Raw genomic sequence first — 55,081 nt, 5'->3', positions numbered from 1 at the left:
CGCACCCGCTTCGCCGTGATCTGCCTGCCGCAGACGCTCGGCACCCCGCCGCCGTCGGCCAAGGACTGCACCAGCCTGGTCGTGTCGGTGCCCAACCGGCCCGGCGCGGTGCACGACCTGCTGGTGCCGCTGAAGAAGCACGGCGTGTCGATGACGCGCTTCGAGTCGCGGCCGGCCAAGACGGGCCATTGGGAGTACTACTTCTACATCGACCTCGACGGCCATCCGGCCCAGCCGCACGTGGCGCAGGCGCTGGAAGAGCTGCGCGGGCTCTGCGCGTTCTACAAGGTGCTCGGCACCTACCCGGTCGCCGCATGAGCGCCGCGGAGGCACGACGATGACCGCACCGTTCGAACAGCTCGGGCTGATCGGCTGCGGCTTGATGGGCGGCTCGTTCGCGCTGGCGCTCAAGCGCGCGGGGCTGGTCAAGCGGGTGGTCGGCTACAGCAAGTCGCCCTCCACCACCGAACAGGCGCGCCGCATGGGCGTGATCGACGTCGAGGCGCCGTCGGCGCTGCTGGCCGTCGCCGGCGCCGACCTGGTGCTGCTGGCGGTGCCGGTGGCCGCCACCGGCCCGACGCTCAAGGCGATCCGCCACCTGGTCACGCCGCAGATGCTGGTGATGGACGTCGGCTCCACCAAGGCCGACGTGGTCGAGGCCGCCCGCGATGCACTGCGCGACCAGATCGGCTCCTTCGTGCCGGCCCATCCGATCGCCGGCGCCGAGACGGCCGGCGTCGGCCAGGCCCGGGCCGAGCTGTACCAGGACCGGCAGGTCATCCTCACGCCGATCGAACGCACCCGCACCGCGCTGCTGCAGCGCGCCGCCGACACCTGGAAGGCGATCGGCTGCCGCGTACGGCAGATGTCGCCGGAATCGCACGATGCGGCGCTGGCCGCCGTCAGCCACCTGCCCCACCTGCTGGCCTTCGCCGCATTCAACGCGGTCGCGGGACAGCCGTCGGGCAACGTGTTCCTCGACCTCGCCGGCCCCGGCTTCCGGGACTTCACCCGCATCGCCGCGAGCAATCCGCCGATGTGGCGCGACATCCTGCTGGCCAACCGCACCGAGCTGCGCCGCCAGTCCGATGCGTTCCGCGCCGCCCTCGACCAGCTGGAAGCGGCGATGGCGCGAGGCGACGCATCTGCCCTCGAAGCGCTGATCGCCCAGGCCAGCGCCGGCCGCGGCGGCTGGCAGATGACCACCGCGAAGACCGACTGAGCGGGCGCCGACCGGGCGTCCTGTCCACCATGTATCCGATTCCCTTCCTCGACCTGCCGCCGCTGTCCGATGCCGGCGGCACCGTGGTGCTGCCCGGCTCCAAGAGCATTTCCAACCGCGTGCTGCTGCTGGCGGCGCTGAGCGAGGGCACGACCGAGGTCGTCGACCTGCTCGACTCCGACGACACGCGGGTGATGCTCGACAGCCTGCAGAAGCTCGGCTGCGACTTGGTGCGGCACGACGACCGCCTGTCGATTACCGGCCTGGGCGGACGGCCGCCCGCCGCGCCGGCGACGCTGTTCCTCGGCAACGCCGGCACCGCGATGCGGCCGCTGACCGCTGCGCTCGCGGTGTTCGGCGGCGATTTCACGCTCGAGGGCGTGCCGCGCATGTACGAGCGGCCGATCGGCGACCTGGTCGATGCGCTGCGCGCCCTCGGCTGCCAGGTGGACTACCGCGGCACCGAAGGCTTTCCACCGCTGCACATCGGCCGGCCGTCGCTGCGGCTCGACGCGCCGATCCCGGTGCGCGGCGACGTGTCCAGCCAGTTCCTCACTGCGCTGCTGATGGCGCTGCCCCTGGTCGCCACCCGGGACATCGTCATCGCGGTGCAGGGCGAGCTGATCTCCCGGCCGTACATCGCGATCACGCTCGACCTGCTGGCGCGCTTCGGCATCGTGGTGCACAACGACGACTGGCAGCGCTTCACGATTCCCGCCGGTGCGCGCTACCGGTCGCCGGGCCGCATCCATGTCGAGTCGGACGCATCGTCTGCTAGCTATTTCATAGCGCTCGGCGCAATCGCAGCGGGCGCAGACGGCCAAAACGGCCCGAACGGCATCCATATCCAGGGCCTGGGCGAACAGTCGATCCAGGGCGACATCCGCTTCGTCGAGGCTGCCCGCCGCATGGGCGCCCGCATCGACAGCGGACCGAACCACCTGACGATCACCCGCGGCGCCTGGCCGCTGCGCGCGATCGACCTGGACTGCAACCACATCCCCGACGCCGCGATGACGCTGGCGGTGATGGCGCTGTATGCCGACGGCCCGAGCACGCTGCGCAACATCGCGAGCTGGCGGGTCAAGGAAACCGACCGGATCGCCGCGATGGCGGCCGAGGCCCGCAAGCTCGGCGCCACCGTCGAAGAAGGCCCGGACTGGCTGCGGGTGCATCCGCTGCCCGCCGGCGCGTGGCGTCCGGCCAGCATCCACACCTACGACGACCACCGGGTCGCGATGTGCTTCTCGCTGGCGGCCTTCAATCCGGACCGGGTGCCGGTGCGGATCGAGGATCCGCAGTGCGTCGCCAAGACCTTCCCCGACTATTTCGAGACGCTGTTCGGCGTCGCCCGGGCACGCACGGCGGACATTCCGGTGCTGTGCATCGACGGCCCGAGCGCTTCGGGCAAGGGCACGGTCGCGGCCGCCGTCGCGCGGCAGCTCGGCTACCACTTCCTCGACTCCGGCGCGATGTACCGCATCGCCGCCCTCGCCGCCCGGCGTGCCGGACTCGACATCGTGCCGGCGCAGGAAGCGGCAATCGCCGCGCTGGCCCGCACGCTGCCGGTGCGCTTCACCGACGGCCGGGTGCTGCTCGGCCGCGACGACGTGACCGACGCGATCCGCTCGGAAGAAGCGGGCATGGACGCCTCGCGCGTGTCGGCACTGCCGGCCGTGCGCGAAGCACTGGTCGGCCTGCAGCTCGGCTTCCGGCAGCTGCCGGGGCTGGTCGCCGACGGCCGCGACATGGGCACGGTGATCTTCCCGGATGCGCACCTGAAGGTGTTCATGACGGCCAGCGCCGCGCAGCGCGCCGAGCGCCGGTACAAGCAGTTGATTTCAAAAGGAATTTCGGCTAATATCGCCGACCTTCGCGCTGACCTGGAAGCGCGCGATCTGCGGGACTCGTCCCGGCCGGTCGCGCCGCTCAAGGCGGCCGAAGATGCCCTGCTGCTGGACAACTCCCATCTCACCATCGACCAGTCGGTGGACCAGGTGGTGGCCTGGTGGCAGGAGCGCCGGCCCTTCGCGCCCCGCGCGGCGGGCTAGCGTCCCGAAGAGTTCCCTGCGGTTCCCGCCGCGCATCACGCGCACCGACCGCAGGGGTTTGTTCAACGAACCGCGGTCCTGCCGCACACCATCACCGCACGCAGCCTCCCGAACGACGGCAATCCCGCCGTCGCATAACCTGTCGTGCGGATAGGAAACACATGTCCGAATCTTTTGCCGCCCTTTTTGAAGAATCGATCCAGCGCTCCGAAATGCGCCCGGGCGAGGTCATCACCGCCGAGGTCGTGCGCATCGAGCACAACTTCGTCGTCGTGAACGCCGGCCTCAAGTCCGAAGCCTACGTGCCGCTCGACGAGTTCAAGAACGACAAGGGCGAAGTCGAAGTCCAGGTCGGGGACTTCGTCTCGGTGGCGATCGACGCCATCGAAAACGGCTACGGCGACACCATCCTGTCGCGCGACAAGGCCAAGCGCCTCGCCTCCTGGCTGGCCCTCGAGAAGGCGCTGGAATCCGGCGAATTCGTCACCGGCACCACCAGCGGCAAGGTCAAGGGCGGCCTGACCGTGCTGGTCAACGGCATCCGCGCCTTCCTGCCGGGTTCGCTGATCGACACCCGTCCGGTCAAGGACCTGACCCCGTACGAGAACAAGACCCTGGAATTCAAGGTCATCAAGCTCGACCGCAAGCGCAACAACGTCGTGCTGTCGCGCCGTGCCGTGGTCGAAGCCTCGATGGGCGAAGAGCGCGCCAAGCTGATGGAGACGCTGAAGGAAGGCGCCATCGTCAACGGCGTGGTCAAGAACATCACCGAATACGGTGCGTTCGTGGACCTCGGCGGCATCGACGGCCTGCTGCACATCACCGACATGGCATGGCGCCGTGTCCGCCACCCGAGCGAAGTCGTGACGGCCGGCCAGGAAATCACCGCCAAGATCCTGAAGTTCGATACCGAGAAGAACCGTGTCTCGCTGGGTCTGAAGCAGATGGGCGACGACCCGTGGATGGGCGTGTCGCGCCGCTACCCGCAGGGCACCCGCCTGTTCGGCCGTGTCACCAACATCGCCGACTACGGCGCGTTCGTGGAACTGGAACCCGGCATCGAAGGCCTGGTGCACGTCTCCGAGATGGACTGGACCAACAAGAACGTGGCCCCGTCCAAGCTCGTGTCGCTGGGCGACGAAGTCGAAGTCATGGTCCTCGAGATCGACGAAGACAAGCGCCGCATCAGCCTGGGCATGAAGCAGACCAAGGCCAACCCGTGGCAGGAATTCGCGCAGAACACCAAGCGCGGCGACCGCGTCAAGGGCCCGATCAAGTCGATCACCGACTTCGGCGTGTTCGTCGGCCTGGCAGCCGGCATCGACGGCCTGGTGCACCTGTCCGACCTGTCGTGGAACGAGCCGGGCGAAGCCGCGGTGCGCAACTACAAGAAGGGCCAGGAAGTCGAAGCGATCGTGCTGGCCGTGGACGTGGACCGCGAGCGCATCTCGCTGGGCATCAAGCAGCTCGACAGCGACGAGTTCACCACCTACGCCACCGTCAACGACAAGGGCCAGGTCGTGACCGGCAAGGTCAAGTCGGTCGACGCACGCGGTGCCGAGATCGAACTGGCCGACGGCATCGTAGGCTACCTGCGCGCCTCGGAAATCTCCCGCGACCGCGTGGAAGACGCCCGTAACGTGCTGAAGGAAGGCGACGAAGTCACCGCCGTGGTGGTCAACGTGGATCGCAAGACCCGCAACATCCAGCTGTCGATCAAGGCCAAGGACATGGCCGACGAGCAAGGCGCGATGGCGAGCCTCGCCCAGCAGTCCTCGCGCGAGAACGCCGGCACGACCAGCCTGGGCGCCCTGCTGCGCGCCAAGCTGGACAACAGCAACAACGGCTGATCCCGCACGGAAGGGCGGCGGGCGACCCGGGTCGCCTGCCGCCCTTTTTTCATGGGGCCCTGCGCCCTTTGTCCGCTTTGTACGTACGCCTTTTCCGCCCAGCCCATGACACGCTCCGACCTTGTCGAGGAACTCGCCGCCCGTTTCAGCCAGCTCACGCACCGCGATGCGGAAGCCGCCGTCAAGGCGATCCTGGATGCGGTGGGCGATGCGCTGGTCAAGGGCCATCGCATCGAGATTCGCGGCTTCGGCAGCTTCACCGTCAGCCACCGCCCGCCCCGCATGGGACGCAACCCGCGCAGCGGCGAAAGCGTGGCGATCCCGGAGAAACGGGTGCCGCACTTCAAGCCGGGCAAGGCCTTGCGCGAAGCGGTCGATGCGCGCACGCCGGCGCGCGATACGGACGGCTGAGGCCGCTCGATAGAATCTTCCCGTCACGTACGGGGAGACGATGAAATACCTCTCGTGGCTGCTCAAGGCAGCCATTTTTTTTACGCTGTTCGCTTTTGCGCTGAACAACCAGCAGGACGCCACGGTGCACTTCTTCTTCGGCACGTACTGGCGCGCGCCGCTGGTGCTGGTGGTGCTGAGCGCCTTCGCGCTGGGCATCGTGGTCGGCGTGCTCGGCATGGTCCCCCGCTGGTGGCTGCACCGCAGCGCGGCGCGCCGGGCACAGGAAGTCCAGGTGCCGCTGCCGCCCACCGCGACCGACGCCGGCACGCCGCCCCCGATCACGCAGGTTCCGCATGGACTTTGAACTCGGCATCGGCTGGATACTGCTCGGACTGCCGCTCGCCTTCGTTCTCGGCTGGTTCGCGTCGCGCTTCGACCTGCGGCAGATGCGGCTGGAGAACCGGCAGGCGCCGAAGGCCTATTTCCGTGGCCTGAACTTCCTGCTCAACGAACAGCAGGATCAGGCGATCGACGCCTTCATCGAAGCGGTGCAGAACGATCCGGACACCTCGGAACTGCACTTCGCGCTCGGCAACCTGTTCCGCCGCCGGGGCGAGTACGAGCGTGCGGTGCGGGTTCACCAGCACCTGCTGTCGCGGGGCGACCTGGGCCGGGTCGACCGCGAGCGCGCGCAGCATGCCCTGGCGCTCGACTACCTGAAGGCCGGCCTGCTCGACCGGGCGGAAGAAGCGCTGCGGCGGCTGGAAGGCACGCCGTTCGAGGAACAGGCGCGGCTCGCGCTGCTGGCGATCTACGAACGTTCGCGCGACTGGCAACAGGCCGCTGCGATCACCGAGAAGCTGACCGCCTCGGGCCAGGGCGACTTCACGGCACGGCTGGCGCACTACCTGTGCGAGCAGGCCCATGCCCGGATGGCCACCGGCCAGCCCGACGCGGCCCGCGCGCTCATCGAGGAGGCGATCGCGAAAGCGCCGCGCGCGCCGCGCCCGCGCATCGAACTGGCCCTGCTGGAGCGCCGCCAGGGGCGCGACCGCGAAGCCTACGCAGCCCTGCGGCAGGTGGAGGAAGTCGTCCCGGCCGCGCTGCCGCTGGTGGCGCAGGCACTGGCCGACACGGCGATCGCCCTCGGCGAGGTTCCGCAAGCCCGCGAGCGGTTGGCCGCACGTTATGCCGAGGACGCCTCGCTCGACCTGCTCGAGGCGATCGTTGCGCTTGACCGTGCCGCGCCGCAGACGGGCCACGACGCCCGCGAAAGCTATGTGCGCCACCTGGAGCGCGAACCGTCGCTGGTCGCGGCTGCCCGCTGGCTCGCAGGCGAGACGCTGACCCACGAGAAGTTCCACCCGCAGGTTCAGCGGGCGCTGGACCAGGCGGCCAAGCCGCTGACGCGCTACCGCTGCGCGGCCTGCGGTTTCGAGGCCAACCAGCACTTCTGGCAATGCCCCGGCTGCCAGACCTGGGACAGCTATCCCGCGCGCCGCGTCGAGGAACTCTAGCGACCGCCGGTCCGCGTCAACCGCGTCATGTTCCGCGCCGTTCTGCTTAAGCCCGCCGGCAGGCCGTGCCGGCAACCCACGAGGAAACCACGATGTTCAAGTCCCTGATCGCCATTGCCGCGCTGTTCGGCGCCGCCGTCTCCTTCGCCGCTGTCGACGTCAACAAGGCCACGACCGCCGAGCTCGACGGCGTCAAGGGCATCGGCCCGGCCACCTCGAAGCTCATCGTCACCGAGCGCAAGAAGGGTGCGTTCAAGGACTGGCCCGATTTCATCGCGCGGGTGAAGGGGCTCGGCGACAACCGTGCGGCCAAGCTGTCGGCCGAGGGATTGACGGTCGGCGGCGCCGCCTACCCGGCCGCTGCAGCGGCACCGGCGGCCACTGCGGCTCCTGCGGGCAAGGCCCCTGCCGCATCCGAACCCGTCAAGGGCACGACTGCCGCCAAGGCGGAAACTGCGGCGCCAGCGAAGCCCGCCGCGAACGGCAAGTAACTGCCGTCAATCACCGCCAAGGCCCCGCGATCGCGGGGCTTTTTGTTGCAGTCGGCAGGGTCGTATCGGCGATATTCCAGGGGTGACACTCCCCCCTAGACTCACTACCCGACATCGCCGTTCGTACGCTGGGCCCGCAACGTACCGGGCGCCCGCACGATGCCGCTGATCGCCCTGCTTCTGCTGCCCTTCGCAGGCAGCCTGGCGGCGGTGCTGCTGCCCGCACGTGCCCGCAACAGCGGCGCCGTGCTGGCCGGCCTGATCGCGCTGGCCTGCGCCATATCGACGGCGCTGTACTTCCCGCAGATCGCGGGCGGCAACGTGGTGCGGCAGGAGGTCGCGTGGATTCCCGAGGTCGGCCTGTCGTTCGCCCTCCGGCTCGACGGCTTCGCCTGGATGTTCTGCCTGCTGGTGTTCGGCATCGGTGCGCTCGTCGCGCTGTATGCCCGCTACTACCTGTCGCCGGCCGATCCGGTGCCGCGCTTCTTCTCGTTCTTCCTCGCCTTCATGGGGGCGATGGGCGGTGTGGTGCTGTCGGGCAACCTGATCCTGCTGGCCTTCTTCTGGGAGCTCACCAGCCTCTTCTCCTTCCTGCTGATCGGCTACTGGTACCACCGCCGCGATGCGCGGCGCGGCGCGCGTATGGCGCTTACCGTGACCGGTACCGGCGGCCTCTGCCTCCTGGCCGGCCTGCTGGTGCTGGCCCACATCGTCGGCAGCTACGACCTGGACGTGGTGCTGGCTGCGGGCGAGCAGATCCGAGCCCACCCGCTCTACCTGCCGATGCTGCTGCTGGTACTACTGGGCGCCCTCACCAAGAGTGCGCAGTTTCCGTTCCAGTTCTGGCTGCCGCACGCGATGGCCGCGCCGACGCCGGTGTCGGCCTACCTGCATTCGGCCACGATGGTGAAGGCGGGCGTGTTCCTGCTGGCGCGCTTCTGGCCGGTGCTGGCGGGCACCGAGGAATGGTTCTGGATCGTCGGCGGTGCGGGACTGATCACGCTGCTGCTCGGCGCCTACGTCGCGATGTTCCAGAACGACCTCAAGGGGCTGCTCGCGTATTCGACGATCTCGCACCTGGGCCTGATCACGCTGCTGCTCGGCCTCAACAGCCCTATGGCGGCGGTCGCGGCGGTCTTCCACATCATGAACCACGCGACCTTCAAGGCGTCGCTGTTCATGGCGGCCGGGATCATCGACCACGAAAGCGGTACGCGGGACATCCGCCGGCTGTCGGGCCTGTTCCGGCTGATGCCGATCACCGCGACGCTGGCGATGGTCGCCAGCGCGGCGATGGCGGGCGTGCCGCTGCTCAACGGTTTCTTGTCGAAGGAAATGTTCTTCGCCGAAACGACCTACATCTCGTCCATCCCGGCGGTGGAATGGGGCCTGCCGGTCGCAGCCACGCTGGCCGGGCTGTTCAGCGTGGCCTATTCGCTGCGCTTCACCCGCGACGTGTTCTTCGGCCCGCAGGCCACCGACCTGCCCCACACGCCGCACGAGCCGCCGCACTGGATGCGGCTGCCGGTCGAACTGCTGGTGCTGACCTGCCTGATCGTCGGCATCGTGCCCGAGCAGACGGTCGGCCGGCTGCTCGATGTCAGCGCACAGCCGGTGCTCGGCGGCGCACTGCCCGAATTTAGCCTAGCCGTCTGGCACGGGCTCAACCTGCCGCTGGCGATGAGTCTGGTGGCGATGGCCGGTGGCGTGGTGCTGTACCTGCTGCTGCGCCCCTGGCTCGCACGGCGGGCGGGCGAGCGGTCGCCCGGCGCTGGCCGCCTGAACGGCGAACGCACGTTCCGCACGGTGCTCGCCGCGGTGTCGCTGTTCGGCCGAGGTGCGCGCAACCTGCTCGACACCGGCCGCCTGCAGCCGCAGCTGCGCTGGATGTTCGGCCTCGCGGTGTTGGCCGGCTTCGGGGCGATGTGGGGCCACGGCGCGCCGCCGGGCGACCGCGAGCACCTGCCGATCTCGCCCGCCTTCGTGCTGCTGTGGGTGGTCGGCTGCGCCTGTGCGATAGCCGCTGCCTGGAATGCCAAGCAGCAGCGCCTGGCAGCATTGACGCTGTCGGGCGGTGCCGGCCTGTGCTGCTGCCTGACCTTCGTCTGGTTCTCGGCCCCCGACCTGGCGCTGACGCAGCTGACGGTCGAGATCGTCACTACCGTGCTGATCCTGCTGGGCCTGCGCTGGCTGCCGCGCCGCAACGACGCCGGGCAGGCCGCCACCTCCCCCGGCAGCCGCGCGCGCCGCCTCCGCGACCTGGTGCTGGCGGTGCTGGCCGGCGGCGGCATGGCCGCAATGGCCTGGACCGTGATGACCCGGCCGTTCCCGCAGAGCATCTCGGGCTTCTTCCTGGAACGTTCGCTCTCCGAAGGCGGCGGAGCCAACGTGGTCAATGTGATGCTGGTGGACTTCCGCGGCTTCGATACCTTCGGCGAGGTGGTGGTGCTGGGCGTGGTCGGCCTCACCGTCTATGCCCTGCTGCGCCGGTTCCGCCCGGCGGCAGAGACGCTGCAGCTGCCGCCGCAGCAGCGGCGCCTGCCGGCCAGCTCCACCGACCTGATCAACCCGCGCCACGCCAAGGACACGGCGGTCGGCTACCTCACCGTGCCGGCGGTGCTGGTGCGGCTGCTGCTGCCGATGGCGGTGACCGTCGCGATCTACCTCTTCATGCGCGGCCACAACGCGCCGGGCGGCGGCTTCGTCGCCGGGCTGGTCCTGTCGATCGCGGTGCTGCTGCAATACATGATCTCCGGCACGCAGTGGGTGGAAGCGCACCTGAAGCTGCGGCCGCGCCGCTGGATCGCGACCGGCATGCTGGTCATCCTCGCGACCGGCGCCGGCGCGTGGGTCTTCGGTTATCCATTCCTCACCACCCACACCGCGCATGTCACGCTGCCGGTGTTCGGCGAACTGCACCTGCCCAGCGCCCTGTTCTTCGACATCGGCGTCTTCGCGCTGGTGGTCGGCTCGACGCTGCTGATGCTGACCGCCATCGCCCACCAGTCGGTGCGGTCCCACCGCTTCGCGGCCCGCGAAGAAGAAGACGCCGCCGCGGCCCATGCCGCGGCTGCCGAAGACGCGGTGCGCGACGTGCCCGTCCAGGAAGGAGCCCGCTGATGGAAGCCGTTCTCGCGATCGCCATCGGCGTGCTGACCGCCGCCGGTATCTGGCTGATGTTGCGGCCGCGCACGTTCCAGGTGGTGATGGGCCTGTCTCTGGTGTCCTATGCGGTCAACCTGTTCATCTTCTGCATGGGCCGGCTCAGCATCGACCGCGAGCCGGTGCTGCTGGAGCACGTGCCCAAGACGCTCGCCCACTACGACGACCCGCTGCCGCAGGCGCTGGTCCTGACCGCCATCGTGATCGGTTTCGCGATGACAGCCCTCTTTCTGGTGGTGACGATGGCGCTGCGCGGACTGGCCGGCAATGACCATGTCGACGGCGGCCGGGCCGATGCGCCCACCGACGGCGACGCACCGGTGTCCGACGACGGCGGAGGCGCCCGCCGATGACGGACGCGGTCTTCTCCCTGCCGGGCGCGCACCTGATGCTCGCGCCGATCCTGCTGCCGATCCTGACCGCGGCACTAATGCTTGTCGCCGGCGAAAAACGCCCGGGCACCAAGGTCGCGATGAACATCGCCTCCACCGCCATCGGCCTCGTCGTGGCGGTGGTCCTGCTGCTGCGGGTGGACCGCAGCGGCGCCACCGGCGTCTACCTGGCCGGCAACTGGCCCACGCCCTTCGGCATCGCGCTGGCACTGGACCGGCTGTCGGCGCTGATGCTGGTGCTGGCGCAGGTCGTGGGACTGACGACGGCGGTGTTCTCCGCTGCGCGCTGGCACCGGGCGGGGGTGCATTTCCCGCCGCTGTTCCAGCTGCAAATGACAGGCCTGGCCGGCGCCTTCCTGACCGCCGACCTGTTCAACCTGTTCGTGTTCTTCGAGATCCTGCTGGCCGCTTCCTACGGGCTGCTGCTGCACGGCTCGGGCCGCGCGCGGGTGCAGGCCAGCCTGCACTACATCGCGATCAACCTGGGCGCGTCGTTCCTGTTCCTGGTCGGCGTGGCGCTGATCTACGGCGTGACCGGCACGCTGAACCTGGCGGATATCGCCCGGCGCATTCCCGCGGTGGCCGCGGCCGACCGGGGCCTGCTGCATGCCGGTGCGGCGATCCTCGCGATCGCGTTCCTCGCCAAGGCGGCGATTTGGCCGCTCAACTTCTGGCTGGTGCGCGGCTATGCCGCCGCGACGCCGCCGGTGGCCGGGCTGTTCGCGATCATGAGCAAGGTCGGCCTGTATGCCCTGCTGCGGCTGTGGACGCTGTTCTTCCCGGCCAGCGCCAGCGAATCCGCCTTCTTCGGCGGCAGCGCACTGGTCGGCGCCGGCATGGCGACGCTGGTGTTCGGCACGGTGGGGCTGCTGGCTTCGCAGCGCATGGCCAACCTTGCAGGTTATGCGCTGATCGTGTCGTCGGGCACGGTGCTGGCGGCGCTGGGCTTCGGCCAGCCGACGGTGACGGCCGGCGCGCTCTACTACCTGGTCAGCTCGACACTGGCTGCCAGCGCGTTCCTGATGCTGGGCGACCTGGTCGAGCGCTGGCGCAACGGCGGCGCGATCTCCGCGCCGCACGACCGGGCGGGCGACGCACCCTTCCTCGCGGCCGACCTGGAGCCGATCCACGGCATCGACCTCGACGAGCGCGACGACATCCAGCCGACCGGCCGCACCATCCCGGCAGCGGCCGTATTCCTCGGCCTCGCGTTCGGCGGCTGCGCGCTGGTGATCGCCGGCCTGCCGCCGCTCTCGGGCTTCACCGCCAAGTTCGCGCTGCTGTCGGGGCTGCTCAACCCGCTGGGCATGGACCGCGGCATCACCGACGTCGCAGGGCTGCCCGGGGTGTCCAACACCCCCGGCGCGCCGCAGTGGACGCTGCTGGCGCTGCTGATCGCCTCCGGCCTCGCCGGGCTGCTCGCTTTCGGCAGGGTCGGCATCCGGCATTTCTGGTCGGCCCAGGTGCGCTCGGTGCCGACGCTGCGCTGGGTCGAATGCCTGCCGATCGCAGCCCTGCTGGCCGGCTGCGTGCTGCTGACGGTTTTCGGCGGCGCGGTGCTCGGCTATGCGCAGGCGACGGCCACCGCGCTGCACCAGCCGCAGGGCTACATCCGGGCGGTGCTCGGCGAACGGCCGGTGCCGTCGCCGTCGTCCACCAGCCCCCGGCCACCCGACACCGGCCCGCAGGAAGGCAACGACGATCCGGCGCGCGCCGCCGAACGCCGGGAGGCGACCACGCCATGATCCGCCGCATCCTGCCCTCGCCGATCCTGTCGCTGGCGCTGTTCGTGCTCTGGCTGCTGCTGGAGCAGTCGCTCGCGCCGATCACGCTGCTCGGCGCCCTCGCCATCGCGATCGCCGGGCCGCTGCTCACCGCCTCGCTGCGCCCGGCGCCGGTGCGGATGCGCCGTCCGGGCACCATGCTGAAACTCGCGCTGCACATCCTCGCCGATGCGGCATCGTCGAACCTGCGGGTTGCGCGGCTGCTGCTGACCCGCCGCGCGTCCGACATTCCCTCGGACTTCGTGCCGGTGCCGCTGGACCTGCGCGACCCGAACGGCCTGGCGGTGCTCGCGGTCATCGTCTGCGCCGTGCCGGGCACCGCCTTCGCCGAACTGGCCGCCGACCGCAGCGTGCTGCTGCTGCACGTGTTCGACGCCAGCGACCGCGAGCGGCTGGTCGCCGACATCAAGCAGCGCTACGAACGTCCGCTGATGGAGATCTTCGAATGAGCCTGTTCCTCGTGGCCGCGCTCTGGATTGCGATGTTCTGCCTGGTGGCGGCGATGGGCTGCTGCGTGGTCCGGCTGCTGCTCGGGCCGTCGGCGCAGGACCGCATCCTGGCGCTCGACTGCCTCTACATCAACGCCCTGCTCGCCATGCTGGTGCTGGGCATCCGCTACGGCGGCGGCGCGTACTTCGAGGCGGCGCTTCTGATCGGCGTGTTCGGCTTCGTCAGCTCGACCGCGCTTGCCAAGTTCCTGCTGCGCGGGGAGGTGATCGAATGAGCTACAGCGACGTGCCCGTGTGGGTGCAGGTGGCGACCGGCGTGCTGGTGCTGCTCGGCGCGGTGCTGGCGCTGATCGGCTCCAGCGGCATGGTGCGCATGCCGACCTTCTTCCAGCGGGTGCATGCCACCACGCTCGGCGCGACGATGGGCGCGTGGGCGCTGGCGATCGCCACCGTGCTGTACTTTTCGTTCTACGAAAAGACGCTGGTGGTGCATTCGCTGCTGGTGCCGCTGTTCCTGGCGATGACGATTCCGGTCACCACCCTGTTCCTGATGCGGGCGACGCTGTTCCGCCGGCGGCTGGCGAAGGACCCGAAAGTCCCGCCCAGCCTCGGCGCCGGCGAATAGCGTACGCTACGTTTTCGATAGCTGCTTGCGCAGGCACAGCGGGCGCTGGAGCCCGATTTCCTTCATGAACCGGTGACCTGCCCGGCCGTCGCCGCGCCGTAGCCGCCGCCGCCCGGCGTGTGGACCTCGAACACATCGCCCGGCTGCATCGCCACCTGCCCGATGTGGCCGAGCGTTTCGACGCTGCCGTCGACCCGCACCACCCGGTTGATGCCGATCTGCCCCGCCTCGCCGCCGGCCGCGCCGAACGCGCCGTGCAGCCGGCCGTTCGACAGGATGCTGGCGGTCATCGCCTCCAGGAACCGGATGCGGCGCACGCCGCCGTCGCCGCCGGTCCAGCGGCCTCGGCCACCCGAGCCGGTGCGCAGCGCGTACTCGTCCAGCCGGACCGGGAAGCGGAATTCCAGCACCTCCGGATCGGTCATGCGCGAATTGGTCATGTGGGTCTGCACCACGCTCGTCCCGTCGAAGCCGCCGACCTCGCGGCCGTCGGCATCGAACAGCGCACCGGCCCCGCTGCCGCCCGAGATCGTCTCGTAGTACTGGTGGCGGTCGCTGCCGAAGGTGAAGTTGTTCATCGTGCACTGGCTCGACGCCAGGATACCCAGCGCACCGTAGAGCGCGTTGGTGATGCAGCTCGACGTCTCCACGTTGCCCGCCACCACCGACGCGGGTGGGTTCGGATTCAGCATCGAGCCGGGCGGAATGATCACCTGCAGCGGCTTCAGGCAGCCGGCGTTCAGCGGAATGTCATCGTCCACCAGCGTGCGGAACACGTACAGCACCGCCGCCATGCAGACCGCCGTCGGCGCGTTGAAGTTGTTGACCTGCTGCGCCGAGGTGCCGGTGAAATCGACCACGCCGCTGCGGCTCGCTGCATCCATCCGGATCGCGACCTGGATCTGCGCACCGTTGTCGAGCGGCAGGGTGAAGCTGCCGCCCTGGGTGTGGGCGGCGATGCGGGCGATCGCCCGGCGGACCGCTTCCTCGGCGTTGTCCTGCACATGGCCCATGTAGGCCCGTACCACGTCGAGGCCGAAGTGCGCGGCCATGCGGCGCAGCTCCTGCACGCCCTTCTCGTTGGCGGCGATCTGGGCCTTCAGGTCGGCGAGGTTCTGCTCCGGGTTGCGGCTCGGGTAGGTGCCGCTGCGCAGCAGGTCGAGGATCTCGGCCTCGCGCAGCACGCCGCCTTCGACCAGCTTGACGTTATCGATCTGCACGCCCTCCTCCTCGATGCGGGTGGAGAACGGCGGCATCGAGCCCGGCGTGGTGCCTCCGATGTCCGAATGGTGGCCGCGCGAGCCGACGTAGAAGAGCGGCCGGGCATCGGACGCGTCGGCGTCCTCCAGGTAGACCGGCGTGATGACAGTGACGTCCGGCAGGTGGGTGCCGCCGTGGTACGGGTCGTTGAGCGCGTAGACGTCGCCCGGCCGCATGGTGCCGGCGTTCTCGCGGATCACCGTCTTGATGCTCTCGCCCATCGAGCCCAAGTGCACCGGCATGTGCGGCGCGTTGGCGATCAGGTTGCCCTCGCCGTCGAACAGCGCGCAGCTGAAGTCCAGCCGCTCCTTGATCGTCACCGAATAGGCAGTGTTCTGCAGCTGCAGGCCCATCTGCTCGGCGATGTTCATGAAGAGGTTGTTGAACACCTCCAGCAGCACCGGGTCGGCGGTCGTGCCGGCGGCGAACACCTGCGCGCGCGCCTCACGGCGGTCGAGCACCAGATGGTCCAGTTCGGTGAGCGCGGCCGCCCAGCCGGGTTCGACGATGGTGGTGGCGTTCTTCTCGGCGATGATCGCCGGCCCAGCGAGCACGTCGCCGGGGCGCATGTCCTCGCGCACCACCAGCGCGGCGTCGTGCCAGGCGCCGCCGGAGTACATGCGCACCGTCTCGCGGCGCGGCACCTCGCGTACCGGATGCACCGCATGGCGCCGCTCGGCCGGTGCGTCGCCCGCGACGACCGCCTCCACCGACACCGCCTCCACCACCAGACCCTTGCCCTGCATCAGGAAGGCGAAGCGCTGGCGGTAGGCGGCCTCGAAGCCGTCCTGCAGGGCCTGCAAGGCGTCGGCCGCGCCGGTGCGGGCCGGCAGGCCGTAAGGCACCACCAGCGCAGCGTCGCTGCCCTCGTAACGGATATGCACCCGCCGCCGGGTCCGGATGCTGCCGTTGCTCACCTCCTGCCGCAGCAGTTCGGCCTCGGCATCGCGCACCAGGGCATCGAGCTTCTCGAAGATCGCGGGCAGCGCATCGGCGTCGAGCGGCCGCTCGACCGCCTGCTCGCGCATCACGCTCTGGTCGGCCAGGCCCATGCCGTAGGCACTGAGCACGCCGCCGAACGGATGCGCGAACACGCGGGTCATGCCGAGCGCATCAGCCACCAGGCAGGCATGCTGGCCGCCGGCACCGCCGAAGCACTGCAGCGTGTAGCGGGTGATGTCGTAGCCGCGCGCGACCGAGATCTTCTTCACCGCGTTGGCCATCTGCTGCACCGCGATCTGGATGAAGCCCTCGGCCACGTCCTCCGCCGTGCGGCCGGTCTGCGCGGCCAGCGCCTCGAAGCGCGTGCGCACCACGTCGGCGTCCAGCGACTCGTCGGCCGCCGGGCCGAACACCTTCGGGAAGAAGCGCGGCTGCACCTTGCCGAGCATCACGTTCGCATCGGTCACCGCGAGCGGCCCGCCGCGGCGGTAGCTGGCCGGGCCCGGATTGGCGCCTGCGCTCTCGGGGCCGACCCGGAACCGCGCGCCGTCGTAGCTGAGGACCGAGCCGCCGCCGGCCGCGACGGTGTGGATGCTCATCATCGGTGCGCGCATGCGCACCCCGGCCACCTGCGTCTCGAACTCGCGCTCGAATTCGCCGGCCAGGCCGCCGCGGAAGTGGCTCACGTCGGTCGAGGTACCACCCATGTCGAAGCCGATCACGTCGTCGTGCCCGGCCAGTCCCGCGGTGCGCGCCATGCCGACGATGCCGCCGGCCGGGCCCGACAGGATCGCGTCCTTGCCCTGGAAGCGCCGCGCGTCGGTCAGCCCGCCGGACGACTGCATGAAGAACAGCTTCACGCCCGGCATCTCGCCCGCGACCTGCTCGACATAGCGACGCAGGATCGGCGACAGGTAGGCATCGACCACGGTGGTGTCGCCGCGGCTGACGAACTTCATCATCGGGCTGGTGGCGTGCGAGGTGCTGACCTGCGGGAAGCCGACCTCGCGGGCAATGCGGGCGGCGGCCGTCTCGTGGGCGGTGTAGCGGTAGCCGTGCATGAAGACGATGGCGACGCTGCGCAGGCCGCGCGCGAAATGCGATTTCAGGGCCCGGCGCAGCTGCGCTTCGTCGAGCGGGCACAGCACGTCGCCATGGGCGCCGACCCGTTCGTCCGCCTCCACCACGGCGGCATACAGCAGTTCGGGTAGCACGATGCGCCGGTCGAAGAGCCGGGGGCGGTTCTGGTAGGCGATGCGCAGCGCATCGCGGAAGCCGCGGGTAGTCACTAGCAGGGTGGGCTCCCCTTTGCGCTCCAGCAACGCGTTGGTAGCGACGGTCGTACCCATCTTCACGCAGTCGACGAGGTCGGGGGTGACCGGGGCGCCGGGCGCCAGGCCGAGCAGGTGGCGGATGCCCGCCACCGCGGCATCGGGGTACTGCTCGGGGTTCTCCGACAGCAGCTTGTAGGTCACCAGGGTGCCGTCGGGCTTCTTGCCCACCACGTCGGTGAAGGTGCCGCCTCGGTCGATCCAGAACTGCCAGCGGTCGGAGCGGATGACGGGGGAAGCGGTGCGTTTCATGGGCGTGCGGCAGGTCAAGGTGTTCAGAGGGAGGCGGCGGAGCGGGCGGCCTGGTCGTAGAGGCCCGACAGCACGCGCAGGAGCCGTGCGAGTTCGCCGATGTCGCGGTTGAGCGCGTCGTCGGCGTGCAGGGCGTCGATCAGGCAGGACTCGCGCAGTTCGCGGTAGCGCGCCACGTAGGCCATGCCGGCCTCGGTGCAGGCATAGGTCACTTCCTTGCCGTTCTTGCTCGACGCCACCACGCCCAGGTTCTGCAGCTTCTTGAGCGAGTAGTTGATCAGGTGCGTGTCCTCGACATTCATGATGAAGCAGATGTCGGAGAGCCGCTTGTCGCGCGCCCGGTGCGTGACGTGGTGCAGCACCAGCACGTCGAGCGGCGTCAGGTCGCGCAGGCCCGCACCGCTCATGCAGTGGACGATCCAGCGATGAAACGCATTGCCGGCGATCACCAGGCCGAATTCGAACTCGCTCATCTCGGCGCTCTGCGCGGACACCAGGTGCGCCGACGACACGATGGGCTGTGTGTTCTTCCTGCGGGGCGCCGGCGGCGTCCCGGCCCCGTCGTCGGCGGGCAGGGCGGGCGCCGCAGGGGCGAAGGGCTGACGGGCCATGGTTGCTCCAGGAAGAGGGCCGAGGGCGGTGCGTCTGGCACCGATATTGCATGTTGCCGAATTGTACGCAGCACGATGTCAATTCATCGACAAATTATCGGCATCGAGGGAATACCATGACACTAAAACACCCCCTTTTCGTGATGGAATCGCCCCGTTCCGCGCCTTTGTCCCCGTCGCTTTCCCAACCCTGGAGTTCATTCATGCGCCGCCGCACCGTTTCGATGCTGATCGCGTCCCTGAGTCTGTGCGCAGGCACTGCCATGGCTCAGACCAAGTGGGACCTGCCCACCGCCTACCCGGCCACCAACTACCACACCGAGAACATCGCCCAGTTCGCCAAGGATGTGGAAGCGGCCACCGGCGGCAAGCTCAAGGTCACGGTGCACGCCAACGCCTCGCTGTTCAAGGCACCCGAGATCAAGCGTGCGGTGCAGAGCGGCCAGGCGCAGGCGGGCGAGATCCTGCTGGCCAATTTCGCCAACGAGAACCCGATCTACGCCCTCGACGGCGTGCCCTTCCTGGCCACCACCTATGCCCAATCGCGCAAGCTCTACGACGTGTCGAAGCCCGCGACCGACAAGCTGCTGGCCGCCCAGGGCATGAAGATCCTGTTCTCGGTGCCCTGGGCGCCGCAGGGCATCTACAGCAAGCGCGAAGTGTCTTCGGTCGCCGACCTGCGCGGAATCAAATGGCGCGCATACAGCCCCGCCACCGCCAAGATCGCCGAACTGGTCGGCGCGCAGCCGGTGCAGATCCAGCAGGCCGAACTGAGCGCCGCCATGGCGACCGGCGTGATCGAAGCCTTCATGACCTCGGGCTCGACCGGCTACGACACCAAGACCTACGAGAGCATCAAGAACTTCTACGACACCCAGGCCTGGATCCCGAAGAACGCGGTGCTGGTCAACATGAAGAGCTTCAATGCGCTCGACCCCGCCACCCAGGCCGCGGTCACCAAGGCCGCCGCCGATGCGGAAGCCCGCGGCTGGAAAGTCGCCGAGGCCAAGAACGACGAGTACAAGCGCCTGCTGACCGATCGTGGCATGAAGATCATGAAGCCCTCGCCCAAGCTCGACGCCGACATGCGACAGGTGGGCAGCATCATGCAGGCCGACTGGCTCAAGGCCGCCGGTGCCGACGGCGCGGCCATCCTAGACGCCTACCGCAAGCCATGAGCGCCGTCCGGCCCCCGGCCGCTGCCGTCCCGGCGGCCGGCGCGGCGCCTGCCGCGGAACCTGCGCCCGGCCCGCTGCGGCGGGCGCTGTCGCGGCTGTTCGATGCAGCCGGTGCCCTGGGTGCGGCCTGCGTGGTCGCCATCTTTCTGCTGATGATCGTCGCGGGCGTGGGCCGGCAGGTGAACCTGCGGGTGAGCGGCATCAACGACGTGGTGGCCTGGCTCTGCGCCGCCGCCGCGTTCCTGGCGATGGCACATGCGTTCCGGCACGGCGACTTCGTGCGGGTGACGCTGGTGCTGGAGTGGGTGCCGCCGCGTGTGCGCCGCTGGATGGACGCGGTATGCCTCGCCATCGCCACCGTGGCGGTCGGCTACCTGACGTATTGGGCCACCGCCTTCACCTGGGAAAGCTACGAATTCGCCGAGGTGGCGACCGGCCTGGTCGCGATCCCGATCTGGATTCCGCAGTCGACCTTCGTGGTTGGTTGCTGGCTGCTGATGCTGGCAGTGCTCGACGAACTGGTCACGGTGCTGCAGGGCAGCAAGCCGGGCTACCAGCGCGCGGTGGAAGCGCGCCACGCCGCGGGCGACTTCTCGTCCGAGGTGTGATGGCCACCGCGCATCCCTGCAGCGCCGCGTACGGCTCACCGCCGGCACGGGGCCCTTCGCTTTCCTCTCCTCCTTCTTTCGGTTTCCGAGGCCGGGTGCTCCCGGATTTCCTTCATGTCTGACACCCTGCTCATGGGCGGCATGCTGCTCGGCATCATGCTGGTGCTGCTGGCCGGCGGCGTCTGGATCGCGATGACGCTGGCGATCGTCGGCTGGATCGGCCAGGCGTTCTTCACCAACACCCTGCCCGGCAAGAATCTGTTCTCGGCCTTCTGGGAAAGCAATGCCTCCTGGGAGCTGGCTGCGCTGCCGCTCTTCATCTGGATGGGCGAGATCCTGTTCCGCACCAAGCTCAGCGAGGAGATGTTCGAGGGCCTGCGCCCCTGGCTCAACCGGGTGCCCGGCCGGCTGATGCACACCACCGTGCTCGGCTGCGGCGTGTTCGGATCGGTCTCGGGCTCGTCGGCCGCCACCTGCGCCACCATCGCCAAGGTGGCATTGCCCGAACTGAATAAACGCGGCTACGACGAGAATCTGGCGATCGGCTCGCTGGCCACCGCCGGCACGCTGGGCATCCTGATCCCGCCCTCGATCACGATGGTGGTCTACGCGGTGGCGGCCGATGCGTCGATCATCCGCATCTTCCTGGCCGGCTTCCTGCCCAGCCTGCTGCTGATGGTGCTGTTCGCGGGCTACATCGGCTGGTGGAGCCACCGCCACCCCGACCGGGTGCCGCCGGCCGATCCGCCCAGCAGCTTCCTGCAGAAGCTCAAGGCCTCGGGCAACCTGATTCCCTGCGCGCTGCTGATCGTCTTCATCGTCTGGGTGCTGGTGGCCGGCTGGGCCACCGCCACCGAATGCGCGGCCTTCGGCGTGCTGGGCTCGCTGGCCATCGCCGCCTGGGGCCGCAGCCTGACCTGGCAGAACTTCAAGGACGGCGTGATGGGCGCCACCCGCACCAGCTGCATGATCATGTTCATCCTGGCGGGCGCGGCCTTCCTGACCAAGACCATGGCGTTCACAGGCATCCCGCGCGAACTGGCCGAATGGGTCGACAGCATGCACCTGTCGCCTTACGCGCTGATCTCGGTGCTGGTGGTGGTGTACCTGGTGCTGGGCACCGCCCTCGACGGCATCAGCATGATCGTGCTGACCAGCGCGGTGGTGCTGCCGATGATCCAGAAGGCCGGCTTCGACCTGGTCTGGTTCGGCATCTTCGTGATCCTGCTGGTGGAAATCGCCGAGGTGACGCCGCCGGTCGGCTTCAACCTGTTCGTGCTGCAGAACATGACCGGCAAGGACAGCAACCGGATCGCCAAGGCCGCCATCCCGTTCTTCGTCTGCCTGGTGGTGTGCATCGCGCTGATCACGCTCTTCCCGCAGATCGTGACCTTCCTGCCCGACGCCGTCATGGGCAGGGAAGGCGCCCTGCCCCCGCCCTGAGCATCCCTTCTTCCGCAAGCACGACCATGTCCTCTTCCGCTCCGCGCGCCCGGCTCTGCATCTGGACCGCCGTCGACCCGGCCCACGAGGCCGACTTCAACCGCTGGTACGACCGCGAGCACATGCAGGAACGCGTCGCCCTGCCCGGCTTCCAGAGCGCCCGGCGCTTCAAGGCGGTCGACCCGCGGTGCCCGCGGCCCTACCTGGCGCTCTACGACACCGACGGCATCGAGGTGTTCAACAGCGACGCCTACCGCACCGCCTTCCAGCACCAGACACCCTGGTCGCTCGCGAACTTCGGGCGCATGCGCGGTACGCAGCGGCGCGTCGGCACGCTCGATGTGGAGATCGGCGACGGCGAAGGCGGCGCACTGGCACTCGTAGTCGTGCCGCCCGAAGCCCTCGCCGGCGTCGATGTCGCCGGTCGGCTGGCCGCTGCCGCGCAGCAGGACGACGTGGTCCGGTGCACCCTGATGCGAACCGACGTGACCCTGTCGGCGCCCGTCACCGCCGGCGCGGCGGCCCCGCCGGCCGACGCGCTGCTGTCGGTCGAGGCGACGTCCGCCGAAGGTGCAGCCCAGGCCGCCCGCGCCCTGGCCGAGGCGGTGGGCATCGCCGTCGAGGCGGTCCACGTCTTCCGCCTGATGTGGCGCCACGGCCGGCGCTGAGGCGCCACGGCAGCATGCGAAGACAAAGGCGCGCGGAGATACTCGCCGCATGCTCCTGAACATCACCGTCATCTGCCTGGCCGCCTGCATCGGCGCCCTGCTGCGCTGGGGCTGCCAAGTGTGGCTCAACCCGGGCGGGCTGCTGCCTTGGGGCACGCTGGCGGTGAACCTCGTAGGCGGCTGGCTGATCGGCGTGGCGATCGCGGTGTTCGCCGCCCGGCCGGACATCGACCCGGCGTGGCGGCTGCTGGTGATCACCGGCTTCCTCGGCACGCTGACCACCTTTTCCAGCTTCTCCGGCGAGGTGGTCGGCATGCTGCTGGCCCAGCGTTACGGGCTGGCGCTGGCAACCGCGCTGCTGCACGTCGGCGGATCGCTGCTGCTGACGTTCGCGGGCCTGCGCAGCGCGCAGTGGGCACTGGCGGCCCTGCGTTAGCGATTTCGGAAGTAAATCAGGCTCCAGCGCAGGCGGCGCCTGCGTTACCAGCTATGACTTCGATAGCATCCGGTCGCGTCGGGCCAGCCCCGGGAACAGCCGGAACCACAGCAGCGCGACCGCCATGGTGCCGACGCCGCCCAGCACCACCGAGCCGACCGGTCCGAGCAGCGCCGCCGTCGCGCCGGACTCGAATTCGCCGAGCTGATTGCTCGCGCCGATGAACACAGAATTCACCGCGCTGACCCGGCCGCGCATCTCGTCGGGCGTTTCCAACTGCACCAGCGTCTGCCGCACCACGACGCTTACCATGTCGGCGCCGCCCGAAACCGCCAGCGCCAGCAGCGACAGCCACAGGTTCTGCGACAGGCCGAACACCAGCGTTGCCATGCCGAACACACCGACGGCGGCCAACATGCGGGCGCCGACGTGGCGCTCCAGCGGCCAGCGCGTCAGCACCACCGACATCACCAGCGCGCCGACCGCCGGCGCGGCGCGCAGCATGCCCAGCCCCCAGGGGCCGGTGTGGAGGATGTCCTTGGCGTAGATCGGCAGCAGCGCCACCGCGCCGCCGAGCAGCACCGCGAACAGGTCGAGCGACACCGCGCCGAGCACCGGCTTACGTTGCCAGATGAAGCGCACGCCGGCCAGCAGCGTCTGCATCGACACCGGCGCGCGCGGCGCGGCGACGTGCGCGTAGCCGAGCCGCGCCACCAGCAGCGAGCCGGTGGCGAACAGCGCCACGCAGGTGCCGTAGACCGCACTCGCGCCGGCCACGAAGATCAGCCCGCCGAGCGCCGGCCCGCCGATGATCGCGGCCTGCGAGCCGGCCGAGGCGAAGGCCATCGCGCGCGGCAGCATCAGCGGCGGCACCAGCGTCGGCGTGAGTGCCTGCTGCGCGGGCATCTGGAACGCCCGCACCATGCCGAGCACTACCGACAGCGCCAGCAGCAGCGTGCGGCCGACCCAGTGGCCTTCCGTCGCCAGCACCAACGTCAGCGCCACCGCCGCCTGGGTGAAGAAGCAGGCCGCGACGATCCGCCCGCGGTGCAGCCGGTCGGCCACGTGGCCCGCCACCAGCGTCAGCAGCAGCGCCGGCGCGAACTGGTAGAGCCCGACCAGGCCCAGGTCCCAGGCGCTGCCGGTCAGGTCGTACATCTGCCAGCCGACCGCCACCATCAGCATCTGCTGGCCGGCGGTGCCGAACAGGCGCGCGGCCCAGAAGCGGATGAAGGGACGCACCTGCAGCAGGTCGCGGAACTGGGGGGCGGAGGCGGTCATGGGCGGCAGCCGGTCGGGTCCGGCGGGGAAAGCGAGGCGGTGCGCGATCGGAGCGCGCAGAGCGGGATTTTCCTCCCGACCGGCACTGCCCGCAGCGGCCGGACCGCGCGGCCCGTCAGGTCAGCCGCGCCGGAGCGGCAGCCACAGGCTCGCGAGCGCGCCGCCGTCACCGCCTTCCGCCGGCGCCTCGGCGTTCTCCAGCTCCACCCGACCGCGGTGCAGGCCGGCGATCTCGCGCACGAAGGCCAGGCCGAGGCCGGTGCTGCGCCGGCGGTCGCCCGGCCGGGCGAGCGAATAGAACTTCTGGAACACCTTGTCGCGCGCATAGGCCGGCACGCCCGGGCCGTGGTCGCGCACGGTGATGCGCGCCTCGCGGCGGTCGGCCTGCAGCGCCAGCGTGACGGTGCTGCCCGCCGGCGCGAAATCGACCGCGTTGTCGAGCAGGTTCGCGACCGCGCGGCGCAGCAGGAACGGGTCGCCCTCGACCACTGCGGCATCTGCGCCGGCTGCGACGGCGGTAGTGATGCGCACGTCGCGCGCCTGCGCTGCGACGCGCACCCCGCTCGCCGCGTCGTCCAGCAGCGCCGCGAGGTCGACCGGCTCGGTGCGGTCGAGCAGCCGGCGCGCCTCCAGGGCGGTGAGTTCCAGCATCCGGTCGACGATCTCCTGGATGCGGCCAGCCTCGCGGCCGATGTTGTCGAGGAATCGCGCCCGCTCTTCCGGCGGCATTGACGGCTCCTGCAGCAGCTCGGCGGCGCCACGGATTGCCGACAGCGGACTCTTCACCTCGTGGGTGAAAGTCTGTACGTAATCGGCGACGTAGCTGCGGCCCATCAGTGTGTCGCGCATCTCGCCAAAGGCGCCGCGCACACCGTCGACTGCGCGGCGCGCCATGCGCGGCAGCGACAGCCGGGGCTGCACCCGCGCCCAGCGCAGGTAGTCCGACACCAGTCCGAACGGCCGCACCAGCCAGACCGACACGAACACCGCCAGCACCAGGGCCGCCAGCGCCGACCCCACGCCAACCCACAGCGTGCGGACGCGCGCATCCTCGACGAACTGGCCGAAGCTCTGCACCGGCTTGCCGATCGTCACCACACCAACGATCTCGCCGTTCCAGCGCACCGGCGCGGCCACGTACATGATGGAGGTGAGCGGATCGGCCGGGACGTCGCGCGTCGTGCGGGCACCGTACATGCCCGCCAGCGTGCGCGCCACGTCGCTGCGCTGGCGGTAGTCCGCACCGACGGCGCGGCCGGTGGAGTCGTAGAGCACCCGGCCGTCGGCATCGGTGACGTAGGCTCGCAGCTCCACGCGGTTCTTGTGCACGTTGTAGATCTGCGCTGTGAACTGCCGCGCGTAAAGCGCACGGAACAGCCGGTCGAGCCGCCGGGTGTCGATCGCGCCGGCCACCAGGTCCTGCTCGACCAGGCTGGCCGCGAGCTGCGAGGTCTCCACCAGCGCTTCCTCCGCCGATTCGCGGTAGCGCGGGTCGATATCCGCCACCACGCCGTAGAGCAGGAAGGCGATACCTGCCGCGTAGATCAGCAGGATGCCGAGGAAGATGCGCGAGCGGCGCGACATGGCAGGCGGCGGCGCGTGGCGTCAGGCGGGCCGCACGGCGGGCAGATCCTCGCAGAGTGCGTAGCCGGTGCCGCGCAGCGTGCGGATTGGGTCGAGCCCCGGCACGACGGCCCGCAGCTTGGCGCGCAGCGTCTTGACGTGCGCGTCCACCGTGCGGTCGATGCTGGCGGCCGGGTCGTCCCAGACCATCTCCAGCAGTTCGTCGCGGGTGTAGACCCGGCCGGGTCGCTGCACGAACAGGCAGAGCAGCCGGTATTCGTACCGCGTCAGGTCGAGCGGTTGGCCGTAGTAACGAATCTGGCGCTTCTCGTCGTCGATCCGCAGCGGTGCGGCGGGTGTCGCGGGCGCATCCGCAGGTAACGGAACCAGCGCAACCGGTCCGGTAGCAGCAGCACCACTTCCCCGCTCGCTGCGCCGCAGGATGGTCCGCACCCGCGCCACCAGCTCGCGCGGCGAGAACGGTTTGGCGACGTAGTCGTCCGCGCCCAGCTCCAGGCCCACCACCCGGTCGATCTCGTCGCTGCGCGCGGTGAGGAAGATCATCGGCACCGCCGCGCCGCCCGGCAGCGCCTGCAGCCGCTTGAAAAGCTCGAAGCCGCTCATGTCCGGCAGGCCGATGTCCAGGATCGCGAGCGCCGGCAGCTCGGCTGCGAAGGCGGCCAGTGCCTCGCCGGCGGTCGGGCACCAGACCGGGACGAAGCCGTCGCTGCGCAGTACGTACTGCACCGTGTCGGCGATGCCGGACTCGTCTTCGACAAGCAGGATGCAGGGGCGAACGGGGGGCGGCACGGCGGTCATGCGGGCATGGTAGCGGGCGCTGTCGTGTCCGCGGGCCGCGCTCCATGCGCTGTAGTGGATGCGGTACCGAGCGCATGCCAGTCCACCCGCCGCGTGGCGAGCATCAGCCCGGCCACCATGCCGAACACCAGCAGCGCACCGAGCAGCAGCGCGTTGCTTTCCGACGCGAGCAGCCCGTACAGCGCGGCATACAGCACCGCGACATATCCGCCGAAGGCCGCCCCGCGCCGCATGCTGCCGAGCACCGCGCCGAAGTACACCGCCAACAGCGCCACGCTGGCCGCAGCGGCGAGCGCATACGCCCCACCGAAGGGCATCTTTTCCGACAGTGCGAGCAGCAGCAGGAAGAAGAGCGCGATCGACAGGCCCACCAGCCCGTACTGCACCGGATGCAGCCTCAAACCGCCGAACAGCTCGGCCATGAAGGCCGCCATCAGCACCAGCCCGATGAACAGCGTGCCGTACTTGACGGCGCGGGTGGAGAGCGCATACGTGTCGAGCGGCTGCTGGAGGGCGATGTCGAACGTCTGGACGGACGGCGCGACCGACGGCATCGGCTCGCTCCCGCCCGCGGCTGCGCGCGCCGTCGCCTGCGCGGCGACGGACGGCCGGTAGCGACCGCGCACCTGTTCCTGCGCAGCCGTCACCAGGGACGACACGCGCCAGGTGGCGTCGAACCCCGCATCGCCGACCGTGCGCTCCGCCGCCAGGAAATGGCCTCCGAAGTGCGGATGCGCCCAGGCCGACACCAGATGCGCGGTGGTGTCGCCGGCCACCGGCACGACCGACAGGGTTTCCTGCCCGGCCAGCTTCAGCGCCAGATCGAACGCCACCGGCTCGCCTGCCTCCCAGGCGTTCAATGCTGCACCGGCGAGGGGTGCGTGCACGCCCTCGCCCAGCGCCGCACGCGGCGACAGGCCCGGCACCCCCTGCCCGAACCGCAGCAGCTGTCCGCCCGCGGTCAGCGCCGGCGTGCCCGAGAGGCCGCGCAGGTCGCTCAGGTGCAGCGCAATGAACGGTGTGCGCAACTCGATCCGCGCATCCGCTTCGGTCGGCTCAATGCTGCCGGCCACGACCGCCGGGAACCGGCCGGCGAGCGTGCCGTCGAGCGCATAGAACGGGATGCGGAAGATGCCGCGGTAACGCTCCTCGGCTACCAGCCGGCCTTCCAGATGCAGCGTCTCCGGAAAGACCACCCGCAGCATCGGCTTGCTGCGCGGCACCGCGGCCGCGGGACGGTCTGCCGCTTCGCGCCGGAACTCGGTCCAGTGCTCGACATACGGCACTACCAGCAACGGGCCGACCAGCGTCTGCGCGCCGGTGTGCGTGCGTGCCAGTTCGTCGGCCGCCTCGCGCTGGCTGGCGCCGCGCTGCTCGACCAACGCACGGATCTCCGCTAGCGGGATGCACAGCAGCAGTGTGAGCAACAGCAGACCGGCGATCTTCAGGGTCAGGGTGTTGCGTGGCAGTCGGATCATCAGGTTCCTCCAGAAGGCGTCGTCGCCGGAGGGCCGAGTCTCGGCAACTGGGGCGAAGCGGTGATGAAGTGCGTGCCGCCGCGACTTCATCGGCACTTCACACGCGCCGCGCCACCTGCACCGTTAAGGCAGCGCGAAGCGCAGCTGCACCGGCTTGCGCCCCGGCAGCACGACCGAGGCGACATAGCGGGTGCCCGGCGCCGTCGGCACGCCGGCCGCCGTCAGCGTGCCCGCCGCCGCGGCCGCCAGCGGCACTTTGGCCTGCTCGCCGCCCGCGGGCAGCACCGTCAGCTGGCCCTTGGCGCCGGCGGTCTCCACCGGCGTGGCGTGGTCACGCACGTGCAAAACCGCACGGCCCTCGCGTGCGACGAGTTCCCAGTCCAGATGCTGCGCCGACACCACGATGCCGCCGTGCCGCGGCTGGGCATGGGCGAACCGGTCGTCCGCGTGGGCCGCTGACGGGACGAAGGTCATACAGGCGGCGGACAGCGTCAGAAGGAGGGAGCGCATGGGAAACGAGCCTTTCGTGAGAGAACGATGAAAAAAGGAAACGCGACAGGCCGGCGGGCGATGGCGACGGCGGAATGACACCGTCACAGCGCCTCCCGGGTATCGGCCGCGGCCAGCCGCTCGGCTGCCCGGCGGCCGTAGCGCCAGAACAGCACCGGCGTCAGGAAGGTATCGAGCAGCGTCGCGCCGACCAGCCCCGAGAAGATCACCACCGCCACCGGATGCAGGATCTCGGTGCCCGGCCGCTCGGCCTCGAACAGCAGCGGCGCCAGCGCGAAGGCGGTGACCAGCGCCGTCATCAGCACCGGCGCCAGACGCTCCAGCGAACCGCGCAGCAGCATCGCCTGGGTAAAGGCCTCGCCCTCGAAACGCATCAGGTTGATGTAGTGGCTGACCTTCAGGATGCCGTTGCGCACCGCCACGCCCGCGAGCGTGACGAAGCCGACCAGTGCCGCAATCGACAGCGGCTGGCCCGACAGCCACAGGCCCGCCACCGCGCCGACCAGTGCCAGCGGAATGTTCACCATCACCAGCGCCGCCAGCAGCGCCGAACGGTAGCGGCTCCAGAGCACCACCGCCATCAGCGCGAGCGAGCCGAGCGACAGCCATCCGATCAGCCGCTGCGCCTGTTCCTGCGCCTCGAACTGGCCGCCGAGGGTGATGAAACCGCCGGGCGGCAGGCGGGTGTCGGCGATGGCGGCGCGGATATCGGCCACCACGTCCGACAACGGCCGGCCCTGGGTATTGGCCGCGATCACGATGCGCCGCCGGCCGTCGTCGCGGCCGATCTGGTTGGGACCGTCGCCATCCTCGATGGTCGCGAGGCGCGACAGCGGCACCGGGCCGGTGGGCGTATCGACCATCAGCCGCGCCAGCGCGTCGAGCGTGCGCGCCGGCTCCGGCAGCTTCACCACCAGCGCGAAGCGGCGGTTGCCCTCCACCACCTGCGCCACCTGTTCGCCCTCGACCAGCTGCTGCAGCACCGCCAGCACATGCGGCGCCGGCACGCCGTGGCGGGCGGCCGCGGCATAGTCGATCCGCACCTTCACCTGCGGCGCCAGCACCTGCTTTTCGACCTCCAGATCGACCACGCCGGGGATCGCGGCCAGCCGCGCGCGCAGCGCCTCGGCCTGGCCGCGCAGCAGGTCCAGGTCCTCGCCGAAGATGCGCACCGCGATCTGCGAGCGCACGCCCGACAGCATGTGGTCGATGCGGTGCGAGATCGGCTGGCCGACCGAGACCGAGGCCGGCAGCACCGCGAGCCGCGCCCGGATGTCGGCCGTCACCTCGGCCATCGGCCGCGTCAGTTGGCCCGCCGGCAGCAACCCGACGTCCAGCTCGCTCACATGCACGCCCTCGGCATGCTCGTCGAGTTCGGCGCGGCCGCTGCGCCGACCGACGTGCGTCACTTCCGGCACCGCGCGCACCAGCCGCTCGGCCTGCTGCGCGACCGACGCCGACGCCGCCAGCGTCACCCCCGGCTGCAGCCGCAGGCCGATCAGCAGCGTGCCTTCGTTGAACGGTGGCAGGAAGGTGCGCGGGAAGAACGGCACCACCGCCACGGCCATCAGCACCGCTGCCGCGGCGACCGCGCAGGCGGGGCGCGGACGGTCCAGCACCGCCTGCAGCCCACCGCGATAACGGCGCTTGAGCCACGCCAGCAGCCGCGTGTCGCCATGGTCTAGCGAGCGCATGCGCGGCAGCAGCAGGCTCGCGAGCACCGGCGTGACGGTGACCGATACCAGCAGCGAGGCGAGCGTCGAGACGATGAAGGCGATGCCCAGCGGCACGAACAGCCGCCCCTCCATGCCCGGCAGCGCGAACAGCGGCATGAAGACCAGCACGATGATCACGGTCGCATACAGGATGCCCGAGCGAACCTCCATCGACGCGCGCGCCACCAGCGCCAGCACCGGCTGCCGTTCGGTCGCGGGCTTCTGCCGGTCTTCCTTCAGCCGGCGCAGCACGTTCTCCACATCGACCACCGCGTCGTCCACCAGCCCGCCGATGGCGATCGCCAGACCGCCGAGCGTCATGGTGTTGATCGACAGGCCGAACCAGCGGAACACCAGCGCGGTGATGCAGATCGACACCGGAATCGCCACCAGCGCGATCACCGTCGGCCGCAGCGTGCCGAGGAACAGGAACAGCACCGCCGCGACGAACACCGACGCGCCGACCAGCTTGCCCTGCAGCGTGCCGATGGACGATTCGATGAAGCTCGCCTGCCGGAAGGTGACGCGTGGCTGCTCCATGCCGGGCGGCAGGCCGCCGCGCAGGCCGTCGAGCGCCGCCTCGATGGTGCGGGTCTGCGCCACGGTGTCGGCCGCCGGTTGTTTCTGGATGCCGAGGATCACGGCCGGCCGGCCCTCGAAGCCCGCGTCGCCGCGGCGGATCGCCGGCGCGAAGCGAACGTCGGCCACTTGGCGCAGCAGGAGCGGCTGGCCGTTGCGCACGCCGAGCGCCAGGCCCTGCAGGTCCTCCAGCCGCGTGGTGCGGCCGAGGTGGCGGATCAGGTATTCACGCCCGCCCAGCTCCAGGAAGCCGCCCGAAGTGTTCGCCGCGAAGCCCTTGAGCGCCGCAGCGAGCTGGTCGGCCGTCACGCCGAGCTCCGCCATGCGCACCGTGTCGGGCTGCACCTGGAACTGCCGGACCTCGCCGCCGATGGGAATGACCTGCGCCACGCCGGGCACCGCCAGCAGCCGCGGCCGCAGCACCCAGTCGGCGTACTCGCGCACCGCCATCGGGCTGGTCTTCTGCAGGTCGATGGGGATCGCCACCTGCAGGATCTCACCCATGATCGAGCTGACCGGGCCCATGCGCGGCACCGCGCCGGGCGCGAGGCTGCCCTCCATCGCCGACAGCCGCTCGGACACCATCTGGCGCGCGCGGAAGATCTCGGTGCGCCAGTCGAAGGTCACGTAGAGGAACGACAGCCCGGCCGACGAGACCGATCGCACCGACTCCACGCCCGGCAGGCCGTTCATTACTGATTCGAGCGGGAAGGTGATCAGCTGCTCGACCTCCTCGGCCGCCATGCCGCCGGCCTCGGTCATCACCGTGACGGTCGGCTTGTTGAGGTCGGGGAACACGTCGACCGGCGTGCGCGACAGCGTGAACACGCCGTACGCCATGAGCGCCACCGCGCCGACCAGCACCAGCAGCCGGCTGCGCAGGCTGCTTTCCAGGAGCCACTTGAACATGCGGGCCTCCCGATGTCAGCGGATCTGGTTGAGCAGCGCGGTGCCCTGCACCACCACCCGCTCGCCCGCCGCCAGGCCCTGCGTCACCGCGACCGACGCGCCGTCGAGCGGTGCCGTCGTCACCACCCGCGGCGCGAAATGCTCCGGAGCGGTCTTGACCCAGACGACAGTCTCGTTGGCCGCATTGCGCGCCAGCGCCGACGCCGGCACCGCCGCGCCCTGCACCTGCGTGCGGCCCTGCACATAGACCGGCAGCGGTTGCCCGACAGCCAACGCCGCCAGCCCGTCGCCCTGTGCCCGGAACACCAGCGGCAGCGCCTGCTCCCGCAGGATGCGCGCGGCGCCGACGAACTGCAGCGGGATGCGCTGCGCACCAACGGCGACATGCGCCGCCGCGATGTCCTGCGCCAGCGTCGGGTCGTAGGCCCGGGCCTCGACGCGCAGCCGCGACGGATCGACCACGTCGAACAGCCGTTCGCGCGCATCGACCACCTGCCCCGCCACCGCGTCGGCGCGGGCGATCACACCGGCCACCGGTGCGACCAGCGCATCGCGCCGCGACAGGCCGGCGCCGACAGCCGCGATACGCGCCGACAGGCTGGCCGCCTCGCTCTCCACCGCCTCGATCTCGCGGCGCGGCACCGTGTCCGACAGTTCGCGCAGCCGGGCCAGCCGCTTGTCGGCCAGGGTGCGGGCTGCCCGCAGTTCGGCCAGCTGCGCGGCCTGGGTGGACTGCTCCAGCGCGCCGGCGCTCGGCACCACATAGGCGAGCACCTCGCCCTTCCTCACCGCCTGGCCGACCGACGGCAGGCCGCGCGGCCCCGGCTCCAGCCGGCCGGCAAGCAGCGCCTGCACCGTGCCGCCGGCGTTGGGGTCGATCGCCACGGTGCCAGCCAGTTCGGTGGTGCGGGCGAGCGGGCCGACGGCGACGACGGCGGTGCGCAGCGCCATCGCGTGCTGTGCCGGCTTGGGCAGGAAGACGCTGCCGTCGGGCTGGCGCTGCGGGCCTTGGGCGGCGACGCCTGCCGACGCCACGGCAGGCACTGCATCGCCGTGGGCGCGCACCGGCGTGCACAGGACGAGCGCGAGCGCGCCCAGCACGGAGGCGATGCGCGAACGGGCGGGAACGGTGCACCGGTTCATGCGGCAGCCCTCCCGTTAGCGCGGCGGCGGACCGCTCGTATGGCGGCGAGCACCAGCAGCGCCGCTCCGGCCGCCGCGGCCCCCCACACGGCCGCACGGCGCAGGCGCGAACCCGGCGCACCGTGGTCATGGTCGTCGTGCAGTTCCGCGATGTCGAACTCGGCCGCGAGCAGGTCGTCGGCGCTGCCGGCGCGGACGGTCGCGGTGACCGGCGTCGTGCCGTCGGCCAGGGGCGCGTCCAGCGTGCCGGCGAAGGTGCCGGGGCCGGTGGCCGTCACGGCGACCGGCCGGTCGCCGATCTCCAGCGCCAGCCGGGCGCCCTCCACCGGCCGGTTGTCGGCCGCGTGGTCGAGCCAGAGCTGCAGCTGGTGGCCGTCGAGCACGCCGACCAACTCGAAAGCGTCCGATGCCACGGCGAAACGCGGCAGCGCCGGACCGGCCACGGCGGCAGGCGGTGCGTCATGGCTGTGGCCCGCATCGGCGAACACCGCGGGCGACAGGCCGATCATCCCGGCCAGCAGGCCCAGGCGACAGAGGACAACAGGAAGATGCATGGCAGTGCCGTCCGCAAGCGGACGTCGTTCGATTGCTACGGTTTCGATAGCTGCTTGCGCAGATGAAGCGGGCGCAGACGGCCGATTTGCTTCGTAAATGTGGTGCATGGAGCTCTTTCAATCAGGCAGCAGCCCGAGCGCCTGGCGCCAGGCCGACAGTGCGGCCGACTGCTCGATCCGCGCGGCGGCGGCGCCCCGCTCGGCCTCGACCGCCTCGCGCTCGATGCGCAGCCGCATCGGCAGGTCGGTCCCGCCGAGCCGGAAGGACTTGTCGAAGAACGTGCGGGTTTCCTGCGCCAGCCGCTGGCGGCGCTCGGCCGCGGCGGCGGCGCTGCGGGCGGCGTCGAGCCGGCGGCGGGCCGCGTCGCGGGCAGCGGTGATGCGCTGCGTTTCCAGCACCAGCACCGCTTCGGCCTCGCGCAGTTCGGCTTCGGCCGCGGCGCGGCGCAGCGCATGCCGGTCGTCGGAACCGAACGGCACCCGCACGCCGACTGCCACCGAGTTGCGATAGGTATCGCCCGCCGCTTCCCGGTCGCGCACGGTGCCGACCAGCAGTTCCGGATTGCCGCGGCGCTGCACCTCGGCAAGCTCGGCGGCGCGGCGGGCGGCTTCGGCCCGATCCTGCCATTCGCGCAGCGCGGGGTGCGGCAAGACGGCGGTGTCGGGCGGCGGTTCGGGTTCCTCGGCGGGCGGTGCCGGATCGGCGTTGCCAGCCGGGACGGTCGGCCCACCCGGCGGGACCGCGCCTGCGACACCGCCTGCGCCGGCCAGGGCCGCAGTGCCCATCGCGGACAGCCACTGCTGTTGGGCGCCGGCCTCGGCGCCCTGCGCCCGGGCCAGCGCCACCTCGGCCGCGGCCAGCGCACCGTCGGCCTGGTGACCATCGGCGCGCGCCAGATCGCCCGCCCGCACCCGGCGCGCCACGTCGTCGGCCAGCGCCTGGGCGGCGGCACGCTGATCCTGCGCAGTCAACGTATCGGCGCGAGCCGCCTGCCACGCCCAGTAGGCGCTGCGCAGCGCTGCCGCCAGCCGGAGCTGTGCGGCGGCGGCCGCGCTTTCCAGCGTGGCGGCATCGGCATCGGCGAGCGCGCCGCTGCGGCCGCGCTCCCCCGGCAGCCAGAGCGGAATCGCCAGCCCGGCGTCGAGTTCGCGCCCGCCGCGGCGCAGGTCGGTGCGCGCGGTACGGCCGCTGATCTCGAACGCCGGCGGCACCGGCGTCCACGCGCGGGCGATGCGGCGATTCGCCTGCACCGCATCGCGCCGCGCCGCGAGCGACTGCGCTTCGGGCTGCAGCGCCCAGGCCTGCAGAAAGGCGGCGCCCAGCAGCGAGCGCGGCGCCGCGACGCCGCCGGACGGCGGCGGCAGAGCGGCCACCGGCGCACCGGCGTCCGGCGCCTGCGCGGCGACCGGCGGGGTGCAGGCACTCCACGCCAGCAGGCCCAACACGAAAAGGGAAAAACGAGGCATCCGATGCTCCAGGAGGTTGCAGAACCACACCGAGGAGACCGGCAGAGGCACGACCCGCAGAGGGTCGTCGCGCGCGATAGATGCGCGCCGGGCTGAAAGATCAGGACGCCTGAGAGAAGCTCAGGACATCCGCAGGAAAAGGCCGCCCGCCCCGCCGATCAGGCGAGGCGCTGCCACTGCGGGCGTTCGGGCCGGTCCGGCCAGCCGGCGGGCCGGGCGGCGTCGCCCTGATGCGGTGCGGCGAAGGCCGCCGGCACCGGATGCGCCAGCGCCGGCACTCCGACCGGTGCCAGACCGCAGGCCATGTGGCACTGGCCGCAGTCGGCGTGCAGCATCAGCTTCGCTGCCCCGCCGTCGTCGCCTTTGTCGGCCCCGGACGCATGCGATCCGGCGCCATGCTCGTGTGCGTGGTGCCCGAAATGCACCCGGGCGGGCGCTTCGCTGCCGTGCGCGCAGTACTGCGCCGCCGCCGACCAGGCGAACTGGAACGGCAGCAGAGCGAGCAGGAGGATGGCGAGCCAGCGGCGCATGGGGCGGGAGTGTAGCGAGGCAGCGAAAGCCACCGTATGGCGCGCGGGCTTCAGGCTGGCTCTCAGCTGCCGACCATCCATCGTACGAACGCCGCCAGTTTCAACCCGATGCCCAGAGCAAAGACCGCCAGCAGGAAGACGACGATGAATTTGCCTTGCCATCCCGGCACGTTCCAGTACCTGCGGAGTTCTTTCGCCACATGCAGGCGGCCTGCGGAATGGCCCGACCCCATGGGTCGCGGGTGCCGGGCCTCGAACCTCGCCATCATCGCCACCACGACGAAAAAAGCGGCGATCCCCAGCGCCAGGGCCGCCGCACCATACTCCCCAGCGGCTGCCGTCGCGGCGGCTCCCCACAGGCAGAGCGCCACGAAGAGCCCGAGGACCGTCCAAGTGAAAGCCGACATGGCACCGCCTTCTTCAGATTCGAGGGTCGAATGGTCTGCCGGCCCGGCCGCGGCCGCGGCCGCGCATCAATCCTTCCAGACGATCACCCCGCTCCACGCCGTCGCCAGCACCAGGATGCCGAACGCGATACGGTAGTACGCGAACGGCACGAAGCTGTGGGTCGAGATGTAGCGCAGCAGCCAGCGCACGCAGATCCAGGCGCTGGCGAAGGAGAACACCAGGCCCATGGTGAAGACCGGCAGGTCGGCCAGCACCAGCAGGTCGCGCGACTTGTAGAGGCTGTAGGCACCGGCGCCGATCAGGGTCGGGATCGCGAGGAAGAACGAATAGTCGGTGGCGGCGCGACGCGACAGGCCGAGCAGCATGCCGCCGATGATCGTCGCGCCGCTGCGGCTGGTGCCGGGGATCATCGCCAGGCACTGCACCAGGCCGACTTTCAGCGCATCGAGCGGCGTCATGTCGTCCACCGACACGACGCGCATCGCGCTCTGCGGCCGGCGCTCGGCCCAGAGGATGACGAAGCCGCCGAGGATGAAGGTGGTCGCCACCACCACCGGCGTGAACAGGTGCTCCTTGATCGCCTTGCCGAATAGCAGCCCGAGCAGCACCGCGGGCAGGAAGCCGATCAGCACGTTGAGCGCGAAACGCCGGGCCTGGCGGTCGGTCGGCAGCGCGACCACCGTCTCCCGGATCTTCTGCCAGTAGACGAGGATCACCGCGAAGATCGCGCCGGTCTGGATCGCGATGTCGAAGACCTTGGCCTTGGCATCGTCGAAGCCCAGCAGCGCGCCGGCGAGGATCAGATGGCCGGTAGAGGAGATCGGCAGGAATTCCGTCAGGCCTTCGACGATGCCCATCAGGGCGGCTTTGAGCAGTAGCAGCGTATCCAAGCGGGACTCCGGCGGGCAAAAACTAGGAATTATCACTACCGAGACGTGGGCGGTTTCGCGTTTTGCCCTGGCAGTCCGCGATCCGCGTTCCTACCCTTCCGGAAGCTTGGTGGTTCACCGTGCAGAGATGCGATCCAGTGCACACCATGCATCGCTGTGCCGTACTGAAACACCTCGTCATTCAACGCTCTTGAATAGATAGCAAAAGCACCTAGCCTGGACGGCCGCTCACGGCATATAAGTGCAGGATCTGCAAGCGGACCGTCTCTGCCGGCCGATCTGTGACGACTACTGCCGATCCCTCTTCCAACACCATCACTTGGCTCGCCTCCAGCGACGGCAGCGCCGTGCCCAACCCCGGCCGCATGGGCCTGGGCGCGGTGCTGGTCGCGCCCGACGGCCGCCGGTGGACGCTGTCGCACGCCCCGCACGGCGACGGCTGCAACAACGAGGCCGAGGCCCGCGCCGTCGCCTGGGTATTTGCCGAAGCAAGACGCCACGGCGCCACCGCCTTGCGCCTGCAGTGCGACAACAGCCTGGTGGTGGAGCAGCTCACCGCCGCCGCGCCGCCACCGGTCGCGCGCCTGACGGCACTGTTCGATGCGCTGCGCGCCGGGGCGGCCGGCTTCGTGGCGCTCACCGTCGTCTGGGTGCCGCGCCACCGCAACGGCGAGGCGGACGCGCTGGCCCGTGCCGCGCTCGGTCTCGGGCCCAAGGCCGGGCCGACGCCGAAGCAGCTGCGGCGGCGCCACCGCCGATAGCGGCGACCGGTCCGTTCAGGCCGCCGCGGCCTGCCCGTCCTTGGCCAAGCCGACCTCCACCTCGCGCGGCAGCACCACGCCGTTCTTCACCGCAAGGATTTCCGCCATCACGCTGACCGCGATCTCCGGTGGCGTCTTGCTGCCGATGTAGATGCCGATCGGCCCGCGCAGCCGGGCGAGCGAGGCTTCGGTCTCGCCGAAATGCTCGATCAGCCGCGCGCGCCGCGCCGCATTGTTGCGCCGCGAACCGATGCCGCCGACGTAGAACGCGTCGGACTGCAGCGCCTCCAGCAGCGCCAGGTCGTCCAGCTTCGGGTCGTGGGTCAGGGCGACCACGCAGCTGCGCCGGTCGGCGCGGAAGGCGGTGACCACGTCGTCGGGCATGCCGTCGGCCAGCGCGACACCCGGCACCGACCAGCTGTCGCGGTATTCGGGGCGCGGGTCGCAGACCGTGACCGCGAAGCCGCTGAAGCGCGCCATCGTCGCCAGGTACTCGGCCATCTGGCCTGCGCCGATGATCAGCATCCGGTATTCGGGGCCGAAGGTGTTGGTCAGCCGGCCCGGCTGCAGCCGCAGGGCGGCCGCCTCGGCGGCGGGTTCGAGCGTCACGGCGCCGTCAGCGAGCGCGACGTGGCGGTGCACCAGACGGCCGGCTTCCAGCGCCTCGACCAGCGCCTGCAGCGGCCCGGCGGCCGGCGCATGCTCCAGCAGCAGCTCCAGCGTGCCGCCGCAGGGCAGGCCGAAGCGGTGCGCCTCGTCTGCCGTCACGCCGTAGCGCACCAGGGCCGGCGGCGCGTCCGCATCGTGCTGCAGCCCGCCGCGGCGGGCGTAGCGGTCGATCAGGTCGTCCTCGATGCAGCCGCCGGACACCGAGCCGACGACCGCGCCGTCCTCGCGCAGCGCCATCGTGGAGCCGACGGGCCGGGGCGACGAACCCCAGGTGCGCACCACCGTCGCCAGCAGCGCACGGTGGCCGGCCAGGCGCCAGTCGCGCAGGGTGCGCAGAACGGTGAGGTCGAGGTTTTCCATGGAACGGAGCGCGGCGGCGGGGATGCAGGACCGTCGATGGTGGCAGCACCGTGCCGGGGATACGTCACCAGCCGTCACGCGCGACCGGCCCCAGGCTCAGGGCAGGCCGATCACCACCGCTTCGGGCGCCAGATGCGCGACTACCCGAGCGCGGGCCCGGACGGTGCCGGCAGAAGCGAAGCCGACCAGTTGCGCGCCCGCCGCGCCGTCGAGCGCCAGCACCACCTCGTGCAGCGCGGCGCCGGAGGGGCGGGACACACGCATCGCACGCCCCGGCAGACCTTGGTCGACATCGCTGCCGCTGCCCGACGCGTCCGCCGCCACGACCCGCACCGCCGTCGCCTTGCACAGCGCCAGCACTGCGAGGCCCGGCCGCAGCCCCAACAGTTCGGCGCTCTCGCGCGTGATGCGGGCCGCGACCGGCGGGCCGTCCGGCGCGCCGAGCGCCAGCCGCACCTCCACCGACGTGCCCTGCACCGCCAGGCCGGCGACCCAGGCGCGCCACTGGTTGCGCATGCTGGTGCGCAGCCCGAGCAGCGGGGCTGCCGGGCCATCGAGCCCCGCGAAAACCGATTCCCGCGCGGCATCGAGTGCATCCGCCGCCGCGAGCAGCGCCTGCCCGGCGGGGGTCAGCGCCGCACCGCCGCCGCCGCTGCCGCCGACCGCCTTGTCCACCAGCGCCACGCCTGCCAGGTTCGACAGCGTGTCCAGCGCCTGCCAGGCGGCCTTGTAGCTCACCCCGACCGCACGCGCCGCCTGCGAGATGCTGCCGCCCGCCGCGATCGCCCGCAGCACGCCGATGCGCCGGTCGGCCATGCCGGGCGCGAGTGCTTCGCGCAGGTCGGGCTGCGGGGCGCGGGCCTTGCGCACCGCCGGCTGCTTCGGCACGGGGGAGTTGTCTGGCGACGGAAGTGCGGGAGCAGCGGAGCGGTTACGGGCGGGCATCGGCCGATTGTCGCTACACTTTTTCGCTATTCCTTTCGTGAATAGCGGCATGCTCGGCCGTCGTTCTACCCCCGCCTCTGGCTGCTCACCTTCCATGCCATCCCTGCGCTTCCTCCTACCGCTCCGTGCCGTCGCCGCCTGCGCCGGCCTGCTCCTCGCCTCCGGCCTGCATGCGCAGGAGATCGTAGTTTCGGCCGCGGCCAGCCTGACCAACGCCTTCCAGGAGATGGGCCAGGCCTTCTCGCGCAGCCGGCCGCAGGCGCGGGTGACCTTCAACTTCGCCGCGTCGGGTGCGCTGCTCGCGCAGATCCGGCAGGGTGCGCCGGTCGACGTGTTCGCCTCCGCCGACCAGGCGACGATGGACCGCGCCGCCGCCGAGAACCTGCTGGCGCCCGGCAGCCGGGCCGACTTCGCCGCCAACGACCTGGTGCTGGTGGTGCCGGCCGCTGCGACGGCCTTCCCGGCCAGGATCGCCGACCTGACGCAGCCGGCCTACCGGCGCATCGCGGTCGGCACCGCGGCCAGCGTGCCGGCCGGCCGCTATGCCGCCGATGCGGTGGAGGCCGCCGGCCTCGCGCCCGCACTGGCGCCGAAGTGGATCTACGGCGAAAGCGTGCGCCAGGTGCTGAACTACGTCGCCCGCGGCGAGGTCGAGGCCGGCTTCGTCTACCGCACCGATGCGCTGCAGGACGCCGGCAAGGTCCGCGTCGCCGCGACGGTGCCGACCCGCACGCCGGTGCGCTATCCCATCGCGGTGCTCGCCGCCAGCCGGCAGCCGGCGGTCGCGGCGGATTTCGCGGCCTTTGTGCGCAGCCCGGCCGGGCAGGACATCCTCGCGCGCCACGGCTTCTCGCGGCCGTGAGCGGCGACGCGGCGGCCCTCGGCCCCTGGGCGCCGCTGTGGGTGACGCTCAAGGTCGCGCTGTGGGCGACCGTGCTCGGCGGCGCGGCCGGCATCGGCGCCGGCTGGGCGATGGCGCGGCGGCGCTTTCGCGGGCAGGAGGTGCTCGACGCGCTGCTGCTGCTGCCGATGGTGCTGCCGCCCACCGTGCTCGGCTACTACCTGATCGTGCTGGTCGGCCGGCGCGGCGCGCTGGGCGCATGGCTGGACCGCTGGTTCGGCATCCAGCTGATCTTCACCTGGCAGGGCGCGGCACTGGCGGCGGCGCTAGTGTCGTTCCCGCTGGTCTACAAGGCTGCGCGGGCCGCGTTCGAGGACATCGAGCCGCACGTCGCCGAGGCCGCGCGCACCCTGGGCGCACGTGACTACCAGGTGTTCTGGCGGGTGCTGCTGCCGCTCGCCCGCCGCGGCATCGGCGCCGGGCTGATGCTCGGTTTTGCGCGGGCGATGGGGGAATTCGGCGCGACGCTGATGGTGGCGGGCAACCTGCCGGGCCGCACGCAAACGCTGTCGGTGGCGATCTACGAAGCGGTACAGGCCGGGCGAGATGCCGAAGCGCTGTGGATGACCGGGCTGGTGTCGGCTGTCTGTGTGGTGCTGCTGGTCGCGGCGGGACGGCTGCTTGCGCCGGGCCACGGCTGACGCGACAGCGGCTGCACGCCGGCTCAGCCCGGCGCCGCCGCCAGCACCACCCGCACCCGCAGCCCGCGGCCGCCGGGGCCGGCCGACAGCTGCAGCCGGCCGCCGTGCAGCCGCGCGATCTCGTCGGCGATCGCCAGGCCCAAGCCGGTGCCCTCGCCCTGCGTGCCGCGCACCCGGTAGAAGCGCTCCAGCACCCGGAAGCGCTCGTGCGGCGCGATGCCGGGGCCGTCGTCCTCCACCTCGACCACCGCGCCGTCGCCGTCGGTGCGGCAGCTCAGCGTCACCGTGCCGCCGCGCGGCGTGTACTTCACCGCGTTGTCCACCAGGTTGCCGAGCAGCTCGCGCAGCAGCCATTCGTGGCCGACCACTTGCGCCGGCTGCGCGTCCAGGCCGAGGTCGATCGCCTTGTCGGCGGCGGATCCGATGTGGATCTCGATCATCGATTCGCACAGCGCTTTCAGGTCCACCGGCGCCGGCGGCTGGCCGTGCAGCGCATGCGCGTCGGCCCGCGACAGCGCCAGCAGCTGGTGCGCGAGCTGCGAGGTGCGGCGGGTCGCGTCGCGCAGCTTGAGCACGTCTTCTGCTCTCAAATGAATAGCAGCTGGTGCAGGTCCGGCCTGCGCAGAAGCCCGATTTTCCTCCAAATCCAGCCGCGCCGCCTGGGCCCAGGCCTCTACCTGCGCCTGCAGCCCCGCGAGCGGCGTGCGCAGTTGGTGCGCCGCATCAGCGACGAAGCGGCGCTGGCTCTCGCTCTGCGCATTGACCAGCCCGAACAACCGGTTGAGCGACTGCACCAGCGGCCGCACCTCGTCGGGCGACGCCGCCGCATCCAGCGGGCTCAGGTCGCGCGGCGAGCGGCGCTCCACCGCCTCCTTCAACGCGATCAGCGGCCGCAGCGCATGCCGCACCGCCAGGTTCATCGCGAAGGCGGTGACCAGCAGCAGCACCACGTTCGGCAGCAGCACCCGCAGCAGCACGATGCGGCCCCAGTGCTGGCGCGGATCGGACCCGTCGGCGAGCTGCACCACCACGTCGCCGGCGGAGGTGCCGACGCGCTGCGCCACGATGCGGTAGAGCACCCCGTCATGCTCGCGGCTGTGGAATTCCGGCTCGCGGGTTTCGGGCACCGCGCCTTCCAGCCAGCTTTCGCCGTGCAGCACCCGGCCCTCGGGATCGGACACGCTGTAGGCGGCGAAGCCGGCGCGGTCCTTCAGGAATTCCTCGACCGGCGGCGCGAGCAGCACCATCGGCCGCTCGCCGTCGGCGCCGGAGACGATCACCGAATCGGACATCAGCGGCACCATGCGCAGCAGCTGCGCGTCCTGGCGCAGCGCGGCGCTGTCGGCCGAGCGGTAGTCGAGCCAGGCGCTCAGGAGTGCGAGCAGCAGCAGCGGCAACAGCAGCAGGCCGAGCAGGCGGGTCTGCAGGCCGCGGGTGAAGCGGTTGCGTGCAGGCGTGCTGCCGGCCGCCTGCAGCGCGGCCACTTCGCCGCTCTCAGGGGCGACCGCCGTGCTCGACGGCGTCGCACTGCCCGTACCGGCTGCTGCGCCGCCGCCGTCGGTGGCGGCGAGCGTCATGCGGCGGCGGCGCCCGCGTTGCGCACCTCGAGCCGGTAGCCGAAGCCGCGGATCGCGCGCAGCGCCACGCCGTGCGGCTCCAGCTTGCCGCGCAGCCGCGAGATGTAGACCTCCACCGCATTGGCGGTGATCTCGCGATCCCAGCCGGTCAGCGCCTGCAGCAGTTTGTCCTTGCTGGCGGGCTTGGGCGCATGCAGCAGCAGGTATTCGAGCACCGTCCATTCCCGCGGGCCCAGCTCCAGCGGCTGGCCGTGCACCGTGCCGCGGCGCTGGGCCGTGTCCAGCTCGACGCCGCCGAAAGACAGCACGGCCGAGGTGGCCGCCTGCGACCGGCGCAGCAGCGCACGCAGCCGGGCCAGCAGCTCGGGCAGCTCGAACGGCTTGACCATGTAGTCGTCGGCCCCCAGGTCCAGGCCCTGCACCCGGTCCTGCAGCGCGTCGCGCGCCGTCAGGATCAGCACCGGCAGCACCTGCGCGTCGCGCCGCAGCCGCCGGGTGAGCTCCAGCCCGTCCATGCCGGGCAGGCCGATGTCGATGACCGCCGCATCGAAGCGCTCGGTGCGCAGCACCTCTTCCGCGCGCTCGCCGCTGCCGACCCAGTCCACCGCATAGCCCGCGCCGCACAGGCCCAGCTTGATGCCGCTGGCGAGCATGACGTCGTCTTCGACGAGGAGGAGTCTCATGGGAGCGAGGTGGGGCGGAGGCCCGGAGGCGGTCGAGGCGCGGAAGATAGCACTGGCGCCATCCAAACCGCCTGGGGACTTGCCCGAGGCCGCGACATGGCCCACCGCTGTCATGCGGTGACTCCGGCCTCACCGCCTTGCAAGATTCAAAGTCCTGCGCACGCCATCGGCCGAACGTCGACGTTCGATAACGTCGCGTTCGACGAACTCGTCAGGTACACCCGGTCGATACAGGTCGGACCCATGCTCATTCGCGTCCTCATGCAGGTCAGAGTGGACGTGGGCACCATACGGTCACAGACAAACCCTCGGGACGACAGCCGTTCCGAAGCCGTCTGCACCGTCATCTCCACCTGCACCGCGCGGTGAACCTCCTGCGCGAGCTGTTCGTTGGTCATGGTGTGGCATCCGACCAGAACTGTGACGATTGCGACGGTCCAACAGTTTCGCATTTCATGCCTTTCAGCCGCTGACATCAACGACGTTGCCAGGTTCGCCCGATCATCCTTCCGGGCTGCAGCCGTACCTGAACCCTGATGAATGCCGCAGCGCCGCCACGGTGTGCGCGAAGTCTTCAACGCCCTGCGCCGGCTGGTGCAAGCAAGTGCACCCTTGCACAGGGCCCGCATGACGCACCACCGTGGGAGGCGGTCCGACAGCAGCGCCGCCGATGGAGTCCGAGAAGAATCTCGATCAGAAACTTTCCCAATCCTGCTCTTTTGATGTCCCGTTCGCGGCGGTACCCGCAACGACCGCAGGGGGCAGCGTCTTCTTGGCCGATGAGCGTGCATTCGTCACCGCTGGCGGCCGCGAGACGATGGCGGATGCGCCCTTGGATACGGCTGCCGGCATCGGTGTGTGACCTCCGGCGACCGCAGCCGGACCACGCGCCAGTTTGAAGAAGGCCACCGCCTGCACCAATTGTTCGGCCTGGGTGCGCAGGCTCGACGCTGCTGCCGCCGACTCTTCCACCAGTGCCGCGTTCTGTTGCGTGGCCTGGTCCATCTGCGTCACAGCCTCACCGACCTGCGCCACGCCCTGGCTCTGTTCCCGACTGGCCGCACTGATTTCGCCCATGATGTCGGTGACGCGCCGGATGGACGCCACCACATCGGTCATCGTCGTGCCGGCCCGGTCCACCAGCGTGGTGCCCTGCTCGACACGCTGGACACTGGTGCCGATCAAGGACTTGATTTCCTTGGCAGCATCGGCACTGCGTCGCGCCAGGCTGCGCACCTCGGAGGCCACCACGGCGAAGCCCCGGCCCTGTTCACCGGCCCGCGCGGCCTCCACCGCCGCGTTGAGCGCGAGGATGTTGGTCTGAAAGGCAATGCCGTCGATCGTGCCGATGATGTCGGATATGCGGCGCGAACTCTCGTTGATGCCCTTCATGGTCTCGACCACCTGGCCGACGACGTCTCCGCCCTGCACTGCCACGTTCGAGGCGTTGGCCGCGAGCTGGTTGGCCTGCTGAGCGTTGTCGGCGTTCTGTCGTACGGTGGAACTGAGTTCCTCCATGGAAGCCGCCGTTTCCTGCAGCGCGGATGCCTGCTGCTCGGTACGCGACGACAGGTCGTTGTTGCCCTGCTCGATCTGGGCGCTCGCCGTGGCGACGCTTTCGGAGTTGCTACGCACGCCGGCCACGATCGAACTCAGCCGCTCTCGCATCGACTCCAGACCACGCAGCAACTGGCCGGTTTCGTCGCCGCTGCCCGAGGGCACTGCAACGGTGAGGTCTCCTGCTGCGATACCGTCCATCGCTTTCACGGCCTGGTGCAGAGGGCGCGTGATGAGTCGGGTGATCCAGAAGCCGAGAGTGGCTGCCGCGAGGCCCGCGACAAGCACCGCGACCGCCAACTCCATCTTGGTTCGGGAGAACTGGGACTGCGATTCCCGGTACGACAGGTCGGCGTGCGTATTGTTGAAGTCGTTGATCGCCCCGAGTTTCTCCGTCATCGCCACGAAGGCCATCTCGGAATCACCCAGGTCGCGACCCTTTGTGCAGGCGTCACCGACGCATCGTCCAGCTCCCTCACCATACGGCTCTGGCTCTGCAAGTGCTGGTCGCGAAGCGCACGGTATTCGTCATACAGACGCCGCTCTTCGCCATCCGTCACCAACGGTGCGTAAGTCTTCTCGACGGCTTCCAGGCGCTTCACACGGTCCTGCAACAGGGCCAGTTTGGTGGGCCGGGCGACGGCCTCCGCAGGCAGGAAGAGTCCGCCTCGGTGCGGCGCATTTGATTCGCTGCAATGCGCATTTCCGCGGCCGCCCGAACGCTGGGCATCCAGTTGGTTGCGATCTCTTCGCCCTGGCTGTAAATCTTCGACGCTTCCGTGAACGCGAGAGCGCCTAACAACAAGGTGATAGCTGTAAGTGCCGCGAAGCACGTGCCCAACTTCGATCCGATCTTCAGATTGGCAAATGTCATGGGATGGCTCCTGTCGAAATTCCGCAATGTGTGCAGTCCAAGCGTCTGCTAGCAGTCCGCACTCACGTCCATGTGTCAGATTGTTAATGATCTCATATGGCAGTTATCGATCATCAATTTTCCGACCCATCAGTTATGCGGATAGTGGCCACTGCGCAACTTCCCCCGACTGACGAACCCTAGATCACCGCGCCTCAGCGCGCAGACAGCACCAGCAGCGCCCGCGCCTGCGCCCGGCCGACCCGCGACAGGCTGTGGCTCAGATACCCCGGAAAGTGGATGCAGTCCCCCGCACGCAGCCGTTCGGTGCGGTCGGCGAACACCACGTCGATCGTGCCGGCGAGCACGTACAGCATCTCCTGCCCTTCGTGCTGGGCACGCACCGCGTCCCCATCGGTGCCGGGGTACACCACGAAGGCCTCGAACGAACTGACCGAGTGGCCGTGCAGCAGCGGCGCGAACTGGTGCTGCGCCGGCTCGTCAGCCAGGTAGCGCGGCGCCAGGTCGCTCTGGCGGGTGACCTTGATGTCGGCGCGGTCCAGCGTTTCGCCGACCAGGTGGCCGATGGTGGTGCCGAGCGCCGACGCCAGCTTGGCCATCACCGCGATCGACGGCGTCTTTAAGCCGCGCTCCAGCCGCGAGATGTGCGCCTTGTTCACGCCGATGGCGTCGCCCAGTTCCTCCACCGTCATCTGTTTCAGGCGGCGCAGCGCCTTCATCCGCGGCCCGAAGCTGGCGAAGGCGCCGTCGGCGTCGGGTGCGGTGAGCGGTGCGGGCGGCGGTGGCGTCTTCGGCATGGCGGTGCATGTTGACACAGGTCAACCTGTTGACCATACTGAGTCAACAGGTTGACCTTGCCGACCTTTCAACACCTGCGGTGCCCGCGCCGCCCACCCCCCCCGACAGGAGCCGCCATGCGCACCGACCAGGACATCAAGGACAGCGTCTTCCGCGACCTGCAGGCCAAGGCCTCGACCACCGCGTACAGCACGATGGAGCAGCTCACGCTCGCGTGTCGCATGCTCGCCACCGAAGGCCACTGGGCCAACGGGCTGGCCGGCCAGATCACCGCCCGCGGCGAACAGCCCGGCACCTACTACACGCTGAAGTTCGGCATCGGCGCCGACGAGGCCACGCCCGGCAGCTTCATCCTGACCGACGACGATCTGAAGCCGCTCGACGGCACCTCGCTGCCCAACCCGGCGACGCGCTTTCACCTGTGGGTGTACCGCGCGCATCCGACGGTGAACTGCATCGTGCACACCCATCCGCAGGCGGTGTCGGCGCTCGCGATGACCGGGCAGCCGCTGGCGATCGCCTGCATGGACGCGACGCCCTTCTACGAGAACTGCGGCCATTTGGAAGAGTGGCCGGGTCTGCCGATCGGCAACGACGAGGGCCGGATCATCTCGGCCGCGCTCGGCGACCGCAAGGCGCTGCTGCTGGCCCACCACGGCCTGCTGACCGCCGGCGCCACCGTGGCCGAGGCGGCGACGCTCGCGATCTGGATGGAGCAGGCCGCATCTGCCCAGTTGCGCGCCGCGGCCGCCGGCACGATCAAGCCGGTGCCGGGCGAGCTGGCCCGCGAGTCGCGCGACTTTCTGCTCAAGCCGCAGATCACCGACATGACCTTCCAGTACTTCGCCCGCCGCGCCCTGCGCACCGCGCCCGACTGCTTGGCCGCCTGATCGGCCGATCGCGCCGTCGCCCGCCCTTCCCACGCCCTCCGAAAGCCCGCCATGCACCGCCGCGCCCTGCTCTCCACCTCTGCCGCCCTGGCCGCCGTCGCCGCGCCGGCGATCGCCCAGACCTCGCCTGCGGTGCGCTGGCGCATGCCGTCGTCGGTCCCCAAGACGCTCGACACGGTGTTCGGCGGCGCAGTGGCGATCGCCGAGCATGTGCGCCGGCTGACCGACGGCCGCTTCACCATCACGCCGTTCGCCGCGGGCGAGCTGATGCCGCCGCTCGCGATCCTCGACGGCGTGCAGGGCCGCAGCGTGGAATGCGGCCACACGGCGGGCTTCTACTACGTCGGCAAGGAGCCGGCCCTCGCGTTCGACACCGGCATCCCGTTCGGCATGACGCCGCGCCAGCACAGCGCCTGGATGCTGCACGGCGGCGGCATGGACCTGATGCGCGGGCTGTACGACCGCTACGACGCGGTGCAGATCCCCTGCGGCAACACCGGCGCGCAGATGGGCGGCTGGTTCCGCAAGGAGATCAAGACCGCCGCCGATTTCAAGGGCCTGCGCATGCGGGTGCCGGGCCTGCTCGGCAAGGTGTATGCCAAGCTCGGCGCCACACCGCAGCAGCTGCCCGCGGCCGACGTGTACCCGGCGCTGGAAAAAGGCACGCTCGACGCGGTGGAGTTCGTCGGCCCCTACGACGACGAGAAGCTCGGCATCTCGAAGGTGGCGCGCTACTACTACGGCCCCGGCGTGATGGAGCTCGGCGCGTCGATCTGCTTCATCGCCAACAAGAAGGCCTGGGCCGAACTGCCGGAGGCCTACCGTGCCGCGCTGGAAGCGGCCTGCGCCCAGGCCGGTGCCGACATGCTCGCGAAGTACGACGCGAACAACGTGCCGGCGCTGAAACGCATCATCGGCGCCGGCGCGCGCCTGAGCTACTGGCCCAAGCCGGTGATGGATGCGCTGCACCAGGCGACGCGCGAGGTGCTGGAGGAAGAGGCGAAGACCAACCCGACGTTTGCCAACGTGTACGGCAAATGGCGCGCCTTCCTCGACGACCAGCTGCTCTGGCATTCGGTCAACGACGGGGCCGCCGAGCAGTACATGCTGGCCTCGCGCCGCAAGAGCTGACGGGCCTGCGCGCAGGCGCTGATCCGCGCGATCCATAGCGCCCTGCGGGGCGCTTTTTCATAGGGAAAACCCGGCGGCGGCGCGTCAGGTTCTTTTCAGCGCCGCCGCCGGGGCCGGCAGTACGATCCGCGGGCTTTACCGCTTGGCAGGCGGCGGGCGCTGCCCTACCCTGCCGCACCATCCGGTTGTCGACGACGAAAGGCCCACGACGTGTCCGCCCTCCTCAAATTCGCTTTGCTGGTCGACTGGGTCAGCACCCGGCTCGGCAAGATCGCCGCCTGGGCCGTGCTTGCAGCCGCGCTCATCTCCGCCGGCAACGCCTTCGTGCGCTACGGCCTGGACATCAGTTCCAACGGCTGGCTCGAGATCCAGTGGTACCTGTTCGCCGCGACCGTGATGCTCGGCGCGCCGGTGGTGCTGCAGTTGAACGAGCACGTACGGGTCGACATCGTCTACGGCAAGCTGAAGGGCAACGGCCCGGTCTACGTCGACCTGTTCGGCCTCACTTTCTTCCTGCTGCCGGTGATGGCGATGCTCGCCTGGTTCAGCTGGCCGCTCTTCATCCGCATGTACGAGACGAACGAGATGTCCGGTAACGCCGGCGGCCTGGTGCGCTGGCCCGCGATGCTGCTGCTGCCGCTCGGCTTCGCGCTGATGTTCCTGCAGGGCGTGGCCGAGATCATCAAGCGCGTCTGCTACCTGAAGGGCATCCACAAGATGGACACCCATTACGAGAAGCCCGTCCAGTAAGCCGCGCGTCAAAGGCAACGACCATGAAATTCCTCACATACCAAACGATGGGCACAGCGTTTTCTTCACCAGGACGCAGCCGGTCCGGCTTCGCCGGTCGGCCAGCGTCGCCCCCTGCAGGGGGGAGGCGGAAACGCGTAGCGTGGAGCCTGGGGGGGAGCCAGTGATGCAAATGGAAAATTTCGCCCCGTTCATGTTCGCGGGGCTCGTGCTGATCATGCTGATCGGCTTCCCTGTCGCGTTCTCGCTGGCCGCGCTCGGCCTGGCGTCGGGCTTTTTCGCGATCGAGATGGGCTGGTTCCCCGCCACCTTCATGGCAAACCTCCCGCTCAACATGTTCGGCATCCTGTCGAACGAGCTGCTGCTGGCGATCCCGTTCTTCACCTTCATGGGCGCGATCCTGGAGAAGTGCGGCCTCGCCGAGGACATGCTCGACTCGATGGGCCAGCTGTTCGGCCCGGTGCGCGGCGGCCTTGGCTACTCAGTGATCATCGTGGGCTTCATCCTCGGCGCCATCACCGGTACCGTGGCCGGCCAGGTGATCGCGATGGCGCTGATCTCGCTGCCGGTGATGATCCGCTACGGCTACAACATGCGCTACGCGACCGGCGTGCTGGCCGCCTCGGGCACGATCACCCAGCTGGTGCCGCCGTCGCTGGTGCTGATCGTGATGGCCGACCAGCTCGGCCGCTCGGTGGGCGACATGTACAAGGGCGCCTGGGGCCCGTCGATCCTGCAGGTGCTGATCTTCGCCGGCTACACCTTCATGCTGGGCGTGTTCAAGCCGCATCATGTTCCGGGCGTGCCGAAGGAGGCGCGCACGCTGCACGGCTGGGCGCTGTGGGGCAAGTGCCTGCGCGGCATCCTGCCGGCGGCGGTGCTGATCTTCGCGGTGCTCGGCTCGATGGGCGGCCTGCCCGGCATCGACACCGCCATCGCCACGCCGACCGAGGCCGGTGCGATGGGCGTGGTCGGCGCCCTGGTGCTGGCCGCGATGCACAAGCGCCTGACCCGGCCGCTGATCTGGGACGCGATGGTCGGCACGATGCGGCTGACCGCGATGGTTGTGTTCATCCTGATCGGCGCCCGCGTCTTCTCGATGGTGTTCCAGGGCGTGGACGGCGCGCTGTGGGTCGAGCACATGCTGTCGGGCCTGCCCGGCGGTCAGACCGGCTTCCTGATCGCGGTCAACATCTTCATCTTCTTCCTGGCGTTCTTCCTCGACTTCTTCGAGATCGCCTTCATCATCCTGCCGATGCTGGGCCCGGTGGCGGACAAGCTCGGCATCGACCTGGTGTGGTTCGGCGTGCTGCTGTGCGTGAACATGCAGACCAGCTTCATGCACCCGCCGTTCGGCTTCGCGCTGTTCTACCTGCGCGGGATCTCCGACACGCTGTTCAAGGAAAAGCGGATCGAGAAGCCGATCAAGTCCAGCGACATCTACCTCGGCTCGATCCCCTGGGTGCTGCTGCAGCTGCTGCTGGTCGCGATCGTCATCTTCGTGCCGCAGACGGTGACGATGTTCCTCGACAAGCCCGAACAGATCGACCTCGACAAGGTGAAGATCGAGATGCCTGCCAACGACCAGCCGGCCGAGGCCGAAGGCGGCTCTGCCGAGGACGAGCAGAAGCGCATCGAGGAAATGTTCAAGCAGAACAGCGGCGGCAAGTAAACGGAGCAGCACGATGGCCGTCCACGCGACCGACCCGACCGCGCCGCTCGGCCAGCATTTCGGCCCGCCTCCCTTCCGCTTCGCGCCCTCCGGCGGCGTGACGGTGGAAGGTCCGGCGTTCTCGACAGCGTTCCGCGCGCTGGCCACGCTGATCGTCGGCGGCTGCGCAGCCTGGGTGGTGCGGCTTTGGCTGCGCGGCGACCTCGTCGCCGGCAGCGGCCTGGTGTGGGTCGCGGCCGGCCTGGTGCTGATGGGCTGGACCTGGTGGTGCGTGATGACGAGCCGCACCCGGCTCGGCGCCGACGGGCTGCACCAGCGCTGGATCTGGGACAAGCAGATGCCGCTGCGCGAGCTGGCCTACTGCAAGCTGATCCGCGTACGCGGGCTGGAATGGCTGATCGCGCCGCGGCTCTATGCCCGCACTCTCACCGGCAAGTTCGCGGTGTTCTACGGCGCATCTCCTGCGCTGATCGCGGAGTTCGAGCGGCTGCGCGACGAGCTGTCCGCCTTCCGGCGCAGCGGCGGCGGTCTTTCCTGAGAAAATCGGGTCCCAGCGCCCGTCCCACCTGCGTCGACAGCTATCTTTTCAATAGCATTCGCCCTCAGCCGGCGTGGCGCTGCACCCAGCCGACGTAGGCATCCACCCAGCCCTGCAGGAACTTCTTCGAACCTTCGTTGCCGATGCTGCCGTCGGCGGCGAAGGTGTCGTCCTTCACCTGGATGAAGGCTTCCGGCTGGCCGAGCGTCGGCACGTCGAGGTAGGCCAGCACATTGCGCAGATGCTGCTGGGCCATCGCGGTGCCGGCCGCGCCGATGGATGCGCCGATCACGCCGGCCGGCTTCTTCGCCCAGCTGTTCTTGCCGTACGGCCGCGAGCCGTGGTCCAGTGCGTTCTTCAGCACGCCGGGGATCGACCGGTTGTATTCCGGCGTCACGAACAGCAGGCCCTGCGCCGCCTGGATCTCGGCGCGCAGCCGCAGCACGCTCGGCGCCTCGTGGCCGTCCTCGTCCTGGTTGTAGAGCGGCAGGTCGCCGATCTCCAGGTGCTCGAAGCTGAAGCCGGCGGGAAACAGCGGCTCCAGCGCGCGGGCGAGCTTGCGGTTGATCGAGTCCTTGCGGAGGCTGCCGACGACGACGGCGATGCGGTACGAGGCCATGGGAATCCTTGGATGGGAAATGACGGACGCGCCATTGTGCGAAGCGCCCTGCCCGTCCGCGTGACAAGCCGTGCGGCCCGGCGGCCGCGCGGCAGTCCGTCCTGCCTCGCGCTGTGTCAGCAGCGGGTGCTGCCGCCGCTGCGCGACACCGCCTGGGTCACATGTGCGCCCGGCGGCACGTCCTGCGTCAGCCAGACGTTGCCGCCGATGGTCGCGCCGCGGCCGAGCGTGACCCGGCCGAGGATGGTGGCGCCGGCATAGATCACCACGTCGTCCTCCACCACCGGATGGCGCGGCAGGCCCTTCTCGAGGTGGCCGTCGGTGTCGGCCGGGAAGCGCTTGGCGCCGAGCGTGACCGCCTGGTAGAGCCGCACCCGCTGGCCGATCACCGCCGTCTCGCCGATCACGACGCCGGTGCCGTGGTCGATAAAGAAGCCGGCACCGATCTGCGCGCCCGGGTGGATGTCGATGCCGGTCTGGCCGTGCGCCAGTTCGGCCACGATGCGTGCGAGCAGCGGCAGCTCCAGCCGGTAGAGCCGGTGCGCCAGGCGGTGGTGGATCATCGCCAGCACGCCGGGGTAGCAGAGCAGCACCTCGTCTACGCTGCGCGCTGCCGGGTCGCCGTGGTAGGCGGCCATCACGTCGCTGTCGAGCATGCGGCGGATCTCGGGCAGCGACGCGGCGAAGGCGTGCGCGGCCTGCTCGGCGCGGGCCTCGATGCCGTCGGGCTCCTGGCCCTGCTGGCGCGCCTGGTAGCGCAGTTCCAGTCGGATCTGCGCGAGCAGCGCATGCAGCGCGGTGTCGAGGGTGTGGCCGACGTAGAAGTTCTCGGCCTCTTGGCGCAGGTCGGTCGGCCCGAGCCGCATCGGGAACAGCGCGCCCTTGAGCGACTCGACCACCGCGGCCAGCGCATCGCGCGACGGAAATTCCCGGCCGCCGGGTTCGCGCGGACGGGCCTGGGCCGCGCGCCAGTCGCGCCGCGCGGCCTGCAGGAAATCGACGATCTGCTGGGTGTCAAAAACGACCACGGTGTGCTTTCGATAGGTTGTGCGTGGAATGGGCGACGGCCGGACGCCCGCCGCTTCCCCGGCGCGGCACGGCCGGGCCACAGCATCGCAAAAGCATAAAGGGCCCGCAGGCGGACTGGCATTCGCACCCGGGTGCGCCGCCGCGGGTCAGACCGCGAACGGCAGCGGCAGGGCGCGGGCCGGCGCGGACAGCCGCAGCCAGCGCCGGCGCCGCGGCAACCGGTGCGCCACGGCCAGCCCCCAGTCGGCCGCCGTCACCGACAGGAGCCGCATCAGCTGCGGGTCGGTGTGCGGCCGCAGCGGTGCGACGGGCGCCAAAGAGGACGAAGACAGGAGGGTGCGTGCGGTGGTCATGGCGCCACTGTAGGCAGCGCGACGCGAACGGGGAACGATGCGATCCGCAGGTGCTTACATGCCGGATGCATGACCGGCGCGGACGGCGTCGGAACATGCAGGCTCCTCCCCGCGCGGCTCGCAACCCGTCCCGCCGCCCGGTTGCTCAAAAAACGAAAGCCGCCCGACCTGCAGGTCGGACGGCCGGCAGACCTGCGCAGCAGGTCAGAGCTTGGCGATCGACACCTCGGTCGACTTCACCAGCGCCACGACGTCGGAGCCGACGGCGAGTTCGAGCTGGTCGACCGAGCGGGTGGTGATCACCGAAGTGACGATGCCCCACGGCGTCTCGACATCGATTTCCGAGACGACGTCGCCGCGGATGATCTCCTTGACCTTGCCCTTGAACTGGTTGCGGACGTTGATGGCTTGGATGGACATGGTGTACTCCTGGTTGAAAATTGCTATCGAAAAGTGAGCTGCCTGCGCAGGCAGCACCTGCGCAAAAGTCGAATTTTTTACGTAATTGAAGCCGTCAGATCGCCCAGCGCAGGCCCGACGCCGGCGGCCCGGGCCAGGCGGTCGCCGCGTCCCCTGCCGGCGCTTCGTCGCCGGGCTTCTGCAGCACTCGGTCGAGGATGCGTTTCTCCAGCGCGGCGAAGGCGGCTTCGCCGTGTGCGCGGGGCCGCGGCAGGTCGATGCGTTCGTCGAGGGCAATGCGGCCGTCCTCGATCAGCACCACCCGGTCGGCCAGCGCCACGGCTTCCTGCACGTCGTGGGTGACCAACAGCGCGGTGAAACGGTGGCGCTGCCACAGGCCCTCGATCAGCCGGTGCATCTCGATGCGGGTCAGCGCGTCCAGCGCGCCGAGCGGTTCGTCGAGCAGCAGCAGCCGCGGCTGGTGGACCAGCGCCCGCGCCAGCGCCACCCGCTGCCGCTGCCCGCCCGACAGCCGCGCCGGCCATTCGTGGCCGCGGTCGGCCAGGCCCACCTGCGCCAGCACCGCCTCGCCGCGGCTGCGCGCCTCGGGCGGCAGGCCGAGCACCACGTTGTCGATCACGCGGCGCCAGGTCAGCAGCCGCGCCTCCTGGAACATGATGCGGGTGTCGGGCTGCAGCCGGCCGTCGACCGCGCGGCCGTCGGCCTGCAGCGTGCCGGCCGACGGCGCCTCCAGCCCGGCCACCAGCCGCAGCAGTGTGCTCTTGCCGCAGCCGCTGCGGCCGACGATGGCGACGAATTCGCCGGGCGCCACGTCGAGCCGCGCCTCGCGCAGCACCTCGCGGCCGCCGTAGCGCTTGGTGAGGCGGCGGGCTTCCAGCCGCACGCCAGGGGATGCGGACGGCACCGGATCGGGATGGCTCATCGGAATGTCTCTCGAAGGGATGCAGGGGTCAGCGGGCCGGGCCGTAGCTCGGGTGCCAGCGCAGCCACCAGCGCTCCAGGCCGCGGGCGAACAGGTCGGCGAGCTTGCCGAGCAGCGCGTAGAGCAGGATGCCGACCAGCACGATGTCGGTCTGCAGGAACTCGCGGGCGTTCATCGTCAGGTAGCCGATGCCGGCCTGCGCCGAGACCGTCTCCGCCACGATCAGGATCACCCACATCAGCCCGAGCGAAAAGCGCAGCCCGACCAGGATCGACGACAGCGCGCCGGGCAGGATGACCTCGCGGTACAGCTGCCAGCGCGACAGGCCGTAGGTGCGGCCCATCTCGATCAGCTGCGGATCGACGTTGCGGATGCCGTGGAAGGTGTTCAGGTAGATCGGAAAGAACACCGACACCGCGATCAGGAACAGCTTGGCCGACTCGTCGATGCCGAACCACAGGATCACCAGCGGGATCATCG

54 protein-coding genes and 1 pseudogene (1 of these 55 cut by a window edge) are annotated in these 55,081 nt (G+C 70.2%); 27 read left to right on the top strand and 28 right to left on the bottom strand.

All coding sequences use genetic code 11. The annotated features are described in order from the left end of the window. The 14 genes from pheA to mnhG all read left to right on the top strand — a co-directional run. Positions 1-318: the final stretch of a prephenate dehydratase gene (gene pheA / locus QZ500_RS15480; protein ID WP_295856300.1), read on the top strand. Its footprint begins 783 nt before the window's first position; only the last 318 of its 1,101 coding nucleotides appear in the window; its start codon lies beyond the left edge, outside the window; the stop codon is at positions 316-318. A gap of 19 nt (positions 319-337) precedes the next feature. Then, the gene (locus QZ500_RS15475; protein WP_295856299.1) at positions 338-1,222 is read left to right on the top strand and encodes a prephenate dehydrogenase/arogenate dehydrogenase family protein; all 885 of its coding nucleotides are present in this window, start codon (positions 338-340) and stop codon (positions 1,220-1,222) included. 29 nt (positions 1,223-1,251) lie between these two features. Next, positions 1,252-3,273, top strand: coding sequence for a bifunctional 3-phosphoshikimate 1-carboxyvinyltransferase/cytidylate kinase (locus tag QZ500_RS15470; RefSeq protein ID WP_295856298.1), 2,022 nt, complete (start codon positions 1,252-1,254; stop codon positions 3,271-3,273). Between the two features lie 134 nt (positions 3,274-3,407). Continuing rightward, entirely contained in the window at positions 3,408-5,123 is a 1,716-nt protein-coding gene (gene rpsA / locus QZ500_RS15465) for a 30S ribosomal protein S1 (protein ID WP_295856396.1), read from the top strand. A 51-nt stretch (positions 5,124-5,174) separates the two neighbouring features. Then, complete coding sequence (locus tag QZ500_RS15460; RefSeq protein ID WP_295856297.1) at positions 5,175-5,534, top strand: integration host factor subunit beta; 360 nt, start codon at positions 5,175-5,177, stop codon at positions 5,532-5,534. Positions 5,535-5,574: 40 nt separating this feature from the next. After that, positions 5,575-5,880 (top strand): lipopolysaccharide assembly LapA domain-containing protein, encoded by a 306-nt coding sequence (locus QZ500_RS15455; protein WP_295856296.1) that lies wholly within the window; start codon positions 5,575-5,577, stop codon positions 5,878-5,880. Continuing rightward, entirely contained in the window at positions 5,870-7,033 is a 1,164-nt protein-coding gene (gene lapB / locus QZ500_RS15450; protein ID WP_295856295.1) for a lipopolysaccharide assembly protein LapB, read from the top strand. Before QZ500_RS15455 ends, lapB begins: the two co-directional genes overlap by 11 nt. A 92-nt stretch (positions 7,034-7,125) precedes the next feature. Further along, positions 7,126-7,524, top strand: a complete 399-nt coding sequence (locus tag QZ500_RS15445; RefSeq protein WP_295856294.1) for a helix-hairpin-helix domain-containing protein — start codon at positions 7,126-7,128, stop codon at positions 7,522-7,524. A gap of 159 nt (positions 7,525-7,683) precedes the next feature. Continuing rightward, a complete protein-coding gene (locus QZ500_RS15440; protein ID WP_295856293.1) occupies positions 7,684-10,644 on the top strand; it encodes a monovalent cation/H+ antiporter subunit A in 2,961 nt (986 codons plus the stop codon). Next, positions 10,644-11,039, top strand: coding sequence for a Na+/H+ antiporter subunit C (locus QZ500_RS15435; RefSeq protein ID WP_295856292.1), 396 nt, complete (start codon positions 10,644-10,646; stop codon positions 11,037-11,039). Before QZ500_RS15440 ends, QZ500_RS15435 begins: the two co-directional genes overlap by 1 nt. Further along, the gene (locus tag QZ500_RS15430) at positions 11,036-12,823 is read left to right on the top strand and encodes a monovalent cation/H+ antiporter subunit D (RefSeq protein ID WP_295856291.1); all 1,788 of its coding nucleotides are present in this window, start codon (positions 11,036-11,038) and stop codon (positions 12,821-12,823) included. Before QZ500_RS15435 ends, QZ500_RS15430 begins: the two co-directional genes overlap by 4 nt. Beyond that, positions 12,820-13,311 (top strand): Na+/H+ antiporter subunit E, encoded by a 492-nt coding sequence (locus tag QZ500_RS15425; protein ID WP_295856290.1) that lies wholly within the window; start codon positions 12,820-12,822, stop codon positions 13,309-13,311. The genes QZ500_RS15430 and QZ500_RS15425 overlap by 4 nt, the downstream gene beginning before the upstream one ends. After that, entirely contained in the window at positions 13,308-13,586 is a 279-nt protein-coding gene (locus QZ500_RS15420; protein ID WP_295856289.1) for a K+/H+ antiporter subunit F, read from the top strand. Before QZ500_RS15425 ends, QZ500_RS15420 begins: the two co-directional genes overlap by 4 nt. Further along, positions 13,583-13,936 carry a monovalent cation/H(+) antiporter subunit G gene (gene mnhG / locus QZ500_RS15415; RefSeq protein WP_295856288.1) on the top strand — a complete coding sequence of 118 codons (354 nt, stop codon included), beginning with the start codon at positions 13,583-13,585 and terminating at the stop codon, positions 13,934-13,936. The genes QZ500_RS15420 and mnhG overlap by 4 nt, the downstream gene beginning before the upstream one ends. A gap of 62 nt (positions 13,937-13,998) precedes the next feature. Here mnhG and QZ500_RS15410 read toward each other — a convergent pair whose 3' ends face one another. Together QZ500_RS15410 and QZ500_RS15405 are read right to left on the bottom strand one after the other, a co-directional pair. Next, positions 13,999-17,721 carry a hydantoinase B/oxoprolinase family protein gene (locus QZ500_RS15410; RefSeq protein WP_295856287.1) on the bottom strand — a complete coding sequence of 1,241 codons (3,723 nt, stop codon included), beginning with the start codon at positions 17,719-17,721 and terminating at the stop codon, positions 13,999-14,001. A gap of 23 nt (positions 17,722-17,744) precedes the next feature. Beyond that, positions 17,745-18,332 carry a winged helix DNA-binding protein gene (locus QZ500_RS15405; protein ID WP_295856286.1) on the bottom strand — a complete coding sequence of 196 codons (588 nt, stop codon included), beginning with the start codon at positions 18,330-18,332 and terminating at the stop codon, positions 17,745-17,747. Positions 18,333-18,535: 203 nt separating this feature from the next. Here QZ500_RS15405 and QZ500_RS15400 point away from each other — a divergent pair, with 203 nt between their 5' ends. From QZ500_RS15400 to crcB, 5 genes are all read left to right on the top strand, one after another. Further along, a complete protein-coding gene (locus QZ500_RS15400; protein ID WP_295856285.1) occupies positions 18,536-19,510 on the top strand; it encodes a TRAP transporter substrate-binding protein in 975 nt (324 codons plus the stop codon). Between the two features lie 74 nt (positions 19,511-19,584). Further along, positions 19,585-20,118, top strand: a complete 534-nt coding sequence (locus QZ500_RS15395; protein WP_295856393.1) for a TRAP transporter small permease — start codon at positions 19,585-19,587, stop codon at positions 20,116-20,118. A 114-nt stretch (positions 20,119-20,232) separates the two neighbouring features. Beyond that, positions 20,233-21,561: a TRAP transporter large permease subunit gene (locus QZ500_RS15390; protein ID WP_295856284.1), complete on the top strand. Its 1,329-nt coding sequence runs from the start codon at positions 20,233-20,235 to the stop codon at positions 21,559-21,561. 26 nt (positions 21,562-21,587) lie between these two features. Beyond that, the gene (locus tag QZ500_RS15385; protein ID WP_295856283.1) at positions 21,588-22,229 is read left to right on the top strand and encodes a DUF4286 family protein; all 642 of its coding nucleotides are present in this window, start codon (positions 21,588-21,590) and stop codon (positions 22,227-22,229) included. A 49-nt stretch (positions 22,230-22,278) separates the two neighbouring features. After that, on the top strand, positions 22,279-22,665 hold the full coding sequence (gene crcB, locus QZ500_RS15380; RefSeq protein WP_295856282.1) for a fluoride efflux transporter CrcB: 387 nt from the start codon (positions 22,279-22,281) through the stop codon (positions 22,663-22,665). A gap of 51 nt (positions 22,666-22,716) precedes the next feature. Here the strand turns inward: crcB and QZ500_RS15375 are convergent, their stop codons facing one another. The 12 genes from QZ500_RS15375 to QZ500_RS15320 all read right to left on the bottom strand — a co-directional run bounded on the left by QZ500_RS15375 (position 22,717) and on the right by QZ500_RS15320 (position 36,511). Further along, the gene (locus QZ500_RS15375) at positions 22,717-23,946 is read right to left on the bottom strand and encodes an MFS transporter (protein WP_295856281.1); all 1,230 of its coding nucleotides are present in this window, start codon (positions 23,944-23,946) and stop codon (positions 22,717-22,719) included. Positions 23,947-24,066: 120 nt separating this feature from the next. Beyond that, positions 24,067-25,530: a two-component system sensor histidine kinase CreC gene (gene creC, locus QZ500_RS15370; RefSeq protein ID WP_295856280.1), complete on the bottom strand. Its 1,464-nt coding sequence runs from the start codon at positions 25,528-25,530 to the stop codon at positions 24,067-24,069. Positions 25,531-25,551: 21 nt separating this feature from the next. Beyond that, complete coding sequence (gene creB / locus QZ500_RS15365) at positions 25,552-26,328, bottom strand: two-component system response regulator CreB (protein ID WP_295856279.1); 777 nt, start codon at positions 26,326-26,328, stop codon at positions 25,552-25,554. After that, the gene (gene creD, locus QZ500_RS15360; protein WP_295856278.1) at positions 26,325-27,806 is read right to left on the bottom strand and encodes a cell envelope integrity protein CreD; all 1,482 of its coding nucleotides are present in this window, start codon (positions 27,804-27,806) and stop codon (positions 26,325-26,327) included. The genes creB and creD overlap by 4 nt, the downstream gene beginning before the upstream one ends. 123 nt (positions 27,807-27,929) lie before the next feature. Further along, positions 27,930-28,316: a hypothetical protein gene (locus tag QZ500_RS15355; RefSeq protein WP_295856277.1), complete on the bottom strand. Its 387-nt coding sequence runs from the start codon at positions 28,314-28,316 to the stop codon at positions 27,930-27,932. An 83-nt stretch (positions 28,317-28,399) separates the two neighbouring features. Then, on the bottom strand, positions 28,400-31,519 hold the full coding sequence (locus tag QZ500_RS15350; RefSeq protein ID WP_295856276.1) for an efflux RND transporter permease subunit: 3,120 nt from the start codon (positions 31,517-31,519) through the stop codon (positions 28,400-28,402). Between the two features lie 15 nt (positions 31,520-31,534). Continuing rightward, positions 31,535-32,662, bottom strand: coding sequence for an HlyD family efflux transporter periplasmic adaptor subunit (locus QZ500_RS15345; RefSeq protein ID WP_295856275.1), 1,128 nt, complete (start codon positions 32,660-32,662; stop codon positions 31,535-31,537). Further along, positions 32,659-33,216 (bottom strand): hypothetical protein, encoded by a 558-nt coding sequence (locus tag QZ500_RS15340; RefSeq protein WP_295856274.1) that lies wholly within the window; start codon positions 33,214-33,216, stop codon positions 32,659-32,661. The genes QZ500_RS15345 and QZ500_RS15340 overlap by 4 nt, the downstream gene beginning before the upstream one ends. A 117-nt stretch (positions 33,217-33,333) precedes the next feature. After that, the gene (locus QZ500_RS15335) at positions 33,334-34,683 is read right to left on the bottom strand and encodes a TolC family protein (RefSeq protein WP_295856273.1); all 1,350 of its coding nucleotides are present in this window, start codon (positions 34,681-34,683) and stop codon (positions 33,334-33,336) included. A gap of 158 nt (positions 34,684-34,841) precedes the next feature. Beyond that, the gene (czcI, locus tag QZ500_RS15330; RefSeq protein ID WP_295856272.1) at positions 34,842-35,213 is read right to left on the bottom strand and encodes a cation efflux protein, CzcI family; all 372 of its coding nucleotides are present in this window, start codon (positions 35,211-35,213) and stop codon (positions 34,842-34,844) included. Positions 35,214-35,275: 62 nt separating this feature from the next. Further along, positions 35,276-35,620 carry a hypothetical protein gene (locus QZ500_RS15325; RefSeq protein WP_295856271.1) on the bottom strand — a complete coding sequence of 115 codons (345 nt, stop codon included), beginning with the start codon at positions 35,618-35,620 and terminating at the stop codon, positions 35,276-35,278. A gap of 66 nt (positions 35,621-35,686) precedes the next feature. Continuing rightward, positions 35,687-36,511, bottom strand: coding sequence for an undecaprenyl-diphosphate phosphatase (locus QZ500_RS15320; protein ID WP_295856270.1), 825 nt, complete (start codon positions 36,509-36,511; stop codon positions 35,687-35,689). A 281-nt stretch (positions 36,512-36,792) separates the two neighbouring features. On the opposite strand from QZ500_RS15320, the gene QZ500_RS15315 reads away from it, so the two are divergent. Next, entirely contained in the window at positions 36,793-37,272 is a 480-nt protein-coding gene (locus QZ500_RS15315; RefSeq protein ID WP_295856269.1) for a ribonuclease HI family protein, read from the top strand. 15 nt (positions 37,273-37,287) lie between these two features. Here QZ500_RS15315 and QZ500_RS15310 read toward each other — a convergent pair whose 3' ends face one another. Further along, positions 37,288-38,301, bottom strand: a complete 1,014-nt coding sequence (locus tag QZ500_RS15310) for an XdhC family protein (RefSeq protein ID WP_295856268.1) — start codon at positions 38,299-38,301, stop codon at positions 37,288-37,290. A 96-nt stretch (positions 38,302-38,397) separates the two neighbouring features. After that, a complete protein-coding gene (locus QZ500_RS15305; protein WP_295856391.1) occupies positions 38,398-39,117 on the bottom strand; it encodes a TOBE domain-containing protein in 720 nt (239 codons plus the stop codon). 223 nt (positions 39,118-39,340) lie between these two features. On the opposite strand from QZ500_RS15305, the gene modA reads away from it, so the two are divergent. Next, complete coding sequence (gene modA, locus QZ500_RS15300; protein WP_295856267.1) at positions 39,341-40,108, top strand: molybdate ABC transporter substrate-binding protein; 768 nt, start codon at positions 39,341-39,343, stop codon at positions 40,106-40,108. Next, entirely contained in the window at positions 40,105-40,788 is a 684-nt protein-coding gene (modB, locus tag QZ500_RS15295) for a molybdate ABC transporter permease subunit (protein WP_295856266.1), read from the top strand. Before modA ends, modB begins: the two co-directional genes overlap by 4 nt. 23 nt (positions 40,789-40,811) lie before the next feature. On the opposite strand, the gene QZ500_RS15290 is transcribed toward modB, so the two are convergent. From QZ500_RS15290 to QZ500_RS15265, 6 genes and pseudogenes are all read right to left on the bottom strand, one after another. Then, positions 40,812-42,365 (bottom strand): sensor histidine kinase, encoded by a 1,554-nt coding sequence (locus QZ500_RS15290; RefSeq protein WP_295856265.1) that lies wholly within the window; start codon positions 42,363-42,365, stop codon positions 40,812-40,814. Continuing rightward, positions 42,362-43,048: a response regulator transcription factor gene (locus QZ500_RS15285; protein ID WP_295856264.1), complete on the bottom strand. Its 687-nt coding sequence runs from the start codon at positions 43,046-43,048 to the stop codon at positions 42,362-42,364. Before QZ500_RS15285 ends, QZ500_RS15290 begins: the two co-directional genes overlap by 4 nt. Before the next feature lie 146 nt (positions 43,049-43,194). Next, on the bottom strand, positions 43,195-43,446 hold the full coding sequence (locus QZ500_RS15280; protein WP_295856263.1) for a hypothetical protein: 252 nt from the start codon (positions 43,444-43,446) through the stop codon (positions 43,195-43,197). Positions 43,447-43,741: 295 nt separating this feature from the next. Then, positions 43,742-44,959: pseudogene (locus QZ500_RS15275) on the bottom strand (methyl-accepting chemotaxis protein); the annotation flags it as partial. 244 nt (positions 44,960-45,203) lie between these two features. Continuing rightward, positions 45,204-45,479, bottom strand: a complete 276-nt coding sequence (locus tag QZ500_RS15270; RefSeq protein WP_295856262.1) for an MCP four helix bundle domain-containing protein — start codon at positions 45,477-45,479, stop codon at positions 45,204-45,206. 194 nt (positions 45,480-45,673) lie between these two features. After that, positions 45,674-46,276 carry a helix-turn-helix domain-containing protein gene (locus tag QZ500_RS15265; RefSeq protein WP_295856261.1) on the bottom strand — a complete coding sequence of 201 codons (603 nt, stop codon included), beginning with the start codon at positions 46,274-46,276 and terminating at the stop codon, positions 45,674-45,676. A gap of 117 nt (positions 46,277-46,393) precedes the next feature. On the opposite strand from QZ500_RS15265, the gene QZ500_RS15260 reads away from it, so the two are divergent. The 5 genes from QZ500_RS15260 (at position 46,394) to QZ500_RS15240 (ending at position 51,258) form a co-directional block, all read left to right on the top strand. Continuing rightward, entirely contained in the window at positions 46,394-47,167 is a 774-nt protein-coding gene (locus tag QZ500_RS15260; RefSeq protein WP_295856260.1) for an aldolase, read from the top strand. A gap of 51 nt (positions 47,168-47,218) precedes the next feature. Beyond that, the gene (dctP, locus tag QZ500_RS15255) at positions 47,219-48,298 is read left to right on the top strand and encodes a TRAP transporter substrate-binding protein DctP (protein ID WP_295856259.1); all 1,080 of its coding nucleotides are present in this window, start codon (positions 47,219-47,221) and stop codon (positions 48,296-48,298) included. 210 nt (positions 48,299-48,508) lie between these two features. Beyond that, complete coding sequence (locus tag QZ500_RS15250) at positions 48,509-49,048, top strand: TRAP transporter small permease subunit (RefSeq protein WP_295856258.1); 540 nt, start codon at positions 48,509-48,511, stop codon at positions 49,046-49,048. A 166-nt stretch (positions 49,049-49,214) separates the two neighbouring features. After that, a complete protein-coding gene (locus tag QZ500_RS15245; protein ID WP_295856257.1) occupies positions 49,215-50,720 on the top strand; it encodes a TRAP transporter large permease subunit in 1,506 nt (501 codons plus the stop codon). A 13-nt stretch (positions 50,721-50,733) separates the two neighbouring features. Next, positions 50,734-51,258 carry a hypothetical protein gene (locus QZ500_RS15240; protein WP_295856256.1) on the top strand — a complete coding sequence of 175 codons (525 nt, stop codon included), beginning with the start codon at positions 50,734-50,736 and terminating at the stop codon, positions 51,256-51,258. Positions 51,259-51,322: 64 nt separating this feature from the next. On the opposite strand, the gene QZ500_RS15235 is transcribed toward QZ500_RS15240, so the two are convergent. From QZ500_RS15235 to QZ500_RS15210, 6 genes are all read right to left on the bottom strand, one after another. Further along, positions 51,323-51,877, bottom strand: a complete 555-nt coding sequence (locus tag QZ500_RS15235) for an NAD(P)H-dependent oxidoreductase (protein WP_295856255.1) — start codon at positions 51,875-51,877, stop codon at positions 51,323-51,325. A 116-nt stretch (positions 51,878-51,993) separates the two neighbouring features. Further along, on the bottom strand, positions 51,994-52,905 hold the full coding sequence (epsC, locus tag QZ500_RS15230; RefSeq protein ID WP_295856254.1) for a serine O-acetyltransferase EpsC: 912 nt from the start codon (positions 52,903-52,905) through the stop codon (positions 51,994-51,996). Between the two features lie 147 nt (positions 52,906-53,052). Further along, on the bottom strand, positions 53,053-53,259 hold the full coding sequence (locus QZ500_RS15225; protein ID WP_295856253.1) for a hypothetical protein: 207 nt from the start codon (positions 53,257-53,259) through the stop codon (positions 53,053-53,055). 204 nt (positions 53,260-53,463) lie between these two features. Continuing rightward, complete coding sequence (locus tag QZ500_RS15220) at positions 53,464-53,679, bottom strand: molybdopterin-binding protein (RefSeq protein ID WP_295856252.1); 216 nt, start codon at positions 53,677-53,679, stop codon at positions 53,464-53,466. Between the two features lie 94 nt (positions 53,680-53,773). After that, positions 53,774-54,601, bottom strand: coding sequence for an ATP-binding cassette domain-containing protein (locus tag QZ500_RS15215; protein ID WP_295856251.1), 828 nt, complete (start codon positions 54,599-54,601; stop codon positions 53,774-53,776). A 28-nt stretch (positions 54,602-54,629) separates the two neighbouring features. Further along, on the bottom strand, positions 54,630-55,081 hold a 452-nt coding region (locus QZ500_RS15210), incomplete at its 5' end, for an ABC transporter permease subunit (RefSeq protein ID WP_295856250.1).

It is taken from the genome of uncultured Xylophilus sp. (assembly GCA_913776965.1).
Lineage (GTDB): Bacteria > Pseudomonadota > Gammaproteobacteria > Burkholderiales > Burkholderiaceae_C > Xylophilus.
This window is presented reverse-complemented; position numbering and strand designations above follow the sequence as displayed.

What these genes read in the sequence shown, in the direction of transcription:
- QZ500_RS15475 (WP_295856299.1), top strand. Translation starts at nt 338, where the DNA reads ATGACCGCACCGTTCGAACAGCTCGGGCTGATCGGCTGCGGCTTGATG.
- QZ500_RS15470 (WP_295856298.1), top strand. Translation starts at nt 1,252, where the DNA reads ATGTATCCGATTCCCTTCCTCGACCTGCCGCCGCTGTCCGATGCCGGC.
- QZ500_RS15460 (WP_295856297.1), top strand. Translation starts at nt 5,175, where the DNA reads ATGGGGCCCTGCGCCCTTTGTCCGCTTTGTACGTACGCCTTTTCCGCC.
- QZ500_RS15455 (WP_295856296.1), top strand. Translation starts at nt 5,575, where the DNA reads ATGAAATACCTCTCGTGGCTGCTCAAGGCAGCCATTTTTTTTACGCTG.
- lapB (WP_295856295.1), top strand. Translation starts at nt 5,870, where the DNA reads ATGGACTTTGAACTCGGCATCGGCTGGATACTGCTCGGACTGCCGCTC.
- QZ500_RS15445 (WP_295856294.1), top strand. Translation starts at nt 7,126, where the DNA reads ATGTTCAAGTCCCTGATCGCCATTGCCGCGCTGTTCGGCGCCGCCGTC.
- QZ500_RS15440 (WP_295856293.1), top strand. Translation starts at nt 7,684, where the DNA reads ATGCCGCTGATCGCCCTGCTTCTGCTGCCCTTCGCAGGCAGCCTGGCG.
- QZ500_RS15435 (WP_295856292.1), top strand. Translation starts at nt 10,644, where the DNA reads ATGGAAGCCGTTCTCGCGATCGCCATCGGCGTGCTGACCGCCGCCGGT.
- QZ500_RS15430 (WP_295856291.1), top strand. Translation starts at nt 11,036, where the DNA reads ATGACGGACGCGGTCTTCTCCCTGCCGGGCGCGCACCTGATGCTCGCG.
- QZ500_RS15425 (WP_295856290.1), top strand. Translation starts at nt 12,820, where the DNA reads ATGATCCGCCGCATCCTGCCCTCGCCGATCCTGTCGCTGGCGCTGTTC.
- QZ500_RS15420 (WP_295856289.1), top strand. Translation starts at nt 13,308, where the DNA reads ATGAGCCTGTTCCTCGTGGCCGCGCTCTGGATTGCGATGTTCTGCCTG.
- mnhG (WP_295856288.1), top strand. Translation starts at nt 13,583, where the DNA reads ATGAGCTACAGCGACGTGCCCGTGTGGGTGCAGGTGGCGACCGGCGTG.
- QZ500_RS15410 (WP_295856287.1), bottom strand. Translation starts at nt 17,721, where the DNA reads ATGAAACGCACCGCTTCCCCCGTCATCCGCTCCGACCGCTGGCAGTTC.
- QZ500_RS15405 (WP_295856286.1), bottom strand. Translation starts at nt 18,332, where the DNA reads ATGGCCCGTCAGCCCTTCGCCCCTGCGGCGCCCGCCCTGCCCGCCGAC.
- QZ500_RS15400 (WP_295856285.1), top strand. Translation starts at nt 18,536, where the DNA reads ATGCGCCGCCGCACCGTTTCGATGCTGATCGCGTCCCTGAGTCTGTGC.
- QZ500_RS15390 (WP_295856284.1), top strand. Translation starts at nt 20,233, where the DNA reads ATGTCTGACACCCTGCTCATGGGCGGCATGCTGCTCGGCATCATGCTG.
- QZ500_RS15385 (WP_295856283.1), top strand. Translation starts at nt 21,588, where the DNA reads ATGTCCTCTTCCGCTCCGCGCGCCCGGCTCTGCATCTGGACCGCCGTC.
- crcB (WP_295856282.1), top strand. Translation starts at nt 22,279, where the DNA reads ATGCTCCTGAACATCACCGTCATCTGCCTGGCCGCCTGCATCGGCGCC.
- QZ500_RS15375 (WP_295856281.1), bottom strand. Translation starts at nt 23,946, where the DNA reads ATGACCGCCTCCGCCCCCCAGTTCCGCGACCTGCTGCAGGTGCGTCCC.
- creC (WP_295856280.1), bottom strand. Translation starts at nt 25,530, where the DNA reads ATGTCGCGCCGCTCGCGCATCTTCCTCGGCATCCTGCTGATCTACGCG.
- creB (WP_295856279.1), bottom strand. Translation starts at nt 26,328, where the DNA reads ATGACCGCCGTGCCGCCCCCCGTTCGCCCCTGCATCCTGCTTGTCGAA.
- creD (WP_295856278.1), bottom strand. Translation starts at nt 27,806, where the DNA reads ATGATCCGACTGCCACGCAACACCCTGACCCTGAAGATCGCCGGTCTG.
- QZ500_RS15355 (WP_295856277.1), bottom strand. Translation starts at nt 28,316, where the DNA reads ATGCGCTCCCTCCTTCTGACGCTGTCCGCCGCCTGTATGACCTTCGTC.
- QZ500_RS15350 (WP_295856276.1), bottom strand. Translation starts at nt 31,519, where the DNA reads ATGTTCAAGTGGCTCCTGGAAAGCAGCCTGCGCAGCCGGCTGCTGGTG.
- QZ500_RS15345 (WP_295856275.1), bottom strand. Translation starts at nt 32,662, where the DNA reads ATGAACCGGTGCACCGTTCCCGCCCGTTCGCGCATCGCCTCCGTGCTG.
- QZ500_RS15340 (WP_295856274.1), bottom strand. Translation starts at nt 33,216, where the DNA reads ATGCATCTTCCTGTTGTCCTCTGTCGCCTGGGCCTGCTGGCCGGGATG.
- QZ500_RS15335 (WP_295856273.1), bottom strand. Translation starts at nt 34,683, where the DNA reads ATGCCTCGTTTTTCCCTTTTCGTGTTGGGCCTGCTGGCGTGGAGTGCC.
- czcI (WP_295856272.1), bottom strand. Translation starts at nt 35,213, where the DNA reads ATGCGCCGCTGGCTCGCCATCCTCCTGCTCGCTCTGCTGCCGTTCCAG.
- QZ500_RS15325 (WP_295856271.1), bottom strand. Translation starts at nt 35,620, where the DNA reads ATGTCGGCTTTCACTTGGACGGTCCTCGGGCTCTTCGTGGCGCTCTGC.
- QZ500_RS15310 (WP_295856268.1), bottom strand. Translation starts at nt 38,301, where the DNA reads ATGGAAAACCTCGACCTCACCGTTCTGCGCACCCTGCGCGACTGGCGC.
- QZ500_RS15305 (WP_295856391.1), bottom strand. Translation starts at nt 39,117, where the DNA reads ATGGCCGACCGGCGCATCGGCGTGCTGCGGGCGATCGCGGCGGGCGGC.
- modA (WP_295856267.1), top strand. Translation starts at nt 39,341, where the DNA reads ATGCCATCCCTGCGCTTCCTCCTACCGCTCCGTGCCGTCGCCGCCTGC.
- QZ500_RS15290 (WP_295856265.1), bottom strand. Translation starts at nt 42,365, where the DNA reads ATGACGCTCGCCGCCACCGACGGCGGCGGCGCAGCAGCCGGTACGGGC.
- QZ500_RS15285 (WP_295856264.1), bottom strand. Translation starts at nt 43,048, where the DNA reads ATGAGACTCCTCCTCGTCGAAGACGACGTCATGCTCGCCAGCGGCATC.
- QZ500_RS15280 (WP_295856263.1), bottom strand. Translation starts at nt 43,446, where the DNA reads ATGACCAACGAACAGCTCGCGCAGGAGGTTCACCGCGCGGTGCAGGTG.
- QZ500_RS15270 (WP_295856262.1), bottom strand. Translation starts at nt 45,479, where the DNA reads ATGACATTTGCCAATCTGAAGATCGGATCGAAGTTGGGCACGTGCTTC.
- QZ500_RS15265 (WP_295856261.1), bottom strand. Translation starts at nt 46,276, where the DNA reads ATGCCGAAGACGCCACCGCCGCCCGCACCGCTCACCGCACCCGACGCC.
- QZ500_RS15260 (WP_295856260.1), top strand. Translation starts at nt 46,394, where the DNA reads ATGCGCACCGACCAGGACATCAAGGACAGCGTCTTCCGCGACCTGCAG.
- dctP (WP_295856259.1), top strand. Translation starts at nt 47,219, where the DNA reads ATGCACCGCCGCGCCCTGCTCTCCACCTCTGCCGCCCTGGCCGCCGTC.
- QZ500_RS15245 (WP_295856257.1), top strand. Translation starts at nt 49,215, where the DNA reads ATGCAAATGGAAAATTTCGCCCCGTTCATGTTCGCGGGGCTCGTGCTG.
- QZ500_RS15240 (WP_295856256.1), top strand. Translation starts at nt 50,734, where the DNA reads ATGGCCGTCCACGCGACCGACCCGACCGCGCCGCTCGGCCAGCATTTC.
- QZ500_RS15235 (WP_295856255.1), bottom strand. Translation starts at nt 51,877, where the DNA reads ATGGCCTCGTACCGCATCGCCGTCGTCGTCGGCAGCCTCCGCAAGGAC.
- QZ500_RS15225 (WP_295856253.1), bottom strand. Translation starts at nt 53,259, where the DNA reads ATGACCACCGCACGCACCCTCCTGTCTTCGTCCTCTTTGGCGCCCGTC.
- QZ500_RS15220 (WP_295856252.1), bottom strand. Translation starts at nt 53,679, where the DNA reads ATGTCCATCCAAGCCATCAACGTCCGCAACCAGTTCAAGGGCAAGGTC.
- QZ500_RS15215 (WP_295856251.1), bottom strand. Translation starts at nt 54,601, where the DNA reads ATGAGCCATCCCGATCCGGTGCCGTCCGCATCCCCTGGCGTGCGGCTG.